The organism is Microcoleus sp. LAD1_D5, assembly GCF_036702115.1.
Taxonomy (GTDB): Bacteria; Cyanobacteriota; Cyanobacteriia; order Cyanobacteriales; family Microcoleaceae; genus Microcoleus.
The window spans coordinates 1-57,671 of sequence record NZ_JAUBSA010000024.1 but is presented as its reverse complement, the minus strand read 5'-3'; the positions used below and the strand labels follow the sequence as shown (position 1 = coordinate 57,671).

At 45.9% G+C, this 57,671-nt stretch carries 47 protein-coding genes and 1 other RNA gene (1 of these 48 running past the window's edge); 20 read left to right on the top strand and 28 right to left on the bottom strand.

Annotated features, from left to right (window positions below; all coding sequences use genetic code 11):
• A protein-coding gene (locus QUA70_RS12775) for a WD40 domain-containing protein (RefSeq protein ID WP_333347401.1) crosses the window boundary here: on the bottom strand, positions 1-2,182 show its 5' portion. Its footprint begins 1,400 nt before the window's first position; only the first 2,182 of its 3,582 coding nucleotides appear in the window; the start codon lies at positions 2,180-2,182; its stop codon lies beyond the left edge, outside the window.
• A 533-nt stretch (positions 2,183-2,715) separates the two neighbouring features.
• Entirely contained in the window at positions 2,716-4,374 is a 1,659-nt protein-coding gene (gene cimA / locus QUA70_RS12770) for a citramalate synthase (protein WP_445251632.1), read from the bottom strand.
• A 75-nt stretch (positions 4,375-4,449) separates the two neighbouring features.
• On the opposite strand from cimA, the gene QUA70_RS12765 reads away from it, so the two are divergent.
• From QUA70_RS12765 to QUA70_RS12755, 3 genes are all read left to right on the top strand, one after another.
• Positions 4,450-4,788, top strand: a complete 339-nt coding sequence (locus QUA70_RS12765; protein ID WP_333330295.1) for a 2Fe-2S iron-sulfur cluster-binding protein — start codon at positions 4,450-4,452, stop codon at positions 4,786-4,788.
• Positions 4,789-4,939: 151 nt separating this feature from the next.
• The gene (gene thiO / locus QUA70_RS12760; protein WP_333347398.1) at positions 4,940-6,049 is read left to right on the top strand and encodes a glycine oxidase ThiO; all 1,110 of its coding nucleotides are present in this window, start codon (positions 4,940-4,942) and stop codon (positions 6,047-6,049) included.
• A gap of 113 nt (positions 6,050-6,162) precedes the next feature.
• Entirely contained in the window at positions 6,163-6,369 is a 207-nt protein-coding gene (locus tag QUA70_RS12755; RefSeq protein ID WP_333330301.1) for a hypothetical protein, read from the top strand.
• Between the two features lie 370 nt (positions 6,370-6,739).
• On the opposite strand, the gene QUA70_RS12750 is transcribed toward QUA70_RS12755, so the two are convergent.
• Both QUA70_RS12750 and QUA70_RS12745 read right to left on the bottom strand, forming a co-directional pair.
• Positions 6,740-7,207 carry a hypothetical protein gene (locus tag QUA70_RS12750; protein ID WP_333330304.1) on the bottom strand — a complete coding sequence of 156 codons (468 nt, stop codon included), beginning with the start codon at positions 7,205-7,207 and terminating at the stop codon, positions 6,740-6,742.
• A gap of 101 nt (positions 7,208-7,308) precedes the next feature.
• On the bottom strand, positions 7,309-7,590 hold the full coding sequence (locus tag QUA70_RS12745) for a hypothetical protein (RefSeq protein ID WP_333330307.1): 282 nt from the start codon (positions 7,588-7,590) through the stop codon (positions 7,309-7,311).
• Positions 7,591-8,517: 927 nt separating this feature from the next.
• Between QUA70_RS12745 and QUA70_RS12740 the strand changes: the two genes are divergently transcribed.
• Positions 8,518-9,633, top strand: a complete 1,116-nt coding sequence (locus QUA70_RS12740; RefSeq protein ID WP_333330311.1) for a fatty acid desaturase — start codon at positions 8,518-8,520, stop codon at positions 9,631-9,633.
• 212 nt (positions 9,634-9,845) lie between these two features.
• Here QUA70_RS12740 and QUA70_RS12735 read toward each other — a convergent pair whose 3' ends face one another.
• On the bottom strand, positions 9,846-11,594 hold the full coding sequence (locus QUA70_RS12735; protein ID WP_333330314.1) for an ABC transporter ATP-binding protein: 1,749 nt from the start codon (positions 11,592-11,594) through the stop codon (positions 9,846-9,848).
• 330 nt (positions 11,595-11,924) lie between these two features.
• Here QUA70_RS12735 and QUA70_RS12730 point away from each other — a divergent pair, with 330 nt between their 5' ends.
• Positions 11,925-12,086: a hypothetical protein gene (locus QUA70_RS12730; RefSeq protein ID WP_333330317.1), complete on the top strand. Its 162-nt coding sequence runs from the start codon at positions 11,925-11,927 to the stop codon at positions 12,084-12,086.
• A 30-nt stretch (positions 12,087-12,116) separates the two neighbouring features.
• Positions 12,117-13,808: a chaperonin GroEL gene (gene groL, locus QUA70_RS12725; RefSeq protein WP_333330320.1), complete on the top strand. Its 1,692-nt coding sequence runs from the start codon at positions 12,117-12,119 to the stop codon at positions 13,806-13,808.
• A 372-nt stretch (positions 13,809-14,180) separates the two neighbouring features.
• Here the strand turns inward: groL and QUA70_RS12720 are convergent, their stop codons facing one another.
• From QUA70_RS12720 to QUA70_RS12710, 3 genes are all read right to left on the bottom strand, one after another.
• Positions 14,181-14,438: a DUF2811 domain-containing protein gene (locus tag QUA70_RS12720; RefSeq protein ID WP_050813024.1), complete on the bottom strand. Its 258-nt coding sequence runs from the start codon at positions 14,436-14,438 to the stop codon at positions 14,181-14,183.
• A gap of 558 nt (positions 14,439-14,996) precedes the next feature.
• The gene (locus QUA70_RS12715; RefSeq protein ID WP_333330323.1) at positions 14,997-15,158 is read right to left on the bottom strand and encodes a hypothetical protein; all 162 of its coding nucleotides are present in this window, start codon (positions 15,156-15,158) and stop codon (positions 14,997-14,999) included.
• Between the two features lie 419 nt (positions 15,159-15,577).
• Complete coding sequence (locus QUA70_RS12710; protein ID WP_333330326.1) at positions 15,578-15,853, bottom strand: class I SAM-dependent methyltransferase; 276 nt, start codon at positions 15,851-15,853, stop codon at positions 15,578-15,580.
• A 798-nt stretch (positions 15,854-16,651) separates the two neighbouring features.
• On the opposite strand from QUA70_RS12710, the gene QUA70_RS12705 reads away from it, so the two are divergent.
• Positions 16,652-18,697 carry a sensor histidine kinase gene (locus QUA70_RS12705; RefSeq protein ID WP_333347395.1) on the top strand — a complete coding sequence of 682 codons (2,046 nt, stop codon included), beginning with the start codon at positions 16,652-16,654 and terminating at the stop codon, positions 18,695-18,697.
• 38 nt (positions 18,698-18,735) lie between these two features.
• Here QUA70_RS12705 and QUA70_RS12700 read toward each other — a convergent pair whose 3' ends face one another.
• The 5 genes from QUA70_RS12700 to QUA70_RS12680 all read right to left on the bottom strand — a co-directional run bounded on the left by QUA70_RS12700 (position 18,736) and on the right by QUA70_RS12680 (position 27,161).
• Positions 18,736-19,929 (bottom strand): Gfo/Idh/MocA family oxidoreductase, encoded by a 1,194-nt coding sequence (locus tag QUA70_RS12700; RefSeq protein WP_333330333.1) that lies wholly within the window; start codon positions 19,927-19,929, stop codon positions 18,736-18,738.
• Positions 19,930-20,134: 205 nt separating this feature from the next.
• The gene (gene rnc / locus QUA70_RS12695; protein WP_333347392.1) at positions 20,135-20,836 is read right to left on the bottom strand and encodes a ribonuclease III; all 702 of its coding nucleotides are present in this window, start codon (positions 20,834-20,836) and stop codon (positions 20,135-20,137) included.
• Between the two features lie 370 nt (positions 20,837-21,206).
• Positions 21,207-21,640: RNase P RNA component class A (gene rnpB / locus QUA70_RS12690), an RNA gene on the bottom strand.
• 30 nt (positions 21,641-21,670) lie between these two features.
• On the bottom strand, positions 21,671-22,846 hold the full coding sequence (corA, locus tag QUA70_RS12685; protein ID WP_333330337.1) for a magnesium/cobalt transporter CorA: 1,176 nt from the start codon (positions 22,844-22,846) through the stop codon (positions 21,671-21,673).
• A gap of 76 nt (positions 22,847-22,922) precedes the next feature.
• Complete coding sequence (locus QUA70_RS12680; RefSeq protein WP_333347389.1) at positions 22,923-27,161, bottom strand: PAS domain S-box protein; 4,239 nt, start codon at positions 27,159-27,161, stop codon at positions 22,923-22,925.
• A gap of 864 nt (positions 27,162-28,025) precedes the next feature.
• Here QUA70_RS12680 and hemG point away from each other — a divergent pair.
• Positions 28,026-29,486, top strand: a complete 1,461-nt coding sequence (hemG, locus tag QUA70_RS12675) for a protoporphyrinogen oxidase (RefSeq protein WP_333347386.1) — start codon at positions 28,026-28,028, stop codon at positions 29,484-29,486.
• A 92-nt stretch (positions 29,487-29,578) separates the two neighbouring features.
• On the opposite strand, the gene QUA70_RS12670 is transcribed toward hemG, so the two are convergent.
• The 5 genes from QUA70_RS12670 to QUA70_RS12650 all read right to left on the bottom strand — a co-directional run bounded on the left by QUA70_RS12670 (position 29,579) and on the right by QUA70_RS12650 (position 34,850).
• Positions 29,579-30,271, bottom strand: a complete 693-nt coding sequence (locus QUA70_RS12670) for a response regulator transcription factor (protein ID WP_333330346.1) — start codon at positions 30,269-30,271, stop codon at positions 29,579-29,581.
• Between the two features lie 105 nt (positions 30,272-30,376).
• Positions 30,377-32,647 carry a hypothetical protein gene (locus QUA70_RS12665; protein ID WP_333347384.1) on the bottom strand — a complete coding sequence of 757 codons (2,271 nt, stop codon included), beginning with the start codon at positions 32,645-32,647 and terminating at the stop codon, positions 30,377-30,379.
• 429 nt (positions 32,648-33,076) lie between these two features.
• Positions 33,077-33,244 carry a photosystem II assembly protein Psb34 gene (psb34, locus tag QUA70_RS12660; protein ID WP_106333461.1) on the bottom strand — a complete coding sequence of 56 codons (168 nt, stop codon included), beginning with the start codon at positions 33,242-33,244 and terminating at the stop codon, positions 33,077-33,079.
• 69 nt (positions 33,245-33,313) lie between these two features.
• Positions 33,314-34,357 (bottom strand): thiazole synthase, encoded by a 1,044-nt coding sequence (locus QUA70_RS12655; RefSeq protein ID WP_333347382.1) that lies wholly within the window; start codon positions 34,355-34,357, stop codon positions 33,314-33,316.
• The gene (locus tag QUA70_RS12650) at positions 34,332-34,850 is read right to left on the bottom strand and encodes a CdiA C-terminal domain-containing protein (RefSeq protein WP_333330355.1); all 519 of its coding nucleotides are present in this window, start codon (positions 34,848-34,850) and stop codon (positions 34,332-34,334) included. Before QUA70_RS12650 ends, QUA70_RS12655 begins: the two co-directional genes overlap by 26 nt.
• Before the next feature lie 45 nt (positions 34,851-34,895).
• On the opposite strand from QUA70_RS12650, the gene QUA70_RS12645 reads away from it, so the two are divergent.
• Positions 34,896-35,597: a Crp/Fnr family transcriptional regulator gene (locus QUA70_RS12645; protein ID WP_333330358.1), complete on the top strand. Its 702-nt coding sequence runs from the start codon at positions 34,896-34,898 to the stop codon at positions 35,595-35,597.
• A 173-nt stretch (positions 35,598-35,770) separates the two neighbouring features.
• Here the strand turns inward: QUA70_RS12645 and QUA70_RS12640 are convergent, their stop codons facing one another.
• From QUA70_RS12640 to QUA70_RS12625, 4 genes are all read right to left on the bottom strand, one after another.
• Positions 35,771-36,106: a cupin domain-containing protein gene (locus QUA70_RS12640; protein WP_333330362.1), complete on the bottom strand. Its 336-nt coding sequence runs from the start codon at positions 36,104-36,106 to the stop codon at positions 35,771-35,773.
• 14 nt (positions 36,107-36,120) lie between these two features.
• On the bottom strand, positions 36,121-36,900 hold the full coding sequence (locus QUA70_RS12635) for a class I SAM-dependent methyltransferase (protein WP_333330365.1): 780 nt from the start codon (positions 36,898-36,900) through the stop codon (positions 36,121-36,123).
• 265 nt (positions 36,901-37,165) lie between these two features.
• The gene (locus QUA70_RS12630) at positions 37,166-38,743 is read right to left on the bottom strand and encodes a Na+/H+ antiporter (protein WP_333347379.1); all 1,578 of its coding nucleotides are present in this window, start codon (positions 38,741-38,743) and stop codon (positions 37,166-37,168) included.
• A gap of 19 nt (positions 38,744-38,762) precedes the next feature.
• Positions 38,763-39,701: a DUF389 domain-containing protein gene (locus tag QUA70_RS12625; protein ID WP_333410439.1), complete on the bottom strand. Its 939-nt coding sequence runs from the start codon at positions 39,699-39,701 to the stop codon at positions 38,763-38,765.
• 225 nt (positions 39,702-39,926) lie between these two features.
• On the opposite strand from QUA70_RS12625, the gene QUA70_RS12620 reads away from it, so the two are divergent.
• From QUA70_RS12620 to QUA70_RS12600, 5 genes are all read left to right on the top strand, one after another.
• A complete protein-coding gene (locus QUA70_RS12620) occupies positions 39,927-40,109 on the top strand; it encodes a hypothetical protein (RefSeq protein WP_333330373.1) in 183 nt (60 codons plus the stop codon).
• Positions 40,110-40,188: 79 nt separating this feature from the next.
• Positions 40,189-40,599, top strand: a complete 411-nt coding sequence (locus QUA70_RS12615) for an MAPEG family protein (RefSeq protein WP_333330376.1) — start codon at positions 40,189-40,191, stop codon at positions 40,597-40,599.
• A gap of 178 nt (positions 40,600-40,777) precedes the next feature.
• Positions 40,778-40,960 (top strand): hypothetical protein, encoded by a 183-nt coding sequence (locus QUA70_RS12610; RefSeq protein WP_333347373.1) that lies wholly within the window; start codon positions 40,778-40,780, stop codon positions 40,958-40,960.
• Positions 40,929-41,291: a hypothetical protein gene (locus QUA70_RS12605; RefSeq protein WP_333347370.1), complete on the top strand. Its 363-nt coding sequence runs from the start codon at positions 40,929-40,931 to the stop codon at positions 41,289-41,291. The genes QUA70_RS12610 and QUA70_RS12605 overlap by 32 nt, the downstream gene beginning before the upstream one ends.
• Positions 41,292-41,327: 36 nt before the next feature.
• Positions 41,328-41,498 (top strand): hypothetical protein, encoded by a 171-nt coding sequence (locus tag QUA70_RS12600; RefSeq protein ID WP_333347368.1) that lies wholly within the window; start codon positions 41,328-41,330, stop codon positions 41,496-41,498.
• Between the two features lie 90 nt (positions 41,499-41,588).
• Here QUA70_RS12600 and murD read toward each other — a convergent pair whose 3' ends face one another.
• Together murD and glyS are read right to left on the bottom strand one after the other, a co-directional pair.
• Positions 41,589-42,941 (bottom strand): UDP-N-acetylmuramoyl-L-alanine--D-glutamate ligase, encoded by a 1,353-nt coding sequence (murD, locus tag QUA70_RS12595; protein WP_333347365.1) that lies wholly within the window; start codon positions 42,939-42,941, stop codon positions 41,589-41,591.
• 436 nt (positions 42,942-43,377) lie between these two features.
• Positions 43,378-45,540: a glycine--tRNA ligase subunit beta gene (gene glyS / locus QUA70_RS12590; protein ID WP_333347362.1), complete on the bottom strand. Its 2,163-nt coding sequence runs from the start codon at positions 45,538-45,540 to the stop codon at positions 43,378-43,380.
• Positions 45,541-45,676: 136 nt separating this feature from the next.
• Between glyS and QUA70_RS12585 the strand changes: the two genes are divergently transcribed.
• Positions 45,677-46,804, top strand: coding sequence for a HetZ-related protein 2 (locus QUA70_RS12585; RefSeq protein ID WP_333347360.1), 1,128 nt, complete (start codon positions 45,677-45,679; stop codon positions 46,802-46,804).
• A gap of 142 nt (positions 46,805-46,946) precedes the next feature.
• Here QUA70_RS12585 and QUA70_RS12580 read toward each other — a convergent pair whose 3' ends face one another.
• Positions 46,947-47,099 carry a hypothetical protein gene (locus QUA70_RS12580; protein WP_333410437.1) on the bottom strand — a complete coding sequence of 51 codons (153 nt, stop codon included), beginning with the start codon at positions 47,097-47,099 and terminating at the stop codon, positions 46,947-46,949.
• Positions 47,100-47,408: 309 nt separating this feature from the next.
• Here QUA70_RS12580 and QUA70_RS12575 point away from each other — a divergent pair, with 309 nt between their 5' ends.
• On the top strand, positions 47,409-48,479 hold the full coding sequence (locus QUA70_RS12575) for a hypothetical protein (protein ID WP_333347358.1): 1,071 nt from the start codon (positions 47,409-47,411) through the stop codon (positions 48,477-48,479).
• Between the two features lie 319 nt (positions 48,480-48,798).
• On the opposite strand, the gene QUA70_RS12570 is transcribed toward QUA70_RS12575, so the two are convergent.
• The 3 genes from QUA70_RS12570 to trpB all read right to left on the bottom strand — a co-directional run bounded on the left by QUA70_RS12570 (position 48,799) and on the right by trpB (position 51,322).
• On the bottom strand, positions 48,799-49,431 hold the full coding sequence (locus QUA70_RS12570; RefSeq protein ID WP_333347441.1) for a ribonuclease D: 633 nt from the start codon (positions 49,429-49,431) through the stop codon (positions 48,799-48,801).
• 76 nt (positions 49,432-49,507) lie between these two features.
• On the bottom strand, positions 49,508-50,014 hold the full coding sequence (locus tag QUA70_RS12565) for a CAP domain-containing protein (protein WP_333347355.1): 507 nt from the start codon (positions 50,012-50,014) through the stop codon (positions 49,508-49,510).
• 69 nt (positions 50,015-50,083) lie between these two features.
• The gene (trpB, locus tag QUA70_RS12560; RefSeq protein WP_333347352.1) at positions 50,084-51,322 is read right to left on the bottom strand and encodes a tryptophan synthase subunit beta; all 1,239 of its coding nucleotides are present in this window, start codon (positions 51,320-51,322) and stop codon (positions 50,084-50,086) included.
• A 240-nt stretch (positions 51,323-51,562) separates the two neighbouring features.
• Here trpB and QUA70_RS12555 point away from each other — a divergent pair, with 240 nt between their 5' ends.
• From QUA70_RS12555 to QUA70_RS12540, 4 genes are all read left to right on the top strand, one after another.
• A complete protein-coding gene (locus QUA70_RS12555; protein ID WP_333347349.1) occupies positions 51,563-51,931 on the top strand; it encodes a translation initiation factor in 369 nt (122 codons plus the stop codon).
• 40 nt (positions 51,932-51,971) lie between these two features.
• Positions 51,972-52,565 carry a recombination mediator RecR gene (gene recR, locus QUA70_RS12550; RefSeq protein WP_242725844.1) on the top strand — a complete coding sequence of 198 codons (594 nt, stop codon included), beginning with the start codon at positions 51,972-51,974 and terminating at the stop codon, positions 52,563-52,565.
• A 341-nt stretch (positions 52,566-52,906) separates the two neighbouring features.
• A complete protein-coding gene (locus QUA70_RS12545) occupies positions 52,907-55,003 on the top strand; it encodes a prolyl oligopeptidase family serine peptidase (RefSeq protein WP_333347346.1) in 2,097 nt (698 codons plus the stop codon).
• Positions 55,004-55,775: 772 nt separating this feature from the next.
• Positions 55,776-57,671 (top strand): DUF4347 domain-containing protein (locus QUA70_RS12540; protein WP_333347342.1); only part of this gene is annotated, 1,896 nt, incomplete at its 3' end.

The window sequence follows — 57,671 nt, the reverse complement described above, 5'->3', positions numbered from 1 at the left end:
CGTCTGCATTCCAGAGTTTGATGGTTTGATCTTTAGAAGCAGATGCAATAGTTTGACTGTCCGGGCTAAAGGCAACGCTGTTAACTTCATCTGTATGTCCGGTGAGAGTTCTCAGCAGTTTACCGTCTGTACTCCAGAGTTTAATGGTTTTATCTTTAGAAGCAGAAGCAATAGTTTGACCATCAGGAGCGATCGCGACTTGTGTAATATTATTGGTATGTCCTTTCAAGGTTTGCCATAAGGTATAATTCCGCTTTCCGCTGGGTGATTTTGTACTGTTTTTGCGCCAAAGTTTGACTGTGTTATCCCCAGAACCCGAAGCAATTAGATCCCCTCTGGGGCTAAATACGACTCCCCAAACTGCATTGTTATGCCCTTGAAGCGTTTCTAGTTTTGTACCGTCTTTTTTCCAAAGATCGATGGTTTTGTCGGCAGAAGCTGAGGCGATGAGTTCGCCATCAGGGCTGAAAGTTACATCGTTAACCACATTGTTATGCCCGGATAAGTGGTTATACTCAACCGCTCCATAAATAGCTTGATGAAGAACTTCTTTAACTGAGCCTTCGATCTCTGGTTCTACACCACCTAACTTTTGCAGTTGTCGCTTTCCTCTGATCGCTTCTATTAATCCGTCTAATTTTTGGTTTGACGCGAATAGCGCTTCGGAAGATTTGGCGATCGCTTTGATTTCGCTGACAGCAGTTTGCCGATACTGAAAATACACCGCTACCCCCAATGCACAGGCAATAATTAATGCTATTGTTACTACAAAAAGCAAAAATCTTTGCCGCTTAGAACTTTTTTTCTCTACAGCTAATCTTTTTTGTTCTTCCGTTAGTCTGGCTTCAATTTCTTTAGCCCGTTCTGCTTCCAATCCTACCTGCATTTCTCTTCGGTCTAATTCTTCAGAAGCGCCTAAAAACTGATAATCTAAGTCACTCAAACTTTTACCCTGGGCCCAAGCTTGAGCATTTTTCAATGCCTGTCCGCGCAACAGTCGGGATCTATCGGTCTGCTTGGAAGTTATCCAAGCATCAAAGGCTTGAGAGTATGGACGCAAGGAAGCGAGATTTTTTCCTACCCATTTTTTGTTAAATACTTCTTGATAAATCGGGTTGCTTACCTGTAAAAACCCCTGGTATTTTACTACCAAACCAGACAGCAATAGTTCTACCTGTTCTCGCGAGTCATCTGTTGAAACTTCCACTCCTTGTAATATTTGTTGATAGATTCCCAGGAGTCTTCCAGCACGTTGCTCGTTGCGGAGAAGGCGATCGCGGATCGTCTTTAAATGCTCTGGCTCATCTTGAGATTCCCAATTCTGGATGATCTGCGATCGCACCACCGATTCCACAAAAAATCCCTCGGTTCCCGGTGGAATTGTCAGCACGTCACTGTGAGATTCTCGCGCCGCTATTACTATCAATTGACACAGCTTTTGGCTCAGAAATGGTTGCCCATAAGTCCAAGCTAATATTGCTTTGATAATAGCCTCGGCATTACTGACTACACTGTCTAACCCTTTAGTTAAAGGAGAGGCTTCTTCCCAGGAAAACCCGTGCAAATCTACTGCTTGTCCGATATTAAAAGGTGTGCGATTTTTATCAGCAATTAAATCGCTTGGTGTAGCTACTCCGAAAATTGCGAAGGTAATCCGGTTGTATTCTGGATTAATGGCTCGTTGGTTGTAACAATAACGAATTAATGCAAAAAAGTCATCTACAGGAAAATCTAAGCTTAAAATACTATCAATTTCATCGACAAATATAAAAATTCGCTCCTCTGGAAATCTGGCTAATAAAATATCTTCAATAAATTGACTTAATCTTTGCAGGAGAGAAACTTCTTCTTGTTCTTTCCACCAAGTTTTTAAATTAACTTGTCCTAATAAATTAAAGCTGCGCCACAAATCCCCAACGATTCCTTTGTACCACTGTAAGGGAGTAATGTTTTCGCTGCCGATGCGGGTCATGTCGATCGTGCTGCATTGAAATCCTTCTGCTTGTAATCGATGGAAGGTGCGAACGAGAAGGGAAGATTTGCCCATTTGCCGCGAATTGAGAACGTAGCAAAATTCGCCTCGTTTTAAGGCTTCATAAAGTTCGATATCTGCTTGTCGTTGGACATAGGTAGGCGCATCAGTTGTGAGACTGCCGCCAATTTGGTAAGAGTAATCTTTCATAATTGATAGTTAATTGTTTCCGATAATTTAGCGATCGCCCACTGCATCGCACAAATGTCTATCCTCCTCCTTCACATCGGCATTTGTTCGCAGGTAATCTCGCACGCGATCGCATCTAGATGCTAGTACCCGATCTCAATCTACACTCCGCTTTAAATTCCAGAGAATTACTGTTTTATCCCCTTAGCAGTAGCCAAACAAAGACGGCTATCCCGAAACAAAAGAAGACAGGGAATTAAAAAACAATTCCAATACATCAAAACCTAGCTCATATTGAACAGCCATAGCTCTGTTTAATCCCGCTTACCTACTTTCTCCAACAGTCTCTTGATATCAAATTCGGTAGCATCGGAATTAATATTACCAGCAGTCTGGACACCGCGAGAACCCCGTGTCCCTAGAATTAATCCGGGTATGGAAACGGCACTGCCGTGTCCTCTATATCATGTCGAAGAGTGCAACCGGAAACTATATGAAATCGCCTGGTATCTATTTAAACATCGATATTCAGGCAACTTCTCTTGGTCCTCAACCTAATAACTCGACACAGTTAAAACGATCGCCTCCCTATCTCCCAACACCAAACCATACTCCAAACCTTCAACAACCGCCTGATAAGAAGCATCCAAAATATTACCAGAAACCCCAACAGTTGTCCAGCGGTCTTGACCGTTGCTAAACTCAACCAAAACGCGAGTTTTAGCAGAAGTTCCCGCACATCCGTCCAGAATTCGCACCTTATAATCGGTTAAGTTAAAATCAGTAATTGCCGGATAAAAATTCCGCAAAGCCTTCCGCAAAGCCGCATCAAGTGCCGAAACAGGCCCGTTTCCTTCCGCGCATTCCAGAATATCTTGACCGTTAACAGTCACCTTCACCGTTGCTAAAGAATTAACTGTTTCCTCCCTACCTTTATCGCAGTGAACTTGAAAACCTTTGATTTCAAATAAACGCTTACGCTTTCCCAAAGCCTCTCGCATTAACAATTCAAAAGACGCCTCAGCACCCTCAAATTGATACCCCTGACTTTCCAAATCTTTCAATTTTTCCAAAATTTGGCGGCAAGCAGGATTTTTGCGATCGAGATCCATGCCAAAAGTGCGCGCCTTGGCCAAAACATTGCTCAAACCAGCTTGATCCGAAATCACAATTCGCCGCCTGTTGCCAATTTTTTCCGGTTCCAAATGTTCGTAAGTTAACGGATTTTTCTCAACAGCCGATACATGAATTCCGCCTTTATGAGCAAAAGCAGAAAGGCCGACAAAAGGAGCATGATCATCGGGAGCCAGATTGACAATTTCGCTGATCGATCGACTTACTTGAGTTAATCTAACTAATTGCTCGTCTTGAATGCAATTATAACCCAACTTTAGCTGAAAATTAGGAATCAATGAACATAAATTGGCATTGCCGCAGCGTTCGCCATAACCGTTAATAGTTCCCTGTACCATCGTCACTCCTTCCCGCACAGCAGCCAAAGCATTAGCAACCGCAACTCCCGAGTCGTTGTGAGTGTGAATTCCTAATTGTATAGATTTTTCGCGATTGGTTCCTAAAGCTTTTAAAACATCGCAAACAACCTGACTGACTTCATTAGGTAAAGTACCCCCGTTAGTATCGCAAAGCACTAGCCATTCTGCACCGGCATCGGCGGCAACTTCTAAAGTTTTAATAGCATAATCTCGATTGTGATTGTAGCCGTCAAACCAGTGTTCTGCATCGTAAATAACGCGCCTTCCCTGACTCCGCAAATATTCAATTGTATCTCGAATCATCGCTAGATTTTCTTCTAGCGTCGTCTTCAAACTTTCAATAACGTGCAAATCCCACGACTTGCCAAACAGCGTCACCCAGCGAGTACCGGCGGACAAAATAGCCTGCAACATTTCATCATTAGCTGCCGTAGTTCCCGGCCGCCTAGTCGAACAAAAAGCTACAACTTCTGCTTGAGTTAGGGGCTGTTCTTTGAGACGCCAAAAAAATTGTACGTCTTTAGGATTCGCCCCCGGCCAGCCGCCTTCAATAAAGGGAATTCCTAAACTGTCTAACTGCCGAGCAATTCGCAGTTTGTCTTCGAGAGATAAGCAGAGTCCCTCGCACTGAGCACCGTCTCGCAGCGTGGTATCGTAGATCCAGAGCCGATTTGTCATGGGAAATTGCGATCGAGAAATTGGTAATATATCACTTACCATATTAGATGAATTTATTTGAATTTAATGCGATAATATATAGGAAAATTAACATAAATCTAACTGGGGTAAATTGCTGTGGTCAAGGTACAAGCGCAAGGAAAAACATTTGAGTGCGATCGCGAAGCGAATCTCCGTGAAGTTTTGCTCAAAAACGGCATCGATCTCTACAACGGCAACGCCAAAGTCATCAACTGCCACGGCCTCGGCACTTGCGGCACCTGCGCCGTCACTGTCGAGGGGGAAGTTTCCGAGCCCCAGTGGCGCGAAAAAGCCCGACTTTCGGTTCCTCCCCATTCTTCCGCCTCCAATCGCCGTTTGTCCTGTCAAACCAAGGTTTTAGGCGATATTAAGGTGACAAAATATGACGGTTTCTGGGGTCAAGGTTCTGAAACTGTCTGGAACCCACAAGCATAGATTTTTTGTTAAGAAAGGCTGATAGGACGATCGCCTTGCCAGATAATCTGTAAGACTTGCATAATAATTCTAACTGTAAGGTGTGCTTAGCGCACCTTACCCTAAAGAAAGCCGAGAGGTCAAAAAAGCCAGAAAGTCCATATAAAAGTTAATGAATTCATCTAAAGATATTCTGATTATTGGTGGCGGAATAATTGGTCTTTCGCTAGCCGTAGAACTGAAATTGCGAGGGGCATCTGTCGCGGTTCTTACCGCAGATTCTAAACCACCGACTGCCAGGGCTGCGGCTGGAATGCTTGCCCCGCAAGCTGAACGAATTCCCCCCAGTCCGATGCTGGATTTGTGCTTGCAAAGCCGCGCACTGTATCCTGCCTGGGTGGAACGGCTAGAAGATATTACCGGATTAAAAACGGGATATTGGCGATCGGGAATTCTCGCACCAGTTTGTCAAAACGAGCCTCAAGAAAAGCCGCTTTTGTCAAACCTTAATTATCAATGGTTGGACAGAGATACTGTTCGCCAGCACCAGTTTGGATTAGGTCAAGAAGTAATTGGCGGTTGGTGGTATCCTGACGACGCTCAAGTAGACAACCGCGCTTTATTTCGGACGCTTCAGAGCGCAACCAAAGAATTGCAGATTGAGATTATTCAAGACACTGCAAAGGAAATTATTCGACAGGGAAACCGAGTTGTGGGCATTGAAACAACAGCAGGAAAATTGCAAGCAGACCGTTATGTTTTAGCGGCGGGTGCTTGGTCTGAGCAGTTATTGAATGTTCCTGTTTTTCCAAGAAAAGGACAAATGCTGTCAGTATGTGTACCAGAAGATTGTGGAGTTATCCAGCCCCTGCAAACCGTTCTATTCGGGACTGGCATTTATATTGTACCACGTCAAGATGGCAGAATTATTGTTGGCGCTACTAGCGAAAATGTGGATTTTAGACCGGGAAATACGCCTGCAGGAATCCAAAGTTTGCTAGCAGGAGCGATTAAGTTATATCCCGAATTACAAAATTATCCGATTCTGGAGTTTTGGTGGGGATTTCGGCCGGCTACTCCTGATGAGTTGCCGATTTTGGGTGCTAGTGCTTGGGAGAATTTGACATTGGCTACGGGGCATTACCGCAATGGCATTTTGTTGGCTCCGGTGACGGCTAAATTATTGGCTGATTTGATTGGGAATCAGAACTCAGATCCGTTATTGGCTGCTTTTCATTATTCGAGGTTTCCTGAATCTTGGAAATTGGAAAATGCTAAATAGTGAGATTTTTTGCTTTTTTTAAGACGAGGCAGAGCCGGGGAACGAGAAACGAAAGTCAACCAAAAAAATATTTTTTGCTATAATCTAATCAGCACAATAGGGTTTTGTAAGTTATGACTTTCAGTGATGTGGTCGAGACGATCAAGAATCTTTCTACTGACGAAAAGCAAGAGCTTCAACTGTTGTTGAAGCAATATCTCCGGGAAGAACGTCGCGAAGAGATGTATCAAAACTTTAAGTCAGCGCAGATTGAACAACAAAAAGGTGAAATGAAATTTTCCGCTAACATCAATGAACTCAGAGTAATGATAGAGGAATAATCGTGGAAGTCAGTTTCAGTTCTTCATTCAAGCGTGCTTTCAAAAAGCGGATCAAAGGCGATGCTGATTTGGAGGCTAGGTTTTGACAAAAGCTGGAACAGTTCATCAGAGAGCCGTTTGAACCAAGCTTAAAAACTCATCAATTGTCCGGTAGGCTCAAGGAGTTTTGGAGCTTTAGCGTAGATTACGACGAAAGGGTACTTTTCTACTTTACAGAAGACGGAAAAGCCGTGTTTGTAGATTTGGGAAGTCATGATGAAGTATATTAATCGACAGAACAGTTGCTACCGTAATCTGTATCTGTAGGGTGCATAGTGTGCACCTTATTGCTGCAAGTAGCGCCCCCAACCATTTTTTGGTAAGTCTGGAATTAGTTTGCATCCTGTTTTTTGGGTTGGTTTAATTCCCTGCATTTAGCGGCAGCCAAATCGTAAGCATTTTGGTAATCGCTACCGCCTAACATCAAATCGCCGTAATATTCATAAGGTTGATTGCCATAAATCGGCAGCGGGTCGTCTTCAGGATAATCTTCTTTTGATTCTTCTAGGATTGCTTTGAGTTTCTTGAGGCTGAAGCGCTGGACTGGGAAGTAATGAATGTCTTGAGCGATGAAACCAAGATGGGGAAAGGTTGGGTCAATAATTCGCTCGTCGAGTTCAATCCAGCTATATTCGATGGGTTTATATGGCACTCCCGGCACGGCTAAAAAGCCTTGAACATAAATCGCGCCCTCGGTGGCTAACGCTGCTTTACAGGCGTTGTCAAAGCAATTTTTACGGTTGCTTTTGATGCGAGCGGCCATTTCAATAGAAAGCGTCTCATCTAATAGTTCGGTCATAACCCATTTCTAATCGCGTGTGCGATTAGATTGTAGCAAATCCGAGCTATCTCCGAGCACAAAAAACGCAGGCAATTGCGATCGCTCCTCAAATTCTCGTCTCAAGGAGTTGAGCCAAAATCCTCTGCGGTTGTGGATGTTGTGTCAGCTTTGGTTTCCGAGATGGGCCGTTTGTCCCTCGCCCCTATAGCCCGCCCATAAAAAGTTTTCGCCAGTAGCCAAAATTTTGAACCTGCGATCGAGTTGGGATAGAACCCGGAACGATAAACTGTGCCACAGACGATGCAAGCAAAAATAGCGGCATACATCACCGAAGGTCGATCGTGCAACCAACCAATCATATTAATCCCTTCCGGTGCAGCAATTTGTTCCGCGGCTGACACGCTGCAGAGTTTTTTCTGCAAACAAAGTTGAGTTATGACGATTCTAGCTGAGACATGGGAATATCCTCGGATTGGCAAAAACCGGGAAATAAAGAAAGCCCTGAAAACATTTTTGACTGGAAAATTAGAGACAGATGCTTGATTGCAGACTGTTCCCGCGCTAAAAAATATGGTAAAATATGCTACAGTGCTGCGGCAAGAAACCCATGCAAGTTGAAGATCACAAGCGGCAAGGTAGCTTTGGGTATTGACAGAATCTGTTTATTCACCAAAATATGCTGACCCTGGGATGCACCGCTGGAAATGGATTTTAACGCCTGGTTTAAGCCCGTTCTTTGTGATAAAATTTGCATCTCAATACACCTGTGAAGTAGCAAGTGGACACGGTTCCACATCACTGAAAATTCCCACCACAATGGTCGCTCAAATATTATCTGCAACGAAGGTCAATAGAGCTATCTGCTATCTCTAGTTTGCTTCAAATCACTGCGACATAAAATCCCCCCAAGAAATTATTATCCTCACAGGTAAGAGTAAAATAGAAGCAATTTGCTGCAACGATTAGTAATTACTCCCGTAGTTTGTTATGATTAAGTACGTCAACGCTGGGATGAACTTCAGCTTGGTGAAACCACCCAAAGGAGGAGTGAAGGTACTCAATATTATCAGCAGGTTGGTAAAGTATAGGCAAAATTTCAACCGTAATTTACCCTAAGCTGTTCGGCATTTAAAAGACGATAGTATGGTGCGGAGCGTACAGAAGTGTTTCCCCTGTAAGCGTAAGTGTTCGCGCCTGACGCGCCCTACAAGCCTCCTTAGTGGTTTAAATGCGTAACAGCTTATTACCTGCAATAAAACAAGACAAAAAATAGCGAACCTATCCTGATGCTAAGCTAAGCACTTATCCACACACCATAGACATACTGAATGAAAAGCGCGATCAAAAAGTCAGATTTTGTGCTAGCTCCTTATATGAAGAGCAACAATTTGACAGCTACTTGCCAAATACTCAATACAGTGGTTCCTTATATATTCTTATGGTTTTTAGCCTTTAAAGCTACTGCCATTTCTGTATTCCTTCTTCCGCCGATAATGGTGTTGATGACACTTTTTTCAGGACGTTGTTTCGCTTTGATGCACGATTGCGGACACTATTCTCTTTTTAGTTCCAAAAAAGTCAATCGCATTATGGGTTTTCTGCTAGGTATTATCAATGCGATTCCTCAGTACCCCTGGTCGAGGGGACACGCTTATCACCACAAACATAATGGTAATTGGGATATGTACCGAGGCCCTTCGGCGTTGATATCCACCGAAAAATTTGCGGCGCTAAGTCCATTTAGTCAAAAGATGTATCAGTTACTCAGACACCCCTTGATGCTGTTTCCCGGTGGTTTTTTCTATCTAATTATTAAGCCAAGACTCGCGCTAATCTTGGGAATTACGGGTTTTATCAGACATATTTTTGGTTGTCTCACTCAAGATTTTGGTATGGGTTTATCTGCAATCATTGCTTCTTATAAATCCAAACATTGGTATACGACGGCTGAGTTTTGGGATTTACTGTTCAACAATATTTGTGTTGTGGGTAGCTGGATTTATCTGAGCAACTTACTGGGGTTTGGCTTTTTCTGGAGTGTTTACTCAATTGTCATGACTTGTTCGGCGGCAATATTTATCTGTATTTTCTTTGTACAGCATAACTTTGAGGGTTCTTACGCCCACAAAACAGAGGGCTGGGACTATCTGCTGGGCGCAATAGAAGGCAGCAGTTATCTCAAATTACCAACTCTTCTCAATTGGTTTTCGGCTGATATTGCTTACCACAACATTCATCATCTCTCGGAGCGAATACCTAACTATAATCTTCGGGCTTGTCACAATGCTAATATTCACCTGCTTGCTAATTCAAAATCCCTGACAATTCGCGATATTCCTGACTGCTTCCAATTCATTCTTTGGGATGCTGCTTCAGATAGTCTGCAATCGATTAAATTATTTCAAGAACAAGAAGAAATTCCCTTGAGTAATGTAGCTAATTAAAATCGCTTGGCAATGAATTTGGTTGCTTCTTTATCCCCAAAATCCTATGATATCGTTTCCGGTAGCACCGGAATTATATAGAGGACACGGCGCCGTGCCGTGTCCCTACCGCGATTAATTGTAGGGACACGGCACGGCGCCGTGTCCAGGCTGTGGGTAATATTAATTCCGATGCTACCGGAGTTGATATAAATCAAAGTATCTGTCACTTGTCAATGCAGCAATTCCTCTAATTTTTGCTGGTTCCACAAATACTGATAAAGCCCTGTTTCCCCTACCAATTCAATGTGAGTGCCACTCTGAACTATTTCTCCTTTCTCCATCACAAAAATGCGATCGGCACTGGCCGCCGCCGACATTTGATGCGAGATAAAAATTACTGTTTTGCGATCTGTTCCCGTTGCCAAGTTTCGCAAGATGTCGGTAGCAGTTTGATTGTCAACGCTGGAAAGAGCGTCATCCAAAATTAACACCGGGGCGTCAACTAACAAAGCGCGAGCAAGTGCTGTCCGCTGCCGCTGTCCGCCGGATAAAGTAATGCCGCGCTCGCCGACAACTGTTTTGTACTGCTGCGGAAAGTTGAGGATTTCGGCGTGAATTTGCGCTTGTTTTGCGGCGGCTTCAATCTCCGGCTGTTCCGCTAAGGGGTTTCCGTAGCGGATATTATTCTTGATGGTAGTGCCGAATAGAAAACTTTCTTGCGGGACGTAGGCGATCGCCCCGCGCAAATGGGTCAATTGTACCTCGGTAATATCCTGTCCGTCTACAAATAACTCGCCCCGATCGATATCTAGCAAGCGTGGCAACGCATTAGCTAAAGTTGATTTTCCCGATCCGATCGCCCCAACAATTGCGACTGTTTCTCCCGGTTTTATGGTAAAATAAACATCTTTAAGCGCGGGGATATTAGCACCGGGATAAGTATAATTTAGATGGCGAGCCACAATTTCGCCTTTGACTGGAGTTGCCAGTTCAACTGCATCGGCAGCATCCTTAATTTGCGGTTCCACAGTCAGAATTGATTCGATGCGATCGACACTCACTTCTCCTCGCTGGTAAGCAGTAATTGTGAAACCCAATAGCGCCGTCGGAAATACCAAACGCTCGACATAAATCAGCAACGCTACAAAATCGCCAATGCTAATTTGACCACTAGCAATTGCCCCGCCACCTGCTGAAAGCAGCACCAACAAACTGATGCTTGCCAAACCCCCCAGCAGTGGAAAAATAAAGTTTCTAGTTTTTGCTAATTGCAAATTTGCTGATAGCAACTTCGCATTGGAATTGCGAAAAGCTCGGCGTTCGTTTTCTTCTTGAGCGTAGATTTTAATTACGGACATCCCGCTCATATCTTCCTGAATTAAATCGCTCATCGCCGACAATTCCTCTTGCACGGCTAACTGTTGGATGCGAAGTTTGTCGCTAAATAACTGTACCAAAACCAGCATTAAAGGATAAACTGCGATCGCCAACAGCGTCAGCCTTACATTAATCCCCAGCATCACCGGCAAAGTCAAAGCATAGGCAAATGCCGTATTCGCCAAACTCAGCACTGCAAACCCCACCAAGCGCCGAATATTGTCCAAATCGGAAGTAGCCCGGTTAATTAAATCTCCTACCGTATTAGCCGCAAAATAAGACGGTTCTAATGTTAATAAATGGTTAAAAATTTGCTGTTTGAGGTCAAATTCTACTTGACGCCCCACGCCAAACAGCAGAATCCGCGACACCATCCGAATTACCCACATAATTGAGGCGAGGATCAGAATTAGTGCCACGTAGTTGAAAACTTGGTCAAATTTAGTCGCAACTTGGAGAGTGTCAACTGAATTCCGAATCAGCAGGGGAATGTAAACGCCCACAGCATTGACAACTAATAGCGAAAAAATGCCCCAGAATGTTGGTTTCCAGTGCGGGCGCATATAAGAGCCGAGTTTTTGCAGTCGAGAATAACGAGCCATAGGAAGAAGGAAGAAGGTTCGGCAGCGGATTTTGTAACGGATGTAACGGATGGATGCTGAAGGAAGAAGGAATCTTCCCCAAGGTTTTCAGCAATTAAGAACGTCCTAATAGTCTTGGCGGTTGCTATAGAAGGTAGAAGGTCGAAAAAAAAGAATAGAAGCTCTATCGAAAGGTAGATGACCGAAAACACAAGTTAAGAAATTTTGAATAAAAATTCTGCTTGGGGATGACGCGCCATAAAAGTTGGGTTTGGGGCCGAGCCAAAACCCGATCGAGATGTAACAAACCATATTATATCTGCGGGACAGGATATCTGTGAGGACACAGCAGTGCCGTGCCCCTACCCGCTGTGGGGACACGGCATTGCCCTGTCCTTAGCTACTGGCAACGATCGCCCAAATCTCCCATCCGCCCCCGCAACCCCCCACACCGTTGAGTCGCGCTACAATCAAAAATCGATCAACTTAGCACTCAGCCTCAGAGAGTGCTAAATTTGCTAATGTAAGCGATTGGAGACAAACATGACCAAAATAGTTGCATTTAGCGACAAATCTCGGCGGGCACTAGAACGCGGCGTCAATCAACTCGCCGATGCTGTCCGCATCACCTTGGGCCCGAAAGGCCGCAACGTCCTATTGGAAAAGAAGTACGGCGCTCCCCAAATCGTTAACGACGGTATCACCGTTGCTAGGGAGATCGAACTCGAAGACCCCCTAGAAAATGCCGGCGCTCGCTTAATTCAAGAAGTCGCCTCCAAAACTAAAGATATCGCAGGCGACGGCACAACAACCGCAACGGTTATAGCTCAATCCCTGATTCGCGAAGGTTTGAAGAATGTCGCAGCAGGCGCAAACCCAGTCGCGCTGCGCCGGGGTATTGAAAAAACGATCGCCCACTTGGTGCTGGAAATCGAGAAATTGGCGAAACCCGTCGAAGGGGCTGCAATTGCTCAAGTCGCCACTGTCTCCGCCGGTAACGACGAAGAAGTCGGCGCCATGATTGCCCAAGCAATGGAAAAAGTCACCAAAGACGGCGTAATTACTGTTGAAGAGTCGAAGTCTCTGACAACAGAATTGGAAGTTGTCGAAGGGATGCAGTACGATCGCGGATATCTTTCTCCGTATTTCGTCACTAACACCGATCGCATGGAAGTTGAGTACGAAAACGCTCGCATCCTGATTACCGACAAAAAAATTAGCTCGATTCAAGAACTAATTCCAGTTCTCGAAAAAATCGCCCGCACAGGTCAACCGCTGCTAATTATCGCCGAAGATATTGAAGGCGAAGCTTTGGCAACTCTGGTAGTCAACAAAGCCCGCGGCGTATTGAACATCGCAGCAACGAAATCTCCTGGTTTTGGCGATCGACGCAAAGCTATGCTTCAAGATATCGCCGTGCTCACCGGCGGTCAACTGATTTCCGAAGAAGTCGGACTCAGCATCGATACCGCAACCCTAGAAATGCTCGGTACCGCCCGCAAAATTACGATCGACAAAGAAAACACGATCATTGTTGCTGGCGACGAACACAAAGCTGACGTGCTAAAACGGATCGAGCAAATCCGCAAGCAGCTAGAAGCGACGGATTCCGACTACGACAAGGAAAAGCTAACCGAACGCATCGCCAAACTCGCCGGCGGCATCGCTGTAATTAAAGTCGGCGCAGCTACCGAAACCGAACTCAAAGACCGTAAACTGCGTATTGAAGACGCTCTGAACGCTACTAAAGCTGCTGTGGAAGAAGGTATCGTTGCCGGAGGTGGCACGACCCTACTTCACCTGATTACCAAAATAGATGCGATCAGAGATACTTTAGACAGCGAAGAACAAGTAGGCGCTGACTTGGTGAAGAAAGCTTTGGAATCACCTTTGCGTCAAATTGCTGATAATGCCGGCGTTGAAGGTTCGATCGTCATCGAGCGAGTGCGGGCGAGCGAGTTCAACGTTGGCTACAACGCTCTCACCGACGTGTACGAAGATATGATTGCCGCCGGGATTATTGACCCGGCTAAGGTAGTGCGATCGGCCTTGCAAAATGCCGGTTCCATTGCTGGTATGGTTTTGACCACTGAAGCTGTGATTGTCGAAAAACCCGAGAAGAAAAAAGCCGGCGGCGACATGGGCGACATGGGCGGCATGGGCGGCATGGGCGGCATGGGCGGCATGGGCGGCATGGGCGGCATGGGCGGCATGGGCGGCATGGGCATGATGTAGTCTTCAGCCATTAGTTTGTAGTCTGTAGAGTGCGCTATAAGCACCATGGGTGTAAACAAGCGCATCTTATGTACTACCCGTCTACTGTTTGACGAATAAGGCAGCTTATCCCCCCGGCATCCCCTGATAGTCCGGGGGGAATTGAAGCTATCAAAGTCCCCTTCTTAAGGGAGATGCAATGGGGCTCGGCATTAAGCTATAAGCCATAGTTCTCAGGGATTTTAAGCTGAAGTTGCCACCTATGCAGTCCGCGCCCTCTCGGTCAACTAAAATCCTTCCCAGAAACCGCGTCTCCCCCTCTCCCCTTATCCTTTAAGCAATCCCCGTTGAAGTCAGAAGCTCACACTGTACCGAAGGTCAGCGCTGGGTAGTTCACGACGACGGAGTTACATTGTTGCTGTGCAAGTCTTGAGGAGATTGAAACAGAGTTTCGAGATAAACTCTCGCAGCTTGGCGATAACTGCGCGAAGCTTCAGGCGTACCGCTATCGGCATTCTGCAACAAAAACAGCGACAGGGCCGCGCAAAATACTCGGTCTAGATCCCATTCGGGATGGGTTTCCAGGTAAGTTTTGAGAGAATCGTGCAGCGTTTCGGGAATTTCAGCAAAAATACTGACTGTTGGGTTCATCATTTTTTTTAGTCTCGCTAATAAATTGAAAACAGAACCCCCCCTTCGGCCGGATACAGGTGCAGGCACAGCCGAAATCAGAGCGCTTTTTTTTAGGTCGGTCGCATCATTGTGCGCTATGAGGGGGTGGGTTTGTCAATGTTGCGAAATATTACAAAGTTCTTTACATAAAAAAAAGGTTTACCAAATAATCAGCTTTTCAGGGCATTTTTTGTTACATATCTTTATGTAGTGGGGGGGGTTATGAGGAATTAGGCAGCAAGTTAAGGAAATCCCCAATTCCGCAGCAAGATGCTACCGTACCGTTAATTTCTGTGGAAAACTGTGTCGCATCTGTGGAAAACCTCAGACTTGCCTGTGGAAACGCTGTGGAATGTTTAGGGAAAAGTCAGGGAAAAAATAAGAATTGCAAAGGGCATGGGGCGTGGGGCATGGGGCATGGGGCATTGGGCATGGGGCATGGGGCATGGGGCATGGGGCATTGGTAGCAAATAGCAAATAACAAATAACTAATGACTGTTGACTGTTGACTGCTGACTGCTGACAACTGACTACTGACTACTGACTTCCTAAGTGCCACTCTGCCGCTTTTTGCCGGATGGTTGCCAATTCTGCCGACGGCATTTTGTCGAGATTGGCTAAGATAAAGCTCATGCGACCGATCGACTGAAGTTTGTCGCGGTGGCGCGCTAGGAAATCCCAGTAGGGAAGATTTATCATCTGTGCGGTTGAGAACAGCTTGGTTCTGCCAAAGTTAATCGCCTAATATCCAAACGCCAACAGTCATTTTATTTGTTTCACCATTTCACCATAAAACTTATCTTTTACTTTTCATGAGGGCTGGTGGTATATTCCGAAAACTTAATTGGCTGAAAACTCACAACTCTAAACTCATATTTTTTCCGCTTATACCGAGAAAATACTAGAGCCTAACAGTGATTTCCCAAGATAGGAAAGCCGACCAGCAAATTTAAATTTTATGTCGGTGTATCCTTCAGATGTTAATAACTTGGTCAGCGTCTCTACTGAAAAAAAATTAATGTAGCCGTTATCCCAAAGAGCGGCTAAATGTTTATTTAGTTTACCAAAAATCGCTAAAGCCCGATTTATTAAATAGCCGTGATAGGGTGTGGAAATAATTAGTTTTTCTCCCAAATGAGGCATCTTTTTGCAGTTTTTGCTAGTTCTTTAGGATAAAGCAAGTGTTCGATTACTTCAATAGCTAAGACAACATCAAATGAGTTTAGAATATCGGTATCTGGCCGGTCGTAAATATCTGCTTGGATCAACTGACAATCGGGGAAACTTTGACGGGAGAGGGCAATTCCGGGTGCAGAAGTGTCAACGCCGATAACTTCGCAGCCGTGCTCTGCGATGACGTGACTGAGGTTGCTATTACCGCAGCCGAGATCCAAAACTCGGAGTTGTGTCTTGCTGACCTCCTAAAGTGTCGCTAGCCTTTCTCAAAGGGGAGATATCAAATAAGCGTGATGATATCTCGGACGGTTGTTTGTGTAATAATACGTATAAATGCTAAAGTTTTTTTTCATGGATTAAGCTATGGAGATTATTGCCGAGACCGCGAATTTAGGGAGTGTGGGTGCACTGTTTGGGCCAAGGTTCCCCGCATTAGGGTTGTCAGAGTCGATCGGCAGCTTGATCGTCTCATTCTTTTTGTTGGACAGGTGAATTATTGTCACCGAATCAACCGGATGGCAAAAGAAATCTTTCGCAGGGTGCAAAATCTTGCATCGCCCATCTCTGGCCCATCTCTCGAAGGCATTCGGAAAGAAAAAGTCTGATCGAGCAATAATTCTCTCTGTACACTAGCCGGAAACCGAACTTTTTGCCTGTTAATTTGGGGCGAGTGCATCCATACGATTTTAGCTTCAAGCAACTGCGGTATGTCCACCCGACGGTTTTTCCAGCCTGAAAAATGTGCCCTGGGGCGATCGGGTGCCAGTCGATCCGAGAAGTGAGAAGGGAAGTGTGACCGAAATCACAGGCATTTGCCAACAAATTGCTGAGCATCTTTGGGTCCACACACTTAGAATCGAGATTACTACAGTGGCTTCTATAATTGTGTTTAAATGTTGTTCTGAAGCTGTGTTGTCCAGTCAGCAGAGCCCCCTAGACAGATTCACGCTTTCGGTCTGGTTTATTTCACTTTAATGGTCGCTGTTGGGTGTTGCACCTTAATTTAGATATTTCCTATGGTTAAGTTAGGTCAATCCTCCTTTCGCCGTATTTTACTGTCGCGGATTTTGTTGCTCAGCGTACCTGTTCTACTGGTGGGGGAGTATGTTACCTATCGCAAGGCACGCTCGACTCTTCTGGAAACTGCTCGTCAAAACTTGACAGAAAGTGCAGTCAGAAAAGCAGAAACTATTGAACAGTGGGCGAAATCGCTGAAGTCAAATCTGATCGGCGCTTCGGAAAGCTCGATGTTGCAGTCGGTAGACCCGAAGGATTATCAAAAGTTTATCGCGCAATTAGGGCAGCGGTTGCCAACGCAGGTTGATTGCTTGCAATTGACTAATTTAAAGACAAATCAAGTGATCGCAAGCACTTGCGGGCAGCAGCCGATTCAGTCGTTGCCGGCCAAATTTTGGCCGTCCGTACAGCAGCAGCAAACGCTGCTGGACGAGAAGAGCGTTTACATCAGCCTGTCCTTACCTCAGCAGCAACAGGGAACAGCAAACGATCAGAAAGTGACTTTGGGGGCTGAGGATTTTCCCGATGCGGGTAAAGAAGGCCGCGATAGCCAAGCGAGTTTGGTGTTGAGCGCTCCTGTTTACATTCGTCGGGGCAATACCCTGCAGTTGAGTTATGCTTTGAGTTTGCAGTCGGCCTTGCCTGTGCAAACCAGCGCTCCCAAGGGTTCTTTAGCCGGCTATACGGTGGCGATCGACCAAGATGGGACGATTTTGGCGCACCCGAATGTCAACCGCGTGGGCCGCAATATCGCCCAAGAGGCAGATGCCGATCGACTAAAAAGTATTGTCAGAAGGGCGATCGCCGGCGGAACAGCTTTTCTCCACCTATTTTCCTTTGAAAGAAATGGTGTAGAGTTGCTAGCAGGATACGCCGCTATCCCGAGTCCTTCAACTACACAGGAGAACAGCAAGTGGATTATTTTAGCTGTCTCTCGTTTAGATTACGCTCTATCAGGTTTGGAAGAAATTCAGCAAGTTTTATTTAATTTAATTGTCGGTTTGGTTGCTGCTAGTATCATCGCGACTTTATATCTGTCTCGCGACTTGGCGCGTCCTGTGGAAAAACTGAGAGACTACGCGATGAAAGTAGATACAGAAGCGTCGCAGACAGTGCCCCAAGATTTCCAAATTAGGGAATTCAATCAACTATCAGAAGCACTAAACAGCATGGTGCAGGGTCTCAGATCCAGGGCAAAAGCATTGGAAGTCGCAACCAAAGAAGCGCAAGTTGCCAATCAATTAAAAAATGAATTTTTGGGTAATATTTCTCACGAATTGAGAACGCCGCTCAACGGGATTATTGGTTTTATTCAAATTGTGCGGGACGGCTACTGCGATGACCGAGATGAAGAAATGGAATTTTTACAGCGGGCCCACGACTCGTCCATGCAATTGCTCAATATTATTAATGATATTTTGGACATTGCTAAAATAGAATCCGGCACGTTCTCCATGATGTTAGAAGTAGTTGATATTACTCAGGTACTTGAAGACGCGATTGATTTGCAAGCGACTCCTATCGAGGAAAAAGGCTTGAAGTTAAGTTTGCCAGCTCCTCATGATCCGATTATTGTTCATGCCGATCCGGAGAAGCTAAAACAGGTGTTTTTAAATGTTTTGAGCAATGCCGTTAAGTTTACAGAGTCGGGCAGCATTAATATATCTGTGCGGCTAGAGTCGAGGACTAATTCTGGTAGTTTTAACGGCAGTGGGGAAACTACGAATGGCACCAGCGGTCAAAGCGATTGGGTGGTGGTGACAATTAAAGATACGGGAATTGGTATCGATCCCGATCACCAGCAGAAATTGTTTCAACCTTTTGTGATGGCTGATGGTTCTACAACTCGCAAGTTTGGCGGTAACGGTTTGGGCTTGGCTATCTCGCGAAGGATAATGGAATCTATGATCGGAAGCATTACCCTGCACAGCGCGGGCGTGAATCAAGGTACTACGGTGATGATTTCTTTGCCTGTTAATCAGCAGTCAAGTTTTTATTTTCACAGCCCGGACTTAGTAACGGAAAAGGGAAATTTCAAAAGTTGAGGAGTGATTTTCCCACTCTAAAATCTAAAATCTAAAATCTAAAATGGTATTAGGGGCTGTCCACCGAGTTCGAGGGATTTGCTCAAAGTGCTGAGAATGCGGATTAATTCAACGGAGGCCGCGCCCGAAGAGGTAAGACAGGGGGTATTTGTTTCCACGCAGTTGAGGAAGCGATCGCACACTCTCCTCAGGGGTTCTACTTGTTCTAAACTCAACACTTCGCGGTGTTTAAGGCCCGTTGGCTGCGGCGCGATCCTCTTCGTTGGCGTAGCCCCCGTAGGGGCGGGCTTCGCTAACGCACTTTCAAAAGAGTTATTCTCTTCGCCTCCCCTATCTGGATTGCCGCGCTGCAAAATCAGGGGAGTTTCTGGCGACATTTCGTCAAAAATCAAGGTTCCCAAACTGCCAACAACTGTTAAGCGCCGTTGTTTGTCTGGATTTAGCCAGCACAGGTGAATAAATGCTTGAAATCCGTCGGGATAGGTGAGCGTTACCCAAACTAAATCTGCTAGTTTTTCTGCAGGATAAGTAGTCAGCAGTGAAGGAGAAAATTGATTTTCAATTTCTGCTGATTCTTGATTTATTCCTTCTTTCTTTTTCCCTCTTCGTTCTTCCTTGTTTCTCCTTCCTTCTTCCTTCGGAAAAACAGTGCCGATCGCCCTTACTAGAATTGGCGTTTGTTCCAACCAAGTATTGAAAATAGCGATATCGTGAATCGCCAAGTCCCAAAGGGCATCAACATCATGGCGCACCGGTTCAAAATGCGTACGCTGGGCGTAACCGTAGCGCAATTTTCCCAGTTGATGCTGTTGAATAATTCTTTGGCCTCGATCAACTGCTGGATGAAACAGATAAGTGTGGTCAACGAAGAGTTGCCGCTGCTGTTTTTTGGCTAATTGACAGAGTTCTATTGCTTCAGTGAGGTTGAGGGCGAGGGGTTTTTCTGCTAAGACGTGGTAGCCTTGTTTCAGCGCTGCTGCTGCGAGGGTGTAGTGTGTGGAAGCTGGAGTGGCGATCGCCACAGCTTCCAGTCCCGGCAAGGTTTGGACTTGAGACCAATCGGTAGCTAGAATCACCGAGGCATCGAGATTAAACTGTTTTTGAACGGCCGCCAATGAATCTCGATTCGGGTCTACCACCGCTAAAACTTGGCTATTGGGATGTTCGAGAAAGTTGCGAATTAAGTTAACTCCCCAGCGACCTGCACCCAATACAGCTATTCCGATTTTCATTGATAATAATAACAAAAATAGCACATAAATTATAGCATATTTTGTTATTATTATCTATGTTTTAACTCAAAAAAATCACTGTTGACTGTTGGCAGGAGTTATTGGTTATTGGCTATTGGTAGCAGCCAACAAATAACCAATAACTGATAACACCAGTCAACAGTCAACAGTCAACAGTCAACTGTCAACTGTCAACTGTCAACTGTCAACTGACTAATTTATTGAAAGCTGCCTGAGCCGCTGCTTGTTCAGCCGCTTTGATCGATCGACCTTTTCCCTCTGCTACCAACTTTCCCTGAATGAGAACTTCTGCGGTAAAACGATCCTCGCCGCCCTGCACTGTCCCGGTTTCTTGCACGCTATATTTGGGCAAAGTTTTGTATTTGCCTTGAGTCAACTCTTGGAGAGCAGCTTTGTAGTTTTGGCGGGCCGGATCGCTGCGGATTTCTGTCGCTAAGCGTTGAAAGTGAGAATCTAGCCAAGGGCGAATTAATTCTAAGCTCTGGGTACTCAAATAAAGCGCAGCCAGTACCGCTTCCAAAGCATCGGCCAGTCGGGGTTCAGCGCCTGTTTTGTCCGAGGCGGCGCTGCTGGAAACAATTAAATAGCGATCGAACCCGTAACTTTCAGCGATTTTAGCAAGAATGCGATCGCTCACCAAGATCGATCGAATAGCAGCAAATTCCCCCACTGTACAGTCTGGATAAATCTCAAACAACAATTCCGACGCAGCCAGCCGCACCACTGCATCGCCGACAAACTCTAGTTGCTCGTAATTTGCCTTAGCTGATGCGCTCGCATGAGTCAAAGCTAAATCTATGAGATGCCACTTTATCGAAGCATTCTTCGTCAGTCCCAATTTTTGAATTAATGTTTCAAGTTGCTTTTGGCGACCTGGATAAATCATACCCTTTTAGATTTTAGATTTTAGATTTTAGATTTTATAATTGCGAATGACGGATGACTATCCGGGATAGGAGCTTGTCTAAAGTTGCATGATTTTTTGAAAATGGTATCAAATTCATATCACTAAAAAGCTTTTTATTAAAAAACTAAATAGTCCTCCTGGTGCTTATAGTCCGCTCTGTCAAGGTGGTTAAGAAGTGCCTCACACCCTGGAAATCTTTGCTTCGGGCGATCGATAAATCTTCTTTATTTGATAGATTATTAGCAATAAATAACATATCAAGAATAAAGCTCAACGGTTACGATGACGCAAAAACCTTAACTACACCTTGACAAGTCTGCCCATAAGCACCTTACCCAAATTTGGGTGGGGAAAAAGTCGGACATAAGCCGGGTTCTGTTCTCTCAACTGCAAGCAGTTTTCGAGGGCAGTTATCTATCTGGGACGCCTGTTACCAGACGCCTCAAGCAGTACCAAAAAACGGAACTGGTAAAAAACCAACCATAGTCCCTCCGACCTTGCTCCCAACTGGGGTTTACCTAGCCAGCACCTCTCGATGCTGCTGGTGCGCTCTTACCGCACCTTTGCACCCTTACCCCCTAACACTTTGCGATTTTTGATGTTCGATTTTTGATGCAATCTCAAATCTCAAATCTCAAATCTCAAATTGGGGGGCGGTATCTTTCTGTGGCACTATCCTCACGATCGCTCGCACTGGGCGTTACCCAGCAAGTTTGGTTTTTCGGGAGCCCGGACTTTCCTCAGACAAGCTTTCGCTAATCCGCAACCGCCTGCGCCTACTTTCTCCCCGGAGTTATTATACTCGATCGCTCGTTACCTTCCTCGGTCATCTTTCACAGTAGAAAAGTTTTCAAACCAGCCGCGGCGCCAGAAGAAGTAAATTAAACCCGAGGCGATCGTTCCCATCAGCGCCAAACAAAGCGGATAGCCCAAATACCAGTTCAGTTCCGGCATATTAAAAGGAGATTTCTCTGTATTAAAATTCATCCCGTAGATTCCCGCCACAAAAGTTAGAGGTATAAAAATGCTAGAAATCACTGTCAACAGCTTCATAATTTCATTCATTTTATTGCCAACAGAAGACAAATAAACATCCATCAAACCCGAAGACAATTCGCGGTAAGTTTCCACCATATCCATCACCTGCACGGTGTGATCGTAACAGTCGCGCAGGTAAATTCGCACCTCGGGACTAATCAAATGGCTGCTATCTCGAATTAGCACATTAATTGCATCTCGTTGCGGCCAAATTGCGCGGCGCAGCGTCAGCAAGTCTCTGCGGATTTTATAGATTTTTTCGAGGGTTTTGCGAGTCGGCCTCGCCACCACTTCATCCTCTAGTTCTTCTATACGTTCTCCGTACACTTCTAATACTGGGAAGAATCCATCTATAATCGAATCTAACAGAGTATAAGCCAGATAATCTGCTCCGTGTTGGCGGATAATTCCTTTTCCTTTACGAATGCGATCGCGCACGGGGTCAAAACAATCATAGTCCGGTTCTTCTTGAACAGTTAATAGGTAATGTTTTCCCAAAATAAAACTCACTTGTTCTTTATGAAAATCCTCAGATTTTGGGTGTAACATCACCATCCAAGCAATAATTAAAAGGTGATCTTCATAGTCTACAACTTTCGGTCGCTGGGGAACATTAACTACATCTTCTTGAGCTATTAGATGCAAATTAAACACTTCACCCATTTGCTGCCAAGTTTCTTTATTTCCCAATCCTAACAACTCGACCCAAGACACAGATTCTGTATCTAAATAGGCAGCAGCGTCTTGAGGATTTGCCAAGTGTGAGCGAGTAGCTGTTGCCTTGCAATAGTCAATTAATACAATTTCTGGAGGCGGCGCATCGGCTTCTAAGTGGAGACTTCCCGGCGGCGCGCCCTGATCGTCATAAAAATAGTCAACGTAGGAATCATCATCATCATCTTTAATGGGCTTTGCAACTGCACTAGAAGTATGTATGCTTTTGTATACCATGCTAATATTCCTGACTTTTAGAACCTTTAATTAGATTATCATTTTTCTTGTGCAACTACCAATTACCAATTACCAATTACTTCTGCCGAATTGGAATCTCGATCGCGAATTCAGTTCCCTCTCCAGGCGCGGAAATGCACCGCAGCGTGCCCCCGTGTCTTTCCACCACAATCTGATAGGAGATAGACAGTCCCAAACCCGTACCTTTGCCTACTGGTTTAGTAGTAAAAAATGGGTCAAATATTCTATTTTTAACAGACTCTGCCATTCCATAAGCGTTATCTGAAATTGCGATTACCACCCGATTGTTCTCCAAAACCTCCGTCCGAATCCGAATCGCAGGTGCGTTGCAAATGAAGGGTAAACCAGGAAAATCTTGCCGTTCTGCATCCGTTGCACTCGCCATTTCAAACTTCCTATTCCTGACATCTGCTAAAGCATCAATAGCATTATTTAAAATATTCATAAATACTTGATTTAACTGTCCAACGTAGCACTGTACTGGTGGCAGTTTGCCATATTCTTTAACTATTTCAATAGTACGATTTCTGCCACTTTCTTTAAGTCTATGTTGCAAAATTAACACAGCACTATCAATTCCTTCGTGAATATCAACACGTTTAATATCTGATTCTTCCAGGCGGGAAAACTTACGCAAAGACAGAACAATTTCACGAATCCGATCGGCTCCGATTTGAATTGAATTCAGCAGGTGCGGGAAGTCGTCTTTCATAAATTCCACTTCTATTTCCTCAGCAAACTCCGAGATTACAGAAACAGGTTCCGGGTAATGTTCTTGGTACAAGCTGCACAGTTTTAGCAATTTTTCGGCATACTCGGTAGCGTAAGTGATATTGCCGTAAATAAAACTGACAGGATTATTAATTTCGTGAGCAATTCCCGCCACTAGCTGTCCTAAACCAGACATTTTTTCCGCTTGAATGAGTTGAGTTTGAGTTCTTCCTAATTGTTTCAATGTTTGTTCTAACTGGCGATTTTTATCTTTTAATTGAGATTCGGCTTGTTTTCGCAGAGTTATGTTGCGAGCTAGAATGATAATTTGATCCGAATTAAAAGGCAACAGTCTGGCTTCATAAGTGTGTTCTCCTTCCGGCATGGAAAGCGAATATTCTATGTCCCTCGAATTTCTTTGTTCGGAAATTTCACAGATTGCTTGAGCAAATTGGCTGGCGACATTTTGAGGCAATATGTCTGTCATTCGTTGACCCATAAAATGTTCGGGAGGTAGGTATAAATCCGCCGACGAACTTCCTGACAAATAATCCACGATTATACCGTCAGCATCTAGCCGGAAATACAAATCAGGCAAAGCGCGAAAAACTGCTTCTAACTCTAAAGTTTTTTGGCGCAATGCTTCCTCGGCGTAGTAGCGATCGCTAATATCAAAAATCACTCCGTCCAGCCAGCAAACGCTCCCATCTTCAGCGAATACAGGAGAACCTTTATCCCACACCCATTTAATCGTGCCGTCTGCTGCTTGTAAGCGATATTCCAAGCTATAACACTGTTTATTTTCTATTTCTTGCTGAAGAGTTTGTGTAACTCTTGCCAAATCTTCCGGGTAAATAATGCTAGCAAAAGTCCGCCCTCCCCTGTCGGAAGGCGAGAGAAAATCAGCCGCAGGATAGCCCGCTAGCAAGTAAACAGCATCGCTAATAAAAGTTGCCAAAAAATCGCACTCCCAGCGATAAACTACTCCCGGAATATTAGCTACCAAAGACCGAAATCTTGCCTCACTTCGGCGCAAAGCTTCCTGAGCTTGATGGCGTTCAGTAATATCCTGAGCGAAAGCCAGCACTGCGAATACGTTGCCTTCAGCGTCACGTAGAGGGACTTTTTGGGTATCAAAAATATGTACTGAACCATCCGCAATAGTTGCCGGATCGTAGGGATTGTGAAGAGTTTGCCCTGCCAGTACCGCGGAGTCGTCTGTGCGGAACCCTCGGATATTTTGTGCGGAATTTCCAAATACTAATTCTTCGGGAAATCCTAATTCTAAATCATCTTTTCCAATCGTCTCGGTGAGAGTTTTGCCAGTAGCTTGAAGAAAACTATTGTTAGCCAAAATGAAGCGAAAATTTTTATCTTTTGCAAAAATCCAGTTGCTATTTTCATCGATTACACTCCGAAGCAATTGTTCGGAGCGTTCGGTTTGTTGCAAAGCTACCTTGAGTTCTAATTCTAGGCACTTGCGAGCTGTAATATTTTCAAAAGCAACGCCGACGCAGTTGTTAGGTAATGGAAAAGCTTTAATAGAAAAAGCGCGATTTATTCGGCCGGATTCATCGCAGTCAATATCTTCAAGTTCTACGGCTTTTTGGTGGAGAATTACCGAAGCAAATGCTTGGGGAATGTTTTTTGATCGCAAATGAGGAAAAATTTCGTCGATTGTCATTCCCAAAACATCTGCCATTTCTAATCCGGTAAACAGGGTAGCAGCGGGATTCGAGGCGATCGCCCTGAGGGTGCTGTCATCGTCTATATTTTCTACATGGTAGACGTACAAACCAATTTGCATATTCTCGACAATTTGGTCGTAGAGGCGCACGCTTTCGTCTACCTGCCTGCGTTCGGTAATATCTTCAGTAATCCCCAAAACATACTGAGGACGGCCTGCGGCGTCGAGAATTGGCACTTTGCGGGTGTGCAGTATTCTCATACCTTTGTGGCGAGTTTGGATCGGCTCTTCGGCTATGTCTTTAACAGTAGATTGGTTATGATCGCCGGTCAATATTTCCCTGTCTTGAGCAGTAAAAACATCAGCTTGTTCTTTGGGGTAAATATCGTAGTCATTTTTGCCGATCGCCTCTTGAGAAGTAACACCTGCGATCGTTTCTCCGGCTTTATTCCACAGCACAAATTTTAGCGAAGAAGCATCTTTAGCGAAAACTCCCACCGGCAGATTTTCTACTACGGAATTGAGGAAGCCTCTAGCTGATTTTAATTCAGCTTCTGCACGCTTGCGTTCGATGCCTAAAGCGATGACATCGGCAACGGATGCTAAAGTTTCCTGAAAGGGTGCTGTCAGGGGCTGGCGGCTGATAATTACCATGACTCCCACCAGCCGTTCTTCGACTATCAAAGGGTAGCCAGCGAAGGTAAAAATTTGCTTAGGTATTGGGCAATTTGTCGGCTTTTGACTGGTATTGATAATTGCTACTTCGGAACTGTGTGGCGGTGTGGCTTTCGTGGATTCTTCCTCTGGTAGTCCAAAAAAATTATTCAGTTCAAATCCGCAGTCAAATTCCGGTTTTTGCTGTTTGGCGATCGAGTTAACCTTACTTTTAATAAAGTTCGCCCGATCGTCTGTGCGACTGTATATTTCCGATGCTGCTTGCAATTCCCAAACATTATGTTGAGAGTTAAAAGTCCAAATTTCAGCAGAGGCGACATCGAGATTCCGCACCATTGCCTCGCAGCAGGGAAGCAGGATATCTTGAGGGTGTTTGGTTAGGGCAATACCAACATCGGCTACCATTGCTGTGAGGCGAGAAGCTTGGGCTTTTTCTGCTTCCAACCGTTTGCGATCGGTGATATCTTCCACCAAAGAAAGCACGGTAAAAGTATCGCCACTGCGAATAATCGAGTTGAACCAGCGACACCAAATCACCTGTCCGCTTTTAGTATAGTTGCGGTTGATTGAAGTATTGCCGTTGCCGGTGGCTAGTTCGAGTTCGATCGCGCTTACAGCCTCTCTATCTTCCTCGCAAACCAAAGCCAAATCGCCGAACTGCTTGCCCATCATATCATCGGATGTCCAGCCAAAGATTTCTTCGGCGCGTTTCGACCACTGAATGATCCGAAAATCTTCATCCCAGCCTACCATTGCCAGGGGGCTGTTAGCTGCATTCAACCACAGTAAATGGTTCGATCGGCGTAACTGTTGAGTTTTCTGCTGCTGCCAGCGGTAGTGCCTGGTGATATCTCTACCCACGCCCAAAACCCGCATCTGGTTGCTAGAGGCATCCACCGCTGGCGTATAAGCAGTTTCGTAAATTTTAATCCCGCCGTCTGCCGCCGTCACCTCATGAATTGCCAGCCGTTTTTCCCCGGTTATAAATACTTGTTGCAGGCAAGAATCAATCTGCGAGATTATATTTTTTACGGCAGGATTATTAGGATATAATTTCAATAATTCCTGATTAGTTTTGTTGAGTATTTCAGCAGGCTCCAATCCCATCCAAGCCGCAGCAATAGGATTGATCGATAAATAATTTTGCTGTCGATCGCACTCTAGGAAAGCATCAACAGAGTTAGAGAAAAAAGACTGAAACGAGTTGATAACTTCCTGCATGGGTATTTTTTCATGAGACAAGCTTAGTATTATGGAAACCTCGTGTGTTTAGATTCATATGTTGCACTATTTTCAATAAGCTTTTATGGGCGGGCAGGATGCCCAACCCACAAGAAATTAACTCTTTGTGGAACAGGCTTTCCGGCCTGTTCTTGAGAATGGTGCAAGATGTGAGTAGACCGATCGAGGAAACACTCATCAGGCAGTTTTCACCGCCTTGAATATTGATTATTGCTACAGGGGGCTACTTCGACACTTGGGACTTTTATGATCTACTTTCAACGGCACAATTACCGTTTTAAATATTTCACGCGCGCTCGCATAGCAGCTTGAGCTACACCCATATTTTTGATAACCTAATCAGTTAAGACGATAGCTTGTCAACTATGTCTTTTGATTAGGGCATGAAACCCCATCTGTTCAAAGGGGTGTGCGGACTTGCAAGTTAAGCTCTAAAATTTTCCTAAAGTTAGTTTAACCCACTCCAATTTTTTTGCACACTTTACGGCTGCGTTTTCCGGTGCAATTTTTGGCGCTGTTCCCTATAATACAAAAATTTTAAAGGAAGAGTATTTTGGGGAATAGAGCTTAATTACAGCAGATGCTCTTTTTTTAAACCAGACACAGCGGATACAAAAGCGAAATCGAGAGACGGGGAGACGGGGAGGTGGGCAGAGAGAGAGAGGTTAATCCACAACATTCGAGAAAAATGCTTAATAAGTGCCGGAAAGCTTACCGATTCCCAATTCCTAATTCCTAATTCCTAATTTGTTACTCTGAAAGCGGTTTGGCAGTACGCCCCGCAAAGAACGCAACCTGTGCAAAGCCATGTAACATAAAGATTGCGATATTTTTCTATGTAATATGGAACTATTAGATACCTTGATTGTGGGTGCGGGTATTAGCGGTTTGAGTTTGGCGCACGCACTTCACAAGGAAGCAACAACTCCATCCTCGCTGAAGATTTTAGTCGCTGAGAGTCAGGGACGTGTGGGCGGGAACATCACCACTGTGACAGGGGAAGGGTTTCTCTGGGAGGAGGGCCCGAATAGTTTTTCGCCGACGCCGGAATTGATGAAGTTGGCTGTGGATGTGGGATTGAAGCAGGAGTTGATTTTTGCCGATCGCAAATTGCCTCGTTTTGTGTATTGGCAAAATAAGCTGCAACCGGTGCCGATGAGTCCACCGGCGATGATTCAGTCTCAGTTGCTGAGTTTTCCAGGGAAACTGCGGGCGTTGTTCGGGGCTTTGGGGTTTGTGGCGCCGGCAATCGGTGCTCGACTTTCGCAGCAGGGTGACGAGGAAACTGTTTCTCAATTTTTCCGCCGTCATCTGGGCACGGAAGTGATGCAGCGGTTGGTGGAACCTTTTGTTTCTGGGGTTTATGCGGGAGATCCGCAACAACTTAGCGCGGCGGCGGCTTTTGGGCGGGTAACAAAGATGGCTGATGTGGGTGGCGGGCTGGTGGCGGGGGCGCTGCTTTCTGCTAGGAAAAGACCGAAGAAATTGCCCGCCGACCCGAATGTTCCTAAAACTAGGCCGGGGGAGTTGGGTTCGTTTAAACAGGGGTTGAAGGCTCTGCCAGAGGCGATCGCTGCTCAATTGGGCGATCGAGTGAAACTCAACTGGCATCTGACTCGCCTCCAGCGTACAGAACGCGAAACTTATATTGCTGAATTCTCCACGCCCGACGGACAGCAGGCAGTTGAGGCGCGCACCGTGGTTTTGACAACGCCGGCTTACGTTACAGCCGATTTGTTGCAGCCTCTGCAACCGGAAGTTAGCAGTGCTTTACAAGCTTTTACTTATCCTACGGTTGCCTGCGTTGTATTAGCATATCCGCAGTCGGATGTCAAGGGTAAATTAGTAGGTTTTGGAAATTTAATTCCAAGAGGGCAGGGAATTCGCACTCTGGGGACGATTTGGACATCAAGTTTATTTGCCGATCGCGCGCCTGCGGGCTGGCAAACTCTCAGCAGTTACATCGGCGGGGCTACTGATTCGGAAATTGGCAATCTCGACTCCGAAGAAATCGTTCGGGAGGTACACCGAGATTTGTCTCGGATTTTGCTGAAGCCTTCGGCGGCGCAGCCGAAAGTTTTGGCGGTGAATGTGTGGAAGCGGGCGATTCCTCAGTACAATTTGGGGCATTTCGATCGCCTGCAACAAATCGATGAGGGCTTAAAATCTTTGCCTGGGGTGTATTTGTGCAGCAACTACGTTGGCGGAGTGGCGTTGGGAGATTGCGTGCGAAGGGGTTTTGAGCGTGCACGAGAAGTGGGCGAGTATTTGCAGAACAAAAAATCAGATACTCGATCGATCTGAATTATTGTGTGGGGAGGGCGGGTTTAAAAATATCGAGTATGTTAATCCGAGATATTGGTGAACCCGCCCCTATAGCCGAATGGCGAATGCTACTAGGTTGTTGGCTCAAACTTGTAACCCACCCCCCGGACGGTTTGAATCATCGGCATTTGATTGGGATCTAGTTCAATTTTGCGGCGAATTTGACCGATATGGACATCCACCACGCGATCGGCTCCTACATACTCGTAGTCCCACACTTCATGCAGCAATTCCGATCGCCTCCACACGCGACCGGGTTTGCTCGCCAAACAGTACAACAGGTCGAATTCTAAAGCAGTCAAAGCAACTATCTGACTGCCGAGAATTACCTCGCGGCGAACCGGATCTATTAGTAGATCTCCAAAGTTAAGACTTTTTTGTTCGGCGGGAGTAACAATGCGCTTGCGCTTCAAAATTGCTGCAACGCGAGCTCCAATCTCTACAAGACTAAAAGGTTTAGTAATGTAGTCGTCAGCACCTTCGGCAAACCCTTTCATTTTGTCAGCTTCATCGGTTCGGCTGGTCAGCATCAACACAAACACGCCCGTGCGTCTTTGCATTTCTTGACACAGTTTGTAGCCAGTTGTATCAGGTAAATTTACATCTAGAACTACTAAGTCAGGATTGAGTTGCTCAAATAATTCCAGACCAGTCTGACCGTCCTCGCCAGACTCTACTTGATAACCTTGCTGGCTCAAAAAACGGTGAATTAAATTTCGGATTGCCGGGTCGTCATCAACCACAAGAATTTTTACAGGGGCCATGACCACAAGTTTGCTTGAAGAATTAGGCAAGAATATTCAGCCATAATAATAGAAAACTGGATACAAATCTCGAAAAAATTGAGCTTTTAATAGTTATAGCCATATTTATAACCTACGCAAGATTTCAGGCAATAAATCTCCAGGAACTTTGGATAAGGCTAAATTTTGGCCTGGCAGCCCACATTCACTATAGAAAGCTCTAATCGTTTTGACAATATAGCTCAATGCTGTTTGCCTGGAATCAGCAGCTTGGGAGTTTGCCGGGGCTTGCAGGTTGAGTTTATCCCCATATGTTAACCCTTTGTCATTGAGATGTTGTCCCCATTCGGCGCACACTTGCAACTGGTGGTGTAGTGCGGCTTCTAGATGGCTTGTCTGTGCGGCTTTGTTGAGGGCGAAATCTGGATCTGTGGCTAGTTGATAGTGGGCTAGTCCGAGATTGTTGCGGGCGGCCAAGCCGTCAAAGGTGAGTTGGGTTTGATCGAGCTTTCCGGCGATATCCAGGGCGGCTTCGTAGGCGGTAATCGCCTGCTGTAATGATTCCGTCCGCGCCTGTTTCTGCTGAAACTGGTTCGCCAAATGCCAATAAGCGGTACCGAGATTGTTGTAGGTGGCGGCTGCTGCTGCGGGTACTAATTCTCTGGTGCGGTATTTCAATGCTTCGCGGTAGGCGGAAATCGCCCTGACTAGCAGGGGTTCTGAGGGTTCGTGCTGGGCGAGGTTCCAGCAGGCGGTACCGAGGTTGTTTTGCACTCCGGCATAGTTGAGGGGTTCTCGTTCGGGACTGTAGCAGGAGAGGGCTTGGGTGTAAGCTGCGATCGCGCTTTTGAGATATACGATCGGCTCACCATCTTGGGCTAAATTCCAGTATGCTGTCGCCAAATTATTCTGAGCAGCAGCGTACTGCTGGGGCTCCACGGCGGGGTCTAGATCCAGCAGCGCTTGTTGGTAAGCTGCAACTGCGTGCTGCAAGTTCTCTGTCTTGTCTCGATAGCGAGCTAAATCTGCCGAGGCGATTCCCAAATTTTTGTTTAATCTAACGCGGGTTTGGGGTACGGTTTCGGCATCTGTTCGGTTCAAACCTTCAAGGTAGAGGGCGATGCTGCGTTCAAGGCTGGATACCGGATCTGAGGCGTTATGCTGCGTGCGATCGCGCGACAGCATCCAATAGAGAGTGCCGACATCGTTGAGCAGATCCGAAATTGGCGGTAGGCTGTTGGACTCCTGGGCGTACTGAGTTAAATTTTGTGTCAATTGGGCAATCAGCCGCGCGCATTCCTCAGTTAGTGGTTGATTTTGCTGCGAGTTGGCGTCGAGTTCGAGATACGCAATCACTTGTTCGATCGCGCCAATGGCGATTGTCAGGTTCTGCTGTGAAGCGTCTCCGCCCAGGATGCGATCGCGGTAGTAATTCCCCAAACCGTGATAAGCCAAAGCCAATGCTTCGGAACAACACTGATGTTCTTGCAGCAGTTCGATGTATTGCAGGGTTTGCAGCGGCAGAAAATTCTCCTCTGATGCGGCATTATTTTCGGCTTCCAAATCCTCAGAAGCCGCTGCTAGCACCAAATCTGCCAGTTGGACGGATTTAGAATCTGGCGCTGGGGACGGGGGATGGGAAATTGGGGATTGTTCGTCATCTGCCAATGGGACGGATTTAGAATCCGACGCTGGGGATGGGGGATAGGAAATTGGGAATTGTTCGTCGGGAATTGGGGATTGTCCAGATAAAGAAGATATTAAAAGTTTGTGGCCAAAGTCTCCGCTGTCCCGCAGGTTTCGCAAGTCTCCTGAGTTTCCCAAGTCCTCAAAGTGCCCAAAGTCTTCCTTAGCTGGAGTTGGTTCACCTTCAAACTCAAATACTCCGGTTCGCCAGTGCCAAAATTCTGGGGCCGATTGCTCGATCGAACTTAGCCAGGGCCGGGACACCCACAGCAACAGAGTAGACTCGCACATTTGCAGGTTTGCTTCGATGTCTCTCAAATAGCTCAGGAACGACCACTGCACGGCTGCTGACTGCCTGGTCAGGTGTTCTGCCCCAAGAATTTGAAATCCCGGCAAAGGGCTGTAGCTGCCCCTGTTTTGGGGCGGTGGGTGTTGGGTCAGCCACGCGGCGATCGATCCCCAAGGATTTGGATCGCTCAAGTCGAGTTCCAAACTGACAAATCGGGGGTAGTAGATCGGGGAGCGAGGATCGGAGCCTGGGATCTCTGCAGCTAATTCTGCGTGCAAGCGGGCTGCCAGACAGTCCCGCAGGCACAAGTCGTCGCAGGCGGCAATAAAAATTTGACGGCGTAAATTGAGGTCGATCGCCTGTTTCAAGCGTTGGTAGATCAGCTTGTTCGAGCTAGAAACTTTTTGGGAAGGAATAGACATCAGGATCAGCCGATTTTAGATTTTAGATTTTAGGTTTTAGGTTTTAGATTTTGGATTGTAGATTTTAGATTGTAGAGTTGAGAGTTGAAATCTCGATCGCTCATAACTCGCAACTCAGCCCCGAAGGCAGTCAATCGCACCGGTGATGACTAAAGGATTGTAGATTTTCAATTGGCAATTTTATGTGGGTGACGAACCCATGTGAGTATTTGCAACCCAAGTCCCTGAACCCGACAGCCGAGAGGAAAACACCAAATTTCTGCTGGTCTTATTTAGCTTTCCAGCTCGCTCGGCACGCTTCAGGACTGTCGCAACTACCTGCTTTGTATTGAAACACAAAAACCATGTTTCCATTGGTTGGAAAACATGGTTTGCTGAAGGATTATTTAAAATTGCGATTTGAAGCAGCTTTGAGTCTCAGCCCAGCTTTTAGACGGAGGCAGCCACGTACACCAAACCGGCGACTAACATGGCTGCTGCAATACCCATGATGATGTAGTTGCGTTGCTGATTTTTGTTGGGAGGTACGGCTTCATACACCTTCGGCTCTTTAGCAAAGTTGTTCAGGCGTCCATCGTCATCTTTGATGTAAGGCATCAGTCACAATCCTTAATATTTTTGATGTTTACAACTCTACCAAAAAAGCGCCCAGGAAAATTCAGGAATTTATTTGGATGTGACAGTGCCTGTTTGGGGGGAAGAGGCGATCGCGTAATCTTTGATCGGCATTCTTCCTGCTAGGTACGCCAGCCGCCCCGCTTCTGCTGCCATTCCCATTGCTTTTGCCATTGCCGGGGAATTTTGGGCATTGGCGATCGCGGAATTAATCAAAAGTGCATCGGCTCCCATTTCCATTGCTCGCGCCGCTTCGCTGGGCGTTCCGATCCCCGCATCGACTACCACAGGAACATTTACCGTGTCAATAATTATTTGAATGTTGGCCGCATTGTTGATCCCTTGCCCTGAACCGATGGGCGAACCTAAAGGCATGACTGTCACACAACCGACTTCTTCTAGGCGTTTTGCCAGCAAGGGATCGGCATTGATGTAGGGCAAAACGGCAAAACCTTCTTTGACTAATTGTTCTGCAGCTTCCAAAGTGCCGATCGGATCTGGCAGCAAATATTTAGCATCGGGAATCACTTCTAATTTGACAAAATTATTGTCTTCTTGCCCTAAAAGTTTCGCCATTTCCCGGCCCAAACGAGCTACTCTAATCGCCTCATCCGCAGTTTGACAACCGGCAGTATTGGGCAGCATCCAAATTTTAGTCCAATCAAGAGCCTCTGCCAATCCTTCATGGCCCGGAGCATTTGTTTGCACTCGCCGCACAGCTACAGTCACAATTTCGCACTTGCTAGCGTTGACACTTTGCTGCATTTCTGCAATGCTGCGATATTTTCCCGTCCCCGTCATCAAACGAGAATGAAAAGTTTTGCCTGCGATAACCAGAGGTCGATCGGAGATAGTGAGGGGTGGCGCTATGTGTCCGTGTTTTGGGTCTCCAAAAATAGCATATTCTAGCCCCTTTTCCCATTCTTCTCTGCCTCCGAGCATATTTTCTAGCAGCCAACCTTCTTTATTGGTTAGTTCGTCTCGAGTTACTGCGTAGAGGATCTCTCCAACAATAATCAATCTTGCATCCCGCGGCATATTATTTTTTATACCGCTATTTACGATTTCTTCAAATTCTTGAAAAACGCTGCCCATTTTCCCATTCCTCTCTAGTAATTTTTAGAACAGATTGGTTGTTGAAAACCAAAATGATAGTTTGTATGAGATGCTTAACATCCCAATATATGGCTTGCCTGATGCCTTCGTCTATCTCTCGAATGTCGTAAATTTCTATATTTACGTGAAAAATGACTGTATTTGCACTTTGATTTTTGGCTTTTCCAAACCCTTCTTGTACTCTATTTTTTAAATTACTCGACTCTTTTGTTAATTCCTTAAATTCGCAAATTTGACCGTCAATCTCAGCATCTGGAGTTTTAGTTCCAGACGGTGCTTGCTCGCTCAAAAGTCTAACTCTCTTTCCCATTTTAGCCAAAACTTCAGCGACAAAACTTTCGGAATTATTAAGATTATGGTCTTGGTGGACGAGCACAAATCCGCCAGCTATCTCATCTAAATAATAGCGCCGATATTCTGGTTCTGCATTTTCGTAGATGGCTCTGCTTGTCTCGATATATTCTGAATTCACCGTTAATATACTCTCAATGGACTCGAATCGGGTAGAGTTAAATCTATGAAAGCAACTGTTGAGCAACTGGCTAAAATTGGAATATTTGCCAGCTTAAACCGAACTGAATTAGAGCGATTGCAAGAACATACAGCAATGCGGACTTACCGACAGGGAGAAGTTGTGATGTATGAGGGCGATCGCATCCCCGAAAAATTATACACTCTTTTGAGCGGTTCTCTGCGAGTGGCAAAAACAGCGGCGGCGGGCAAAGAAACAATTCTCCGCACTTTATTTCAGGGAGATATTTTTGCCGCACCTGCTTTGCTAGGCAACGGCATTGCCCCCGCAACGGTGACGGCAGAAACTGATGTGGAAGTTCTTACCACAGAACGGGAAGTTTTGCTAGCAGCAATTCGGGAAAATCCCGAAATTGCTTTGCGAATATTGGCGGTTTTTAATCAGCGGTTGCAGCAACTGCACGAGACTGTGCACGGGTTGGTGTCGGAAAGGGCGATCGTGCGGCTGGCCCGATTTATTCATTACTTTGGCGTCGAGCAAGGTACGAAGATTGCGGATAATAGTGTATGTTTAGAAAAACGTTTTCCCTACTATCAAATTGCTCGCAGTATTGGCATTACCTACGAAGAATGCGTGCGGCTGTTTAAGAAGCTCAAGCCGTTTGTATCCTACAGTCGAGGCGGTAAAATTACTGTATTGGATTGGAAAAAATTGGAGGATGTCGCCTCTGGGGAAGAAATAGATTAAATGTTAAAATCCCAATGGTAGGGGCGGCTTTCACAAACAATATTTGACTGCAACTCACTATCTATATAAACCCGCCCCCCACAACCTGTGAATCGGGGCGGGTTTATCAGATTATTGATTGATTTTCGGCAATTATGGTTGGTAAAACCCGCTCCTACAGAATAATGATGGCATTAATGAGGCTCAGAAAGTGTCAAGATAAATGCCAAATTTTGTTCAGCTTTCAAAGCGTGGAGGGCGCGGGCGGGCAGAAAAACAAACACCCCCGGTTCCAAGACAATATCTTTGCCTTCTAGAGTCAAAACCCCCTTTCCTTCGATGACATTAACTGTGGCATTGCGGGGCGAAGAGTGTTCGGAAACCTCGCTACCAGCAGCCAGACAAAGTAAATTGTACTGACAATTATTGTCTTTGATTAAAACTTTGCTCGACACTCCGGCGGCAGGATATTCAATTGCTTCTCGGATTTGGATAGCTGAAGATTGTAGCGGTAAAAGAGTAGCAGTCATAAATTTTGACTCCGTTAAGATTGTTTTTTGGCAGAGATAACGATGTAGCCTAGATCCTGTTGGTAATGCTGGAAAACTCGACGCATTGCTAAGATCCGATCGCGAATTTGCGATCGACTTAAAATATTCCACACAATCCGCACAGTACCCACAAACCCTTCATCTTTAACCATTCGCGGCAAGTTGAGGAGTCCCATCGCCCCGGTTTGACACTTTTCTACTTGCAAACCCGCGTTTTGGCAAACAGCAATCCAGCCAGACTCAGACAAAGGCGTTGAATTGACGCGAATCACTTCTGATAAAGCTTTGTGAATTTCAGCTTCTCGGTTTTTAACTAAAAGTTCGTGAGAAAGAAACTTGCCACCTGGTTTTAAACGATCGCAAATTCCCGATACAATTTTAGCTTTCCCTGACGGCGACTGCATGGTCAGGATAGCTTCAGCCAACACCCAATCAAACTGTTGGGAAATCCGATCCAAGTGAAAAATATCTCCTTCCACAATTTCTACTCGATCGCTCAAACCGGCTGCTGCAACATTAGCACGAGCGCGGGCCACGCTCTCGGGATTTTTCTCAACTCCCACTACTTTTACCCCAAAACGTTCAACAAGGGCGATCGAACTATATCCAAAACTAGCAGCCAACTCCAAAACAGTCTCGCCCGGTTGAAAATCCGCCCATTCAAATAACTGTTCCGTAGCAAGTTTCCCCCCCGGCCTCAGCATTTTCTTGCCAGCCGCAGCCAGAACTTCATGTCCGGGTGCAGTCTTAAAATTGAGAGCAGTATTGGTCATTAAATTGACCTCCTATTTAACCTTACTCTCAGTGTGCCAAATTTTCCCAAATCTTTCTATGATCTAGCTCATATTCAAATTCTCGTAGGCTGACGAACCCTACAATATCAGGAATTATACCATGTCCGCCCCTGAACAATTCGGACTTTTTTTGATTGCCAACACGGAATCTAACAAGGAACGAGAAATTTGATGGTTTTAGGACTTACGCAAAATTTCCACATCAGCGGGACAATCACGGGGGATTATCCCTACAAACATCCTATTAAGAAACAATTGTCTCATTCCGCTCTTTAAAACATTGCCGCAACACAGAAACAGGCAGCTCATTCAATTGACCCGATCGCACAAATTCAGCATAAGTATCAGCCTCTATTGCCTGCAAATCCCCTTCGAGTTTGTCGATAGTCATCTGCCGCAGTTCAGGAGAGCGATCGTACATTTGATTGATTTCTGTTTGCAGCAAGTTTAATTTTTCTTGAAGCTGACTCACGAGATGATTGGAAAACTCAGGCTCGATTTTACGATCGCCCGATACTTCAGATAGATGCTTGAGAACCCGATTGACAGCAACACGTTGGGCGATCGCCTCCAGATACTGCTGGCGGAACTCCTGGTTGTTCAACAACCCCAGTTTTTCCAGCAGCGCCTTGGTGGTTAAACCTTGTACTAGCAGGGTAAATAAAACTACGCCAAACACGATCGCAATAATTTTTTGCCGCTCTGGGAAAACCTCCGGCACGCTCAAAGCTAAAGCAATCGATACAGAACCCCGCAATCCTCCCCACCAAATCACAGTTCTATCGGCTAATGAAATTTCTGATTTTGCAAACCTATTGCTCAACCATCCTAAGCCAAAAATAGCGATCGCTCGCGTCACAAACATCGCCACCACAGTTATGCCAATCACTCCTAAATTCGCTTGCAAACCAGCAAAACTAATCCGATCGCCAATCAGCAGGAACATGATCGAATTTACAAAAAACGCCAAAAAATCCCAAAATTGTGTTACCGCGAGTCTGGTACTGGGTTGCATACCTATCTGAGAGCCGAAATTGCCAAATATCAAGCCCATCACCACCACACCAATCACCCCAGAACCACCCAATTCCTCAACAATTATATAAGTGCCATAGGCTGAAACTAAGGTTAACGATTGCTCCACCAAAGGTAAATCAAACCGTTGGGTTAGATAGGAGATACCAAAACCGATCGCACTCCCGACAGCAATCCCAATTCCCACAAAAGCTAAGAAACGCCCCACCAGAAATGGGATGCCAACTTCATCCGTCCCTAAAGAGAATCCCACCAAAAAACTAAAGGCAACAACAGCAATGCCATCATTAAATAAACTCTCTCCCTCCACCAGCAAAGCTAGGCGTTTTTCAACTCCTAATTCCCGGAACAATGCAATAACTGAAACAGGATCTGTAGCAGATATACTAGCTCCTACCAACAGGGCGACTCCTAAAGAAACTCCAGCTATTTGGTTGAGAGCAAAAGCCACGCCAGCAACCGAAATAACAACACCCAAAACCGCATAAAGAGCGATCGGCACTAAATCCCGCTTGAGTTTAGACCATTCCAGATTCCAAGCAGCTTCAAACAAAAGAGGCGGCAAAAAAATCAACAGAATCAGTTCGGGCGAGAGCGACACCAATCGCACGTCTATAAAAGCCAAACCCAACCCGACAATTACTAAAAGCAGCGTGTAGGGAATTTGGCGCAACCAGCCCCATAGTTGCGGCAGTATCGCCACACTTAAGGAAACTAATAGGACTAAGAGAAATTGCTTCAGATTGCCCTCGATAGTCGCTTCGTGAATTAGAGTTTCTGGGGTCATACAATTAGGGAAAAAATAGTTAACGCTTCGGTTTCGAGCGGGACTTATTCAGGGTCAATCCCCGCACTTCTTCAACTTGACTGACTTGAAAAATTAGGGTAAATTTTTGGCCCATTTCTTTTTCGACAAATGCTTCTAAAAGCTGCACCTGTTTGGGTGTCAAAGCTTCGCTGCTGCGAACAATCAGACGAACCTCCGGCGGTTTTGCCAACCAGTTAGTATCAGTTTTAATCAGTTCCACCCGTTGAAAAGTGATAGTTCGGTTAAGCAACGCCCGCTTCAGACTGGCTTCGAGTTGCGCTTGCTCGATCAATTCCGCAAAACTCACCCCCAGAGGAATCACAAGTATAGCCGTCAATGCTAGCGCCCAAAAGAGGGCTTTACCAGCGCGATGCAGGGGCGTGTAGCCGGCCATTAAAGAGGTTAGCATACAGGAGAGAGTAATCCCCAGCAAATTAGTAAGATACAGGAGGCTTGCTCCCAAACTGAGCGACCAATTAGCTTGAGATAAGCCTAAACCTATAACACAAATTGGCGGCATGAGAGCCACGGCGATCGCAGTTCCCGCCAGAGTAGCAGAAACTTTGGGCTGAACTTTCGCATAGCCGCTGATTCCCCCAGCGGCGATCGCAATTCCTAAGTCTAGTAATGTAGGTTTAGAACGAGCTAGAACTTCGCTCCCAAAGTTGGGAAGTTGTATCAAAGCGCCCAAAAAACAAGCTAGAAAAATTGCTAGCACCGTCCCGACTGCTAATGAAATTAAACCTTTGCGGAAGAGGATAACGTTACCTTCTACCGCTCCAAATGCTAACCCTCGGATTGGCAACATCAGAGGGGCAATGATCATAGCACCGATAATGACGGCCGCACTGTTGGCAAGCAGTCCAAAGGTAGCGATTATACAGGAGCCGAGAATTAAGACAAGATAGTCAATATCTAGGGTTGATTCTTCCAACAAATCAACTCGTATTTGCTTTAGATGCTCTCGAGGAATCCTGCTCCTGGTGAAATATTTAAGACGGTCTCGAATATGGTTGAGCAAAATAATCTCCTTAAGTCTGGGGCTTGTATCCGTATGCAGATGCGGTCAGTCGATTTTAGATTTTAGATTTTAGATTTTAGATTGTAAATTTACTCGACTGATTTTAGATTTTAGATTGACTCCACTGATCAATGTGGGAGCTTGAACAAAAATCTAAAATTTGGGGCTGCTTACGACAAGAGTCGGGGGCTTGTAGCCGTATGCAGGTGCGAGCAAAAGAATCAAAATCCCAGCCAGCAAGTTTTAGAAGATGTCCCGGAACCCGAAAGCAATTGCAGCGCCACTAATACCCAGCAGTTGAATCAAATCCCCTCTCTTGAATGACGGAATGGCGATGAATAACGCGATCGGCAATAATTGATTTATAATCAAGATATATACTCCACCCCAATAATACCGAATCATGCTCGCAGAAGCAAACGCGACACTTTGGCCTAGTCTAATTACTGTTTCAGCATTAATTCTCTACTTCGTTGTTACCATCAACGTCGGCAGAGCTAGATTCAAACACAAAGTTTCTCCCCCGCAGATGACAGGAAACCCAGACTTTGAGCGAGTGTTGCGAGTTCAGCAAAATACCTTAGAGCAAATGATTCTATTTTTGCCCTCGCTGTGGCTGTTCTCGCAATTTATCAGCCCAATTTGGGGCGCCGGTATCGGTGCAGTTTGGATAATTGGACGCATTTTGTTTGCTTGGGGTTACTATCAAGCTGCCGAAAAAAGAGCGGCAGGATTTGGCATTAGTACCTTAGCTACTTTAGCTTTGCTTGGTGGTTCCTTAACAGGCATAATTATGTCGCTGCTGAAGGTTTGAGCGTAAATTCCGATCGACATAATTGTTTTTCTACTTGTTTCCAGGCTCTGCCTGGTAACGCAGATCCGGAGGCTCTGCCTCCAATTTTCCTGCTGAAAAAGCGAGGCAGAGCCTCTCGACAGCGGTTCCCAGGCTCTGCCTGGGAACCAGTTAAATGTAATAAATGTTAGGAGTAAATATGTCAGAAACCAACAAACCCGTATTTGAAATTAACCCGAAACTTTTTCAGCAGCTTGTCGAGTGGCAAGAAAAACTTGAACAAGAAGATGAATTAGCAAGCGAGTCAGAAGACGAGAAACCAACTGAGGTACAAAATCCTCCCGAAAGTGATGAACAGCATTCTCAAACAGATAATTTCTAGCTGGTGGCTAGCAGCATCTTTGGGATTTCCGGCTGCTGTCTCGGCTCAATCGCTGACACCTAGCCCAATTCAGGAAGTCAATAGCGGTTTGTTTCGTTCTAACTCTCAAGATTTCTTTCAGCAAGGCTATCGCCAACTGGAAAGAGAAATCGCAATTTTGTTGCAAAAAACTGTCACTTCTGAAGGTCAGATTCTGGAGATTGATGAAAAATTGCGCTCTCAGATTTGCAGCGAAGAATTAAAAATATCTTCGCGCAACTTTGATAGAGTAAATGCTACTCAGGTTGCCACTTTTAATGCACAACTGAAAGAGATTTGCAGGCACAATTAAAATAAAAATGAGGTAAAAATTAAAAGTTTCGTGTTAATGAATAAAGAAGCAATGACCAAATTGAAACTAGCAATGCTGGAAGCGGAAACGGTGGCTCAATTGGCGGCGATTATTATTGATTACACTCATGAGGAAATGATGCTAGTTTTTGGTGAACTAGAATGGGAACAGCAGGCTAGAATTAAGGATATTTGGAAGACAGTTTGAAGACTTACACATCTATAAAGTCGCAGCTCCCGGGGCAGGACACGGCAATGCCGTGTCCCTAAAGATATCGCGTGCGATCTATATCTAGCTCTACTCTTTAGCAAGCGATTCGAGACACAATTGGCGGAAATGATCGCCCCGTTGCTCGAAGTTTTGGTATTGATCGAAGCTAGCACAGGCTGGAGAAAGCAGCACTACTTTAGCATGATTTTGTTTGCCTAATTCTGCTGCTCGCGGGATGGCTCGTTCCATTGTTTCGACTATTTCCCAAGCGTTGTAATTTGCTTGTTCGAGCCGATCGGCAAAAATACCTGCCGCATCCCCAATTAGCAACACCCCAGCAGCTTTCGCCTTGATTGTATCAATCCAAGCGCGATCGTCCCCTTCTTTGGCGTCACCGCCCGCAATTAAAATCGCCGGTGCGCTCACAGAAGCCAACCCGACTTGGGCGGCGTCATAATTAGTAGCTTTGCTGTCGTTGATGAAATCTATCCCTTCCCACGTGCAGATGTGTTCGAGGCGGTGCGAAACTCCGGGGAATTTAGCGATCGCCCGGGCGATCGCACTTTTATCTATCCCCGCTAAATTAGCCGCCGCCACCGCCATTAACAAATTCTGCAAATTGTGTTCTCCCACCATCCGCAAAGACTCAGCAGGCAGAATTTTCTCGCTTTGAGCTATTACCCAACCATCTTGAATATAGGCTCCAAAATCTGTATTTCCCAACAGTTCTTTTTCACCTTTGACACTCGTCCAACACGCATCCGGCCAAACGTCAATTCCTTGCTGTCGCAAATAAGGATCGTCGCCGTTGATTACTTGCAATTCAGACTTTTTCAGCAAATGCGCTTTAATGTTGTAGTAATTTTCTAAAGTTTTGTGGCGGCTGAGGTGATCCGGCGTCAAAGTCGTCAAAACTCCGATGCGTGGCGCTACAAACGGCGAGGATTCTATCTGATAGCTGCTGATTTCTGCGATTACCCAATCTGGCGGTTTTTCGGCTAAAGCTAATTCACACGCAGCATAGCCAATATTGCCACAAGCGGGAGCGTAAAGCCCTGCCTCGGCAAAAATAGCAGCAATTAAAGCAGTAGTAGTGGTTTTGCCGTTAGTGCCCGTAATTCCCACCCAAGGAGATTTGAGGTAACGCCACGCGAGAGCCATTTCTCCTATTGTTTCAATGCCTAACTCTCTGGCGCGCACTAATGCTGGACTGTCCCAGGGAACCCCCGGACTTACTACTATTAATTCTATAGATTGGACTGGTTCCAAAGATTGACCTAACTCAACTTTAATTCCTTCGTTAGCGAATTCCTGTTGCTGTTCGAGCAAGTTTGGGGAAGATGAGCGATCGCTCAGCGTTACTTCCCATCCTTCGCGTTTTAGCAGTCGGGCGGCGGCAATTCCTGATTTTCCTAGTCCAATGATATGAGCGATCGGCATAAGTTGTGTGTGTGATGGAGCGAATTTCCCTGGTTTTATAAGTTTATATCTTAACCTTGAATTGGTTGTTGACTATTGGCCTTTTTGCTTATTTTTTAAGAGGGCGATCGCACTCTGTCCAGACGCGCGCGGTTCGGCAATAATCCTAATAGATTTACTCGTTTTATTGGTAAGCTTTAATGTTATTGGGAGGGCGATTTTTAACAAGTACGTTTCTCAAGTTGGTTTGTCGGCAGGCCCACTCGTTTGCCGCCAGGCCCGCCAGGGGTTGAAAACCCCTGTCTAACAGCTAAAGTCAGTTAAAACTGACTGAAAAGTTTGGTATGTGTGGGTTTCAGTCGTCTTAAGAGGACTTTCACTTTGAGACGGGGGTTTCAACCCCCGGCGGACTGAAGCGGAGGTTTTCAATCCCCGGCGGACTCAAATCTTGTCAATTTTAACCTTTCACGATCGCCCCAAAGTCAGCCAACACCCGCGCATGATTCCGCAGCAAACCCAGTAAATTTAACCGATTTTGCTTAATTTCCGGGTCAGAATCCATCACCAAAACGCTTTCTGGCCCGTCGAAAAAGTTGCTGACAGTCGGAGCAATTTCAGTCAAACTATCTACCAACTGCTGGTAATTGCGAGTTTGTTTGGATAGCAGCGTTTGCGGCACTAACTGCACGACTGCATCATAGAAAGCTTGTTCAGACGACTTTTGAAATAACTCCGGTTTCACCGCCGTTTTCGGTTCCAATTCTATTTTATCCAAATCACCTTGAGCCGCCAAACGAGTTGAACGGTTGATTGTTTCGTAAATTAGATCCAATGTATTGTCATTGCGGATTTGTTGTAGGAAAAGCGCTCTTTCCAGTGCGTCTAACAAATCTCTCAATGCTCGTTCAGTATATTCTGGGTCGTTTTCTCCCAAAACGGCATTTACCAAATCGTAATCTACATTCTTTTCTTCTTGCAACAAAGTCCGAATTCTTTGCAAGAAAAACTCGTATAACTGATCCAGCAACTCCGCCGAGGTTTGCGGGCGGGCTGCGGTAAATTCGGTAACAACTTCTGCAAGCAACTGGTGCAAATTGATTGGCAACTGAGCCGCCCAAATAATGTTAATTATTGCATTAGCAGCGCGGCGCAAAGCGAAGGGATCGGATGAACCACTCGGCAACATTCCCAAGCCGAAGATGCTGACTAAAGTATCTAATTTGTCGGCTATTGCGACAATTTGACCAGTCAGAGTTTGAGGCAAATTGTCGCCCGCACCTTTTGGCAAATAATGTTCAAAAATCGCTGTGGCTACTTCTTCCGATTCGCCACTTGCTAAGGCGTATTTCTGCCCCATGATTCCTTGCATTTCTGGAAGTTCGTAAACCATTTGGGTTACGAGGTCGGCTTTGCAAAGTAAGGCTGCTCTTGCTATGTAAGCTTGTTGTTCGTCTGTTATTTGCAGTTGAGTAGCTAGGAGGCTGGCAATCTTGCAGAGTCGCTCGACCTTTGCGCGTACTGTCCCCAAATCTTCCTGGAAAGTAACTGTTGCCAACTTGGGCAAATAATCCTCTAGCGGTTTTACCAAGTCTGCTTTGTAGAAAAACTGACCGTCTGCCAATCTCGCTCGCACTACTCGCTCGTTACCAGCGGCAATAATCGCCGCTTTAGCCGGGTCGCCGTTGGAAATTGTAATGAAATAGGGCAGAAGTTCGGGATAATCGGGGCTTTTGAGGATGGGAAAATACCGCTGGTTTGTAACAATAATTGTGGTGATTACTTCCGGCGGCAATATCAAAAATTCCTCGTCAAATTTGCCGACAACTGCGTTCGGCCATTCGACTAAGTCGGTGACTTCTTCTAACAAATCTTCGGTAATGTCGGCGTAACCGCCTTGTTTTGTCGCTGCGGCTTCTACTTGTGCTTTAATTTGATTTTTGCGCTGGGTTCGATCGACCTCCACGCAAGCAGCCCGCAGACACTCGACATAATCCTCGGCTTGGGGAATCGAGACCCCTCCCAGGGGTGTAGGGGGGGTGTATAACACCCGGTGTCCTTGGGAAATTCGATCGCTCTTGACAGTATCCGAACCGCTGACCAATGTAATTGGCAGTACAGTATCATCCAACAGCGCCACCATCGATCGAATCGGGCGCGGAAACTTCAAATCTCCGTCGGCCCACCGCATAAATCTTTTGCCTTCTAACTTATTAATCCACTGCGGCACAAGTTCTGTCAAAATATCCGCTGTCATCCGCCCCGGAATCTTTTTGAGCACAAACACAAAATCGCCTTTCTCGGTAGCGCGAACTTCCAAAGCATCAATTTCTACGCCCTGCTTTTTCGCAAAACCTTCGGCTGCTTTCGTCGGTTTGCCATCTTTAAAAGCCGAACTTGCGGGTGGCCCTTTTACCTCTTCTTCTCTATCTAATTGCTGAACTGGCAGTCCTTTCACGAGAACGGCCAAACGCCTCGGAGTAGCGTATACATTAATAGAGTCATTTGTCAAGGATTCTTCTGCCAGCGTTGCAGGTACAAGTCGCTGCCACTGCTGGGCGCTGCCTGAGACAAAAGATGCGGGCAATTCTTCTGTACCGAGTTCTAATAAAAAGTTAGGCATATCGCACCGTAATGGAATTTTGTTTAGGGTAATTTAAGGTAATTTATCCGATCGCGCGATCGTATATCTGAAAAATACTCAAAAATCCAGGATACCACGTAAAATCGGGGGTGAAAGACAATATTCTCGACAGCCCATGACCTTGGCCCAAAGACTAGGACAAGATTGGAAGTCTCGACTCGAACAAGATTGCCCGCAGGAGAGTTCTAGCACTCGCGAGAGTGTTGTCCGCTGGCTGTTGGGAGACAAGCCCGAAAGATTTGACACTCTTAGCCCAACTCAATTGTCTGTCGCCTCTGGGGCGATCGACTTTTTATATCGAATTTTGATTTCTCGGTATCTGGGAGTACCCCCAGAAAAAGCTTACCGCAACTTGATCGGGCGGCTCGGCGGTTTGGTTGTGCTCCGGCAAAAAATCCAAGCGTGGGTTTCCCTGAGTCGCGACAGACAGCGGAGTGCGGTGGAGGTACTACAAGAAGTGATTCAGGAAATGCTCAATTCCGATCGCTACCTGCAGCAGCAAGTCGCCTGGATTGCCGAATGCACCTCAGACAGACGCCTGCGAAATGCTTTGCTGCTAGCGAGCACAGAAGAATACTGCTTACGGCCGATCCGCAACCAGCCGCTGCTGGTGTACCGTTTTGTCAACTACCTGCGGCGTGCCCAGCGGGGCGGGTTGACGCAAGTGCCTGCTGGAGACTGGGTGCGGCTGGTGTCGGAACAGGTTCTACCCGACGATACAGACGAACCACTCAGCCTGCTAGACGAACAGGCAATGTCCGAGTATCGAGAAAATCAAGCTTGGGAAGAGCAGCAAACTCAGCGGCAGATTGTTCAACAAGAATTTGAGAATTATTTAGCCGCTGAAGTCGATCCGCTGGCTTCCCGGTGGCTGCGGCTTTACCTGCAAGGCCGTTCCCAAGAGGCAATTGCCGAGGATTTGAAGGTTCCGATCAAGCAAATTTACCGCTTGCGAGAAAAAGTCAGTTACCACGCGATTCGGGTTTTTGCGGTCAAACAAGCACCGGAATTAGTCGCCAACTGGCTGGAAACTTCGCTCCAAGAACACAGTTTGGGCTTGACTCCGGCTCAGTGGGAGCAATATTTACAAAACCTCACGCCGGTGCAGCGGCAGTTGGTAGAATCGCTGAAAGCCGGGAAAAGTGTAGAGACGATCGCATCTGAATTAAAGCTGAAAACCAATCAAGTCATCGGCGAGTGGAGCAAACTTTATTTAGCAGCTCAATCGCTCCGCAACGAGTAGATTGGTAATGGGTGGCGGGCAATTGCTAATTGTGAATTGGCGGTAGCATTTTTCGGAATCCGCGCTACAAATCAATTCCCCAACAGCCACAGAGTGCTGCGAGTTTCCCCGTGGAAAAGCGCGCGATGCCCCTTGTATCAAATCAGGTTAGATCGATCGGGATATCGTAGCGCTGCGGTGATGATCGTGATCGAAGACGATCGCAGTCAACTGTCTGGGCTAAGATACTAGCAGCACGATCGACTTTTGAGGATTTTTTAACCAATCCTAAATTCAGCGCTTGTCCGTAAATCATCGGTTGGGGTGCATCTGTAATATTTGCGTATTCATGACATAATTCTATTGTTGCGAGCCACGGGAATCTGTCTTGGGCGATCGATGATAGTGGGTCTAGAGTGCGCTAGTCATCATCTAGTTCTCAATCTTTTGGTAGAATTTGAGGCTGCAATACAGAAGAGAGAAAATTCTGGGACTAAGGATTTTTCTTTAATAAAAGCTTCCTGTTGTTAGGCCAATTCCTCCGTCAGGGAAGTTGCAGCGTTTAATTTTATCGCATCAGGTTGGTGCGTCGCGCTCGATCGCGCTTCCAACTACAAAGCAGCTAATGGTATATACAACATCTTCAACAGACTCGGCAGCTACAATGGACTCGGATCGAATATTTCAACTAATCGACACAGTTGTCCCCTTTGAAGCTTGCCTTTACTATCAAGTTTTGCCTTTATCTCTAGAAGGTAATCTGTTTAAATTGGGCGTAGTCGATGCCCAAGATGACTCGGCCTTGGACTACGTGCAGCGGATTTTAGCTTACATGAATTGCTCAGTCACAACTGAGCAAATTACCTCGGAAACTCAGCGCTCGATGCTCTCAGCTTACTTGCTCCACGGGAGCCAGCTCAAAGTACCTAGCCCGACAGAAACCGCCGCAGCCCCAACACCCAAAAATCCCGCATCAGCAACTTCAGGCCCCACAGCAGAAACGCTGCTGTCAGGGCCCGAACCCTCGATGCCCACTCCTGAGCGGTTTAAACCTGCGGGCGCTGAGGTTCCCCCGACACCGACACAGCTATCGGTTTTGAATGTCGAGGCCTTGCACTTGTCAAGCCGAGTGGAAGTTTTGGCAGCTTTGCCCGCGCCCCAACTGCTGCAAGAATTGCTCGGTAGAGTGCTGCGAGAGGGTATCGGCCGCCTATTTTTTGAGCGGCACCAGTCCCACGGCCGCATTCTTTGGAGTCAAGACGGCGTTTTGAAATCGATGCTCGAAGGTATCGATATCGTCCTGTTCCAAGAGGTCATTGAGGAGTTGAAGCGGCTGACAGATATGCCTGCTGGCCCGGTGGAACAGCCCAAACAAGTCGAAGTTGAACGCATATATCAAAACACTCATTTGCTGTTGCGCTTACGGGTAATGACGGTGGGTGGCAAGGAAGAAGCCACCCTGCAAGTTTTACGGGGGGCAGCTTTGAGGTTTTACCAGCAGCAGCAGTTGTCTAATTTGAGTCGGGACGCGCTGCGGCTTGCCGAAGAATTGCAGCGGAAAGTGAATCAAATTCGCGATCAAACTCGGCTTTCTTCTTTGCCTTTAGAGGGGTTGCCCGCTTTGGAACAGGTGATTAGAAATCTTGACGACCAAATGGAAGCTTTGCTGCACGAACACAATCCGGATCAGCCCTAATCAGCCATAGATGACTGTTTTCGCGATCGGACTCGCTTACCTCACAAACCCGGTTTCTGCCTATATTTCTCCTTTATTTATTAGTCCGCGTAGACGAAAGTTTGTGCAGTAGGGATTTAATATCCAATCTGTTAGCATCGGAATTATTCAGCTCTCTATTCTCTTTCTTCATCTGCGTGAATTTGCGTGAATCCATTGTCATCTGCGATCCCGAAATTCTCTTTTTTTAACCCCAGATACAGGCAGATAAACACAGATAAACACAGATGAATTATATCAATCGCCTACTCCGAGCGAGAGGTTTTTAAATGCACGAGTCTCAAGCGTGTTCAAAAACATCCTTATACTGCAATAAATCCAAACTCACAAAAACTGGCAAACACTGAAAACATTGCTGTGCAATTTCCCACCGTTCTTCTCGCTGCAACATAGCAGTCAACTTTTGTTTAGCGCTCAGCAAATAGCGGACATCGTTAGCAGCATAATTTAGTTGATCGTCAGAAAGATTAGTCGCATTTCCCCAGTCGGAACTTTGAGATGTTTTATTTAATTCTACCTTTTCGAGTTCTAGAATTAATTCTTTCAATCCGTGTTTGTTGGTATAAGTTCTAGCAAGTTTACTAGCTAGCTTGGTGCAGAAAACTGGTGCAATGTCAATACTTAAATTGTAACGCATTGTTGCCATATCAAAGCGCGCAAAATGAAATACTTTCTCAATACTTTCGGCTTCCATTAACTTCTTTAAATTCGGCGCCGCAGTCTGGCCTTTGGCAATCCGCACCACTGCAACTTTACCTTGCGGATCGCACAACTGCACCAAACACAAGCGATCGCGCCAAGGTAGCAAACCCATTGTTTCCGTATCAACGGCGATCGCCGGCGCAGTCAAATAATAAGATAAGAGAGAATGGGGAATATCACCATCGCACACTTGAAAATCTGCAAATTCCATTATTGGTAACTGTTGACTGTTGACTGTTGACTGTTGACTGTTGACTGCCTTCTTCCCTCTTCCTTCTTCCTTCAGCTTACCGACTGCGAACAAAAAGCTGAGTAAAATAATACTCGCCTTTGGCATTTTTGGCAACCCCAATACCTGTCACATTAAACTGACCTTCCATATTCTTACGGTGGCCGTCACTTTTAATCCAACCCTCAACAGCATTGCGTACCGGGTCGTTGTAGCCAAAATTGTAAGCAAGATTTTCAGCTACACTTTGATAAGGAACCGTAATTGCTTTCGCCCGCCCTTCAAATCCATCGTGGCTAAAACTTACTTTACCCTTAGCCATATCTTCGCTGTGAATTCTTGCTACCTGACTAATTCGCGGATCGATACTCAGCGGCGGCAACTTTTTAGATGCTCGGTATTGATTTATCTGTTGGTTAACCGCTTTTTCTAAGTCAGTAATAGCACTCGAAGCAACATTAGTATTCATGGGAGTTTGTGGCAGCGATCGCGTAGGAATGGAGGTGTCACACTTAGGCAGGATTGTCAACAATCCCAAACACATAAAAACCAAAGCTTTGGACATGAAATCAAACGAGAAATAAAGTTAATTGTTACCGATTCCTACAGGGCGATCGCCCCACATTCCGCTAAACTAGATATTCAGAACTTTCGCCACAGTGTTCACGTCTTTGTCGCCCCGTCCCGAACAGTTCAGCACAATGCGCGGATTGCCTGTTAGCTGCGGGCACAGAGTCTCCAAATAGGCGATCGCATGAGCAGTTTCCAAAGCCGGAATAATCCCCTCCAACTGTGAAAGCCGCTGAAATGCTCCCAGCGCTTCTGCATCAGTTACGCTATAATATTCAGCTCTGCCCGCATCCTTCAAATAACTGTGTTCCGGCCCCACACCCGGATAATCCAAACCCGCACTAATCGAATGTGGCTCAATCACTTGACCTTCATTATCTTGCAGCAAATAACTCATCGCCCCGTGCAGAACTCCCACACTTCCTTTAGTCAAAGTAGCAGCGTGTTTTTCCGTTTCCACACCTTCGCCCGCCGCTTCAATACCAATCAATCTGACAGTTTCTTCCCCGACAAACTCGTGGAAAAGACCCATTGCATTAGAACCGCCGCCGACGCAAGCTAATAAAATATCCGGCAAACCACCCCACTTTTCCTGACACTGAGCCCGCGTTTCTTCACCGATTACCGCATGGAAATCGCGTACCATCATCGGGTAAGGATGCGGGCCCGCTACGGAACCGAGAATGTAATGAGTTGTCTCCACGTTTGTCACCCAGTCGCGAATCGCTTCGGAAGTGGCATCTTTCAGCGTTCCCGTACCCGCCGCCACAGGCCGCACTTCGGCGCCCATCAAGCGCATTCTAAACACATTTAAAGCCTGTCTTTCCATGTCGTGAACGCCCATGTAGACAACGCATTCTATACCGAAACGAGCGCAAACTGTAGCAGTAGCAACGCCGTGTTGACCGGCACCAGTTTCAGCAATTACCCGCTTTTTGCCCATGCGTTTTGCCAGCAATGCTTGAGCTAAAGCGTTGTTGATTTTGTGAGCACCGGTGTGGTTTAAATCTTCGCGTTTGAGGTAAATTTGCGGGCCGGTTCCGTCTGCTTTAGCATAGTGCTCTGTGAGGCGTTCGGCGAAATACAAAGGGCTGGGGCGGCCGACATAATCTTTGAGCAATTGTTGGAGTTGCTGTTGAAATTCCGGTTCGCTGCGGTATTGGTGGAAAGCGGCTTCTAGTTCAAATAAAGCCGGCATCAGGGTTTCGGGGACGTATTTGCCGCCGAATTTGCCAAATCTGCCGAGGGAGTCGGGGCGTTGGGGGCTGGTTTCGGTGGTGAGATGCAGGGGGGTGACAGTCATTTGATTTTAGATTTTAGATTTTAGATTTTTTAGATTCGCGGGTAAGCTATAGGCTTGGTGTCGATCGTACCAAATCGCTTGGGGACTTGAGCCGATCGAACAAATTTCATTATAATTCCTTGAATCCTTGACGGGTTCATACAATAGGTAGAAGATGGGATCGCAAACGAGCGATCGCAACCATACCCCAACCCGCTAAAACTAGAAATACCCCTAAAAAAAGTTCCGGCATTTTAACATATGGCAGCCCAAAAACGCAAAGATTGTGATATCAAGACGACAGACGGCAAACGAATAGTTTACTCCGAGTTTGGCAATGTTGACAATTCGGCCGCCCTCGAAAGAGGAGTTGCCGAAGTCCCGCCTGCTCAACAAAATTTGAGAGTGCAAGCGTCTCGGAAAGGCCGCGGCGGCAAAACTGTCACTGTCATCACCGGGTTTCAGGGAAAACCTGAAACTTTGGCAGTTTTAGCAAAGCAGCTTAAAGCTCAATGCGGTGCAGGAGGGACGGTTAAGGAAAATGAAATCGAACTTCAGGGCGATCGAGCTCAACAACTTCTCGAAATTCTCACAAAACTCGGCTATAAAGCTAAAGTTAGTGGAGGATGATTAGTCATTAGTCATTACCGTGTTTTAATTTTTAACCTTCATGTACACTCGACCTTTAGCTCGTTTAATCGAACAATTGCAGCGCTTGCCCGGAGTCGGCCCAAAAACAGCCCAGCGTTTAGCTTTACATATTTTGAAGCGGCCGGACGAAGAAGTGCAAGCCCTCGCTAAATCTTTGATTGATGCCAAACAGCAAGTAGGTTTCTGTCAAGTATGCTTTCACTTATCTGCTGACCCTGTTTGCGAAATTTGCCGCAATACAAACCGCGACAGTCATACCATTTGTGTAGTGTCAGAATCCCGCGATGTAATCGCTTTAGAAAAAACGCGGGAATATATGGGCAAATATCACGTTGTTGGTGGCGTTATCTCGCCGATGGATGGAATTGGCCCGGAACAATTGAACATTCAACCATTAGTCCGGCGCGTCAGTCAGCAAAAGATTAAGGAAGTAATTATTGCTATTAGTCCCAGCGTGGAAGGCGAAACTACTACTCTTTATATCGGTCACTTATTAAAACCTTTTACCCTAGTGACGCGCATAGCTTTTGGTTTGCCGATGGGGGGAGATTTGGAATATGCCGATGAAGTAACATTAGCTCGCGCTTTGGAAGGAAGGAGGGAGTTGGATTAGTTAAAAACGGGTGATTAGTGATTGAAAAGTAATAGAAACGAACCGCTTCGAGGTGCGTTAGCGAAGTGGCACGTTAGCGCTATTGTCACGAAGGAAGAGAAGATAGGAGGAAGAGTTCAGAATGGGTGGGACGATAGCTATATCCCAAACTTCTGTGATTGCTTCGTGGAGGCTCGTAATCACAAATTTGTAATATCTCAAACCCGCGTCGGCGGGTTTGATCTGTGTAGCGACAGGTTTCAACCTGTAGGGTATTTGGTATTTGGTGTTGAGTTTTGTTGTTCCCTGTCGTCACTGCCGCGAAAGGGTAAACTGGACAAAGTTACCGAGAGTAAAAAACCATGACCCTATTCGATCGACCTTTAAGCTACCCCACAACCCGCAAAATCGACCAAACAGACGACTACCACGGCGTCAAAGTACCCGATCCTTACAGGTGGCTGGAAAATCCTGACTCAGAGGAAACCCAAGCTTGGGTGGAAGCCCAAAATGCAGTCACCTTCGGCTACCTCAACGAAATTCCGGCGCGCGAAAAAATCAAACAGCGTCTGACTCAACTTTGGGATTACGAGAAATACGGCATACCTTTCAAAGAAGGATCTCGCTATTTCTACTACAAGAATGACGGTCTGCAAAACCAATCCGTACTCTATACTTTAACATCCCTTGACGGCGAACCCAAAGTATTAATTGACCCCAACACACTCTCAGAAGATGGAACCGTTGCTTTGGGTAGCGTAGCTATCAGCGAAGACGGCAAACATATGGCTTACGGTTTGTCAACTTCCGGCTCGGATTGGCAAGAATGGAAAGTCCGCGATATCGAAACAGGCGCAGATTTATCCGATCATTTAAAGTGGGTGAAATTCTCAGGCGCATCTTGGACTCACGACGGTAAAGGCTTTTTTTACAGCCGCTACGACGAACCCAACGAAAAAAGCAAGCACGAAGAAGTTAACTATTACCAAAAACTGTTTTACCACCAAATCGGCACGCCCCAATCTGAAGACGTATTAATATACGCTCGCCAAGACCAAAAAGAATGGGGATTTAGCGGCGGCGTCACTGAAGACGGCAAATATCTAATTGTATCAGTTTGGCAGGGAACTGAAACAAAAAACCTGATTTTCTATAAAGACTTAACTGCCCCTGAATCGCCCGTTGTAGAACTGATTAACGAATTTGAGGCAGAGTACAGCTTCATCGACAATGAAGGCCCTATCTTCTGGTTTCAAACTGACTTAAATGCACCCTGTGGCCGGGTAATTGCGATCGACACCAACAACTCCCCTCCTTTATCCCTCGCTGGCGATGACAGTCAAGGGAAATTTACAGAAATTATCCCCGAAGCAGCCGAAACCCTCCAAGGTATTGGCATCCTCAACAATCAATTTGTGGCTTCTTATCTGAAAGATGCTTACACTCAAATTAAAATCTTCAACTTAGACGGCTGTTTCACGCGAGAAATAGCTTTGCCGGGAATCGGTTCGGCGGGAGGATTTGGTGGCAAGCGGTACGATACCGAAACTTTTTATGCTTACACGAGTTTCACTACACCAAACACGATTTACCGCTACAACATGGTGACAGGCGAAAGCACAATTTACCGCCAACCGAATGTAGATTTTAACCCCGACGATTACGAGACAAAGCAAGTATTTTATCCCAGCAAAGACGGCACGCAAGTACCGATGTTTATCACGCACAAAAAAGGCTTGCAGCTTGATGGCAATAACCCCACTTATCTTTACGGATACGGCGGTTTTGGCGTGTCGCTAACTCCAAGTTTTTCGATTAGCAATGTCGTGTGGCTGGATCTGGGCGGAGTTTATGCGATCGCCTGTTTGCGGGGCGGCGGCGAGTACGGCGAAGAATGGCACCAAGCAGGGACAAAGTTGAACAAGCAAAACGTGTTTGACGACTTTATCGCCGCCGCTGAATGGCTGATCGAAAACAAATACACCAAACCTGCCAAATTGGCGATCGCAGGCGGTAGCAACGGCGGTTTATTAGTAGGGGCTTGCATGACTCAGCGACCGGAATTGTTCGGCGCGGCATTGCCCGCAGTCGGGGTTATGGATATGCTGCGATTCCACAAGTTTACCATTGGTTGGGCCTGGACTTCGGAATACGGTTCTCCCGATAATGCCGAGGAATTTCCGACAATTTACGGCTATTCTCCCCTGCACAACCTCAAACCGGGAACGGCTTATCCGGCGACAATGATTACAACTGCCGATCACGACGATCGCGTGGTTCCGGCCCACAGTTTCAAGTTTGCTTCTGCTTTGCAAGAAACCCACGCGGGAGAAAAACCCGTGTTAATTCGGATTGAAACTAAAGCGGGACACGGGGGCGGCAAACCTACTGCTAAAGTGATTGAAGAATTGGCTGATGAATGGGCTTTTTTAGTGCGCGAACTCGATATTGACGCTTAGCAAGCCGCGTTAGAGGGTGCGATCGACGCAGTTTGATGATTTAGATATAAAGAGGGTGTAAAGGGCGATCGTTCTTTTTGTATTCAAGGGCGATCGTTCTTTTTTGTCACCGCAATTCTGGTATTAACAGATATAATTTGTCAACTTTTTTTGTTAACTTTTGTAGCGCTATGTTGCTATTATTACATGGCTGTGAGTTTACTGCACACCCAATTAGTATAAGTATAAATCTCTAGAAATACGGTACTCTCAACTTTTAACAGCGATCGCACCTCAAAGTCAAAATCTGCCAATTTTTAGGAAATTAATATTTTCAGTATATTTACGGTTCAAGTTGTCTGAGCCAGCCTTGATGTCACCCGACTCAGAAAATTATCCTGAGGGGTGAGACCCCTTATGCTGATGGATCCGTAAGTAATTTACCATATAACTAACGTTAGACCTGAGATCATTTTTCCCAAAAATAGAGCATCTTGACTAACACAAAGGCTGTTACCCCTTATTCCTGTTAGGAGTTGCAGCAATCGGCCGCATCAGGACATCCCAGGGCGATCGCAGTAAATCCTGTCTACGGATTGACTAACATCACACATAACAAATATAGGTAACTATTATGTCTCACAAAAAAATAATTTTCTAAACTTTATAGTTGAAAGTTTATCGTCATTTATGAACAGGGGTAGCTTAGATTTAGCAACCAAATTAACCAAAAATGAAAACTCTCCCAAATCTGTCAAATTTGTCATCTACACACACACGGAAATCTACCAATATGGAGAATAAAATCTTGAGACAAGCTAGCCATAAAGCAGTGACGGCTAGTCGAAAAAATCTAGCAATTGTGGATTCAAAAGTAGAAAACTACCAAGAGTTCCTCAGGGGAGTGAAAAGCGATACAGAAGTAGTCCTGCTCGATAGAAGCCGGGATGGAATCGAACAAATTGCCGAAATTGCAGCATCGAGGCACAGCCTCAACAGCATTCAAATAGTTGCTCACGGCGCCTCAGCATCAGTAGAAATCGGCTCAACAGAACTCAATATTCACAATATAGAAACCTATTCCAGCCAATTGCAGCAGTGGGGTAAAGCTCTCAACGAAACAGGTAGTATTCTGCTGTTAAGTTGCAACACAGGCGCCGGGGAATCAGGTCTAAAATTCATACAAAAACTCAGCAAAATAACAGGAGCAAATGTTGCGGCTTCCAACAATCTAACAGGGAGTGCAGCACTAGGCGGCGACTGGAAATTAGAAATTACTACAGGACAAATAAATACCGAACTAGCCTTTGAAAAAAAAGTCCTAGAGGGCTACACCTCAGTCCTGGCAACCTTAGCGGCTGAAGAATTTAAAAATTCAACAGTAATCGGGCCTTGGATATATGGAGTTGGCAACGCCTCTACAGCTAACCCAGGCTTAACCGCAGGTGCCGCCAATCCCAACGGCGTTATTCCCGCTTTAGGGATTGGCGATACACCCGGAACAGGTACTTTGAGATTAACATCAAACGCCTTTAACCAAGCAGCTTTTGTAATCTACAACAACCCCATCTCTGCCACGGAGGGTCTGAGAGTTACCTTTGATTTCTTTGCCTATAACAGAGGTACTGTCCCTGATCCGAATGGTAACCTCCTTGGTGCCGATGGCATTAGTTTTTTCCTCATTGACGGAACAGCTACGCCAACAGAAGCGGGAGGCTTCGGCGGCTCTCTCGGCTATGCTCAGAATACTAATACTCCCACTTCACCCGGTATTTTAGGAGGTTATTTAGGTGTCGGATTAGACGAGTTTGGCAATTTTTCCAATCCCACGGCAGGGCGTGTGGGCGGCCCGGGACCGACACCTGATGCACTAGGAATTAGAGGCAGCCAAAGCACATCTTATAGATTTTTAACTAACACTCCCATTACCATTGGCATAGATAATAAAGATACAACCACTCGCAGTGCTGCTAAAAGAAGGGTTCAAGTTACCTTATTCCCGACGACTTCAGCAACACCTAACCGTCTGACAGTTGCCTTCGACTTGAACAGCAACGACCGCTTTGATGATGTGGGCGAAACACTGCTCGACATACCAAATTTGGCAAGCGTAAACGGAGAAGTGCCACGTACTTTTAAATTTGGCTTTGCTGCTTCGACAGGGGGAAACACAAACATTCACGAAATTAACAATGTCATAGTCGAAAGTATAGATCAGCCTACACTCGTAGCCGACGTTTCCATTGTTAAAAAAGGCCCGCTGTTCGCCACACCCAGCAGCACGATTACCTACACTATTACTTCCACTAATAACGGGCCAAACAGCGCCGAAAGCGTCCTGATTCAAGATCCGCTCCCAGAGGGCTTAACTTTCGTCAGCACTGACAACAACGGTAGTTTCAATCCCACAACGAGGACGGTCATCTGGCCGGCGATTCCGACTCTGGCTAACGGTGCTAGCACCACCCGCACCATAACCGCAATAGTTCCCCCAACACTCGGCGCTGCCTTAACTAACACGGCCTATAGCACCTCCAGCACTTTCGACCCAAATCTAGCTAACAACAATAGTTCCCAACCCATCTCTCAAGTCTCAACTACAATTGTTGCTGCTAGTGCCGATGTCGTTACCACCAAAACCGGGAGTACGGCAGCAGCACCGGGTGCAACAGTTACTTACACAATTTCC

Coding starts and splice junctions, on each gene's coding strand:
- recR (WP_242725844.1), top strand. CDS start 51,972: ATGTACACTCGACCTTTAGCTCGTTTAATCGAACAATTGCAGCGCTTG.
- psb34 (WP_106333461.1), bottom strand. CDS start 33,244: ATGCCTTACATCAAAGATGACGATGGACGCCTGAACAACTTTGCTAAA.
- QUA70_RS12715 (WP_333330323.1), bottom strand. CDS start 15,158: ATGATAAATCTTCCCTACTGGGATTTCCTAGCGCGCCACCGCGACAAA.
- hemG (WP_333347386.1), top strand. CDS start 28,026: ATGGAACTATTAGATACCTTGATTGTGGGTGCGGGTATTAGCGGTTTG.
- QUA70_RS12545 (WP_333347346.1), top strand. CDS start 52,907: ATGACCCTATTCGATCGACCTTTAAGCTACCCCACAACCCGCAAAATC.
- QUA70_RS12575 (WP_333347358.1), top strand. CDS start 47,409: ATGGTATATACAACATCTTCAACAGACTCGGCAGCTACAATGGACTCG.
- QUA70_RS12720 (WP_050813024.1), bottom strand. CDS start 14,438: ATGAACCCAACAGTCAGTATTTTTGCTGAAATTCCCGAAACGCTGCAC.
- QUA70_RS12670 (WP_333330346.1), bottom strand. CDS start 30,271: ATGGCCCCTGTAAAAATTCTTGTGGTTGATGACGACCCGGCAATCCGA.
- QUA70_RS12750 (WP_333330304.1), bottom strand. CDS start 7,207: ATGACCGAACTATTAGATGAGACGCTTTCTATTGAAATGGCCGCTCGC.
- QUA70_RS12680 (WP_333347389.1), bottom strand. CDS start 27,161: ATGCAGGAAGTTATCAACTCGTTTCAGTCTTTTTTCTCTAACTCTGTT.
- QUA70_RS12665 (WP_333347384.1), bottom strand. CDS start 32,647: ATGTCTATTCCTTCCCAAAAAGTTTCTAGCTCGAACAAGCTGATCTAC.
- glyS (WP_333347362.1), bottom strand. CDS start 45,540: ATGCCTAACTTTTTATTAGAACTCGGTACAGAAGAATTGCCCGCATCT.
- murD (WP_333347365.1), bottom strand. CDS start 42,941: ATGCCGATCGCTCATATCATTGGACTAGGAAAATCAGGAATTGCCGCC.
- rnc (WP_333347392.1), bottom strand. CDS start 20,836: ATGATTTATCCAGGTCGCCAAAAGCAACTTGAAACATTAATTCAAAAA.
- thiO (WP_333347398.1), top strand. CDS start 4,940: ATGAATTCATCTAAAGATATTCTGATTATTGGTGGCGGAATAATTGGT.
- QUA70_RS12585 (WP_333347360.1), top strand. CDS start 45,677: ATGACCTTGGCCCAAAGACTAGGACAAGATTGGAAGTCTCGACTCGAA.
- QUA70_RS12700 (WP_333330333.1), bottom strand. CDS start 19,929: ATGAAAATCGGAATAGCTGTATTGGGTGCAGGTCGCTGGGGAGTTAAC.
- QUA70_RS12610 (WP_333347373.1), top strand. CDS start 40,778: ATGTCAGAAACCAACAAACCCGTATTTGAAATTAACCCGAAACTTTTT.
- QUA70_RS12565 (WP_333347355.1), bottom strand. CDS start 50,014: ATGTCCAAAGCTTTGGTTTTTATGTGTTTGGGATTGTTGACAATCCTG.
- QUA70_RS12555 (WP_333347349.1), top strand. CDS start 51,563: ATGGCAGCCCAAAAACGCAAAGATTGTGATATCAAGACGACAGACGGC.
- QUA70_RS12570 (WP_333347441.1), bottom strand. CDS start 49,431: ATGGAATTTGCAGATTTTCAAGTGTGCGATGGTGATATTCCCCATTCT.
- corA (WP_333330337.1), bottom strand. CDS start 22,846: ATGGTATACAAAAGCATACATACTTCTAGTGCAGTTGCAAAGCCCATT.
- QUA70_RS12630 (WP_333347379.1), bottom strand. CDS start 38,743: ATGACCCCAGAAACTCTAATTCACGAAGCGACTATCGAGGGCAATCTG.
- QUA70_RS12615 (WP_333330376.1), top strand. CDS start 40,189: ATGCTCGCAGAAGCAAACGCGACACTTTGGCCTAGTCTAATTACTGTT.
- trpB (WP_333347352.1), bottom strand. CDS start 51,322: ATGACTGTCACCCCCCTGCATCTCACCACCGAAACCAGCCCCCAACGC.
- QUA70_RS12635 (WP_333330365.1), bottom strand. CDS start 36,900: ATGACCAATACTGCTCTCAATTTTAAGACTGCACCCGGACATGAAGTT.
- QUA70_RS12600 (WP_333347368.1), top strand. CDS start 41,328: ATGAATAAAGAAGCAATGACCAAATTGAAACTAGCAATGCTGGAAGCG.
- cimA (WP_445251632.1), bottom strand. CDS start 4,374: ATGGTAAGTGATATATTACCAATTTCTCGATCGCAATTTCCCATGACA.
- QUA70_RS12740 (WP_333330311.1), top strand. CDS start 8,518: ATGAAAAGCGCGATCAAAAAGTCAGATTTTGTGCTAGCTCCTTATATG.
- QUA70_RS12655 (WP_333347382.1), bottom strand. CDS start 34,357: ATGGGCAGCGTTTTTCAAGAATTTGAAGAAATCGTAAATAGCGGTATA.
- QUA70_RS12735 (WP_333330314.1), bottom strand. CDS start 11,594: ATGGCTCGTTATTCTCGACTGCAAAAACTCGGCTCTTATATGCGCCCG.
- QUA70_RS12580 (WP_333410437.1), bottom strand. CDS start 47,099: ATGATTTACGGACAAGCGCTGAATTTAGGATTGGTTAAAAAATCCTCA.
- QUA70_RS12640 (WP_333330362.1), bottom strand. CDS start 36,106: ATGACTGCTACTCTTTTACCGCTACAATCTTCAGCTATCCAAATCCGA.
- QUA70_RS12645 (WP_333330358.1), top strand. CDS start 34,896: ATGAAAGCAACTGTTGAGCAACTGGCTAAAATTGGAATATTTGCCAGC.
- QUA70_RS12755 (WP_333330301.1), top strand. CDS start 6,163: ATGACTTTCAGTGATGTGGTCGAGACGATCAAGAATCTTTCTACTGAC.
- groL (WP_333330320.1), top strand. CDS start 12,117: ATGACCAAAATAGTTGCATTTAGCGACAAATCTCGGCGGGCACTAGAA.
- QUA70_RS12705 (WP_333347395.1), top strand. CDS start 16,652: ATGGTTAAGTTAGGTCAATCCTCCTTTCGCCGTATTTTACTGTCGCGG.
- QUA70_RS12605 (WP_333347370.1), top strand. CDS start 40,929: ATGAACAGCATTCTCAAACAGATAATTTCTAGCTGGTGGCTAGCAGCA.